Origin of the sequence: Bradyrhizobium sp. CCBAU 53351 (assembly GCF_015291745.1) — a bacterium.
GTDB lineage: Bacteria > Pseudomonadota > Alphaproteobacteria > Rhizobiales > Xanthobacteraceae > Bradyrhizobium.
The window spans coordinates 3519291-3575277 of sequence record NZ_CP030059.1 but is presented as its reverse complement, the minus strand read 5'-3'; the positions used below and the strand labels follow the sequence as shown (position 1 = coordinate 3575277).

General features: G+C 65.3%; 55 protein-coding genes (2 of these 55 only partly in view). 19 read left to right on the top strand and 36 right to left on the bottom strand.

Annotation, left to right across the window (positions count from 1 at the left end):
- A protein-coding gene (locus XH83_RS16735) for a single-stranded DNA-binding protein (RefSeq protein WP_194408018.1) crosses the window boundary here: on the bottom strand, positions 1–372 show its 5' portion. 132 nt of this gene lie to the left of the window's left edge; only the first 372 of its 504 coding nucleotides appear in the window; it begins with the start codon at positions 370–372; its stop codon lies off the left edge, out of view.
- A 581-nt stretch (positions 373–953) separates the two neighbouring features.
- Between XH83_RS16735 and XH83_RS16730 the strand changes: the two genes are divergently transcribed.
- The 4 genes from XH83_RS16730 (at position 954) to XH83_RS16715 (ending at position 6235) form a co-directional block, all read left to right on the top strand.
- Positions 954–1646, top strand: a complete 693-nt coding sequence (locus tag XH83_RS16730; protein WP_194408017.1) for an outer membrane protein — start codon at positions 954–956, stop codon at positions 1644–1646.
- 302 nt (positions 1647–1948) lie between these two features.
- Entirely contained in the window at positions 1949–4924 is a 2976-nt protein-coding gene (uvrA, locus tag XH83_RS16725) for an excinuclease ABC subunit UvrA (RefSeq protein WP_194408016.1), read from the top strand.
- Between the two features lie 46 nt (positions 4925–4970).
- A complete protein-coding gene (locus tag XH83_RS16720) occupies positions 4971–5294 on the top strand; it encodes a hypothetical protein (RefSeq protein WP_194408015.1) in 324 nt (107 codons plus the stop codon).
- Between the two features lie 266 nt (positions 5295–5560).
- A complete protein-coding gene (locus tag XH83_RS16715; RefSeq protein ID WP_194408014.1) occupies positions 5561–6235 on the top strand; it encodes an HAD family hydrolase in 675 nt (224 codons plus the stop codon).
- A gap of 38 nt (positions 6236–6273) precedes the next feature.
- On the opposite strand, the gene XH83_RS16710 is transcribed toward XH83_RS16715, so the two are convergent.
- From XH83_RS16710 to XH83_RS16680, 7 genes are all read right to left on the bottom strand, one after another.
- On the bottom strand, positions 6274–6501 hold the full coding sequence (locus XH83_RS16710; protein WP_194408013.1) for a hypothetical protein: 228 nt from the start codon (positions 6499–6501) through the stop codon (positions 6274–6276).
- A gap of 168 nt (positions 6502–6669) precedes the next feature.
- Positions 6670–7623, bottom strand: coding sequence for a cytochrome D1 domain-containing protein (locus XH83_RS16705; RefSeq protein ID WP_194408012.1), 954 nt, complete (start codon positions 7621–7623; stop codon positions 6670–6672).
- A gap of 2 nt (positions 7624–7625) precedes the next feature.
- Entirely contained in the window at positions 7626–8192 is a 567-nt protein-coding gene (locus tag XH83_RS16700) for an SRPBCC family protein (protein WP_194408011.1), read from the bottom strand.
- A 746-nt stretch (positions 8193–8938) separates the two neighbouring features.
- A complete protein-coding gene (locus XH83_RS16695; RefSeq protein WP_194408010.1) occupies positions 8939–9706 on the bottom strand; it encodes an AAA family ATPase in 768 nt (255 codons plus the stop codon).
- A 107-nt stretch (positions 9707–9813) separates the two neighbouring features.
- A complete protein-coding gene (locus tag XH83_RS16690) occupies positions 9814–10674 on the bottom strand; it encodes a PCC domain-containing protein (protein ID WP_194408009.1) in 861 nt (286 codons plus the stop codon).
- 9 nt (positions 10675–10683) lie between these two features.
- On the bottom strand, positions 10684–12291 hold the full coding sequence (locus XH83_RS16685; protein ID WP_194408008.1) for an acyl-CoA synthetase: 1608 nt from the start codon (positions 12289–12291) through the stop codon (positions 10684–10686).
- A 105-nt stretch (positions 12292–12396) separates the two neighbouring features.
- A complete protein-coding gene (locus tag XH83_RS16680) occupies positions 12397–12894 on the bottom strand; it encodes a hypothetical protein (protein ID WP_194408007.1) in 498 nt (165 codons plus the stop codon).
- Between the two features lie 94 nt (positions 12895–12988).
- On the opposite strand from XH83_RS16680, the gene XH83_RS16675 reads away from it, so the two are divergent.
- Together XH83_RS16675 and XH83_RS16670 are read left to right on the top strand one after the other, a co-directional pair.
- Positions 12989–13348, top strand: coding sequence for a hypothetical protein (locus tag XH83_RS16675; protein WP_194408006.1), 360 nt, complete (start codon positions 12989–12991; stop codon positions 13346–13348).
- Between the two features lie 118 nt (positions 13349–13466).
- Positions 13467–13742, top strand: coding sequence for a GNAT family N-acetyltransferase (locus tag XH83_RS16670; protein WP_194408005.1), 276 nt, complete (start codon positions 13467–13469; stop codon positions 13740–13742).
- Between the two features lie 48 nt (positions 13743–13790).
- Here XH83_RS16670 and XH83_RS16665 read toward each other — a convergent pair whose 3' ends face one another.
- Together XH83_RS16665 and XH83_RS16660 are read right to left on the bottom strand one after the other, a co-directional pair.
- The gene (locus XH83_RS16665; protein WP_194408004.1) at positions 13791–14186 is read right to left on the bottom strand and encodes an SPW repeat protein; all 396 of its coding nucleotides are present in this window, start codon (positions 14184–14186) and stop codon (positions 13791–13793) included.
- A 199-nt stretch (positions 14187–14385) separates the two neighbouring features.
- The gene (locus XH83_RS16660) at positions 14386–15315 is read right to left on the bottom strand and encodes a tetratricopeptide repeat protein (RefSeq protein WP_194408003.1); all 930 of its coding nucleotides are present in this window, start codon (positions 15313–15315) and stop codon (positions 14386–14388) included.
- A 103-nt stretch (positions 15316–15418) separates the two neighbouring features.
- Here XH83_RS16660 and XH83_RS16655 point away from each other — a divergent pair, with 103 nt between their 5' ends.
- The gene (locus tag XH83_RS16655; protein ID WP_194408002.1) at positions 15419–15694 is read left to right on the top strand and encodes a GNAT family N-acetyltransferase; all 276 of its coding nucleotides are present in this window, start codon (positions 15419–15421) and stop codon (positions 15692–15694) included.
- A 52-nt stretch (positions 15695–15746) separates the two neighbouring features.
- Here XH83_RS16655 and XH83_RS16650 read toward each other — a convergent pair whose 3' ends face one another.
- Complete coding sequence (locus XH83_RS16650; protein ID WP_194408001.1) at positions 15747–16139, bottom strand: DUF3597 domain-containing protein; 393 nt, start codon at positions 16137–16139, stop codon at positions 15747–15749.
- A 334-nt stretch (positions 16140–16473) separates the two neighbouring features.
- Here XH83_RS16650 and XH83_RS16645 point away from each other — a divergent pair, with 334 nt between their 5' ends.
- From XH83_RS16645 to XH83_RS16610, 8 genes are all read left to right on the top strand, one after another.
- Complete coding sequence (locus tag XH83_RS16645; protein WP_194408000.1) at positions 16474–17382, top strand: DUF2189 domain-containing protein; 909 nt, start codon at positions 16474–16476, stop codon at positions 17380–17382.
- A 131-nt stretch (positions 17383–17513) separates the two neighbouring features.
- A complete protein-coding gene (locus tag XH83_RS16640; protein WP_194407999.1) occupies positions 17514–18338 on the top strand; it encodes a lytic transglycosylase domain-containing protein in 825 nt (274 codons plus the stop codon).
- Between the two features lie 481 nt (positions 18339–18819).
- Positions 18820–18972 (top strand): DUF1127 domain-containing protein, encoded by a 153-nt coding sequence (locus XH83_RS16635; protein ID WP_007590701.1) that lies wholly within the window; start codon positions 18820–18822, stop codon positions 18970–18972.
- Positions 18973–19100: 128 nt separating this feature from the next.
- On the top strand, positions 19101–20528 hold the full coding sequence (gene trmFO, locus XH83_RS16630; protein ID WP_194407998.1) for a methylenetetrahydrofolate--tRNA-(uracil(54)-C(5))-methyltransferase (FADH(2)-oxidizing) TrmFO: 1428 nt from the start codon (positions 19101–19103) through the stop codon (positions 20526–20528).
- Between the two features lie 7 nt (positions 20529–20535).
- Entirely contained in the window at positions 20536–21630 is a 1095-nt protein-coding gene (locus tag XH83_RS16625; protein WP_194407997.1) for a serine/threonine protein kinase, read from the top strand.
- A gap of 83 nt (positions 21631–21713) precedes the next feature.
- Positions 21714–22286: a CAP domain-containing protein gene (locus XH83_RS16620; protein WP_194407996.1), complete on the top strand. Its 573-nt coding sequence runs from the start codon at positions 21714–21716 to the stop codon at positions 22284–22286.
- A 91-nt stretch (positions 22287–22377) separates the two neighbouring features.
- Complete coding sequence (locus tag XH83_RS16615; protein WP_194407995.1) at positions 22378–22791, top strand: GFA family protein; 414 nt, start codon at positions 22378–22380, stop codon at positions 22789–22791.
- 23 nt (positions 22792–22814) lie between these two features.
- Entirely contained in the window at positions 22815–23993 is a 1179-nt protein-coding gene (locus tag XH83_RS16610) for an aminotransferase class V-fold PLP-dependent enzyme (protein ID WP_194407994.1), read from the top strand.
- 8 nt (positions 23994–24001) lie between these two features.
- Here XH83_RS16610 and XH83_RS16605 read toward each other — a convergent pair whose 3' ends face one another.
- Genes XH83_RS16605 through yajC form a run of 6 tightly spaced genes read right to left on the bottom strand, consistent with a single transcriptional unit; the run spans position 24002 to position 29664 of the window.
- Positions 24002–25246, bottom strand: coding sequence for a threonine ammonia-lyase (locus tag XH83_RS16605; protein WP_194407993.1), 1245 nt, complete (start codon positions 25244–25246; stop codon positions 24002–24004).
- 45 nt (positions 25247–25291) lie between these two features.
- Positions 25292–26155, bottom strand: a complete 864-nt coding sequence (locus XH83_RS16600; protein WP_194407992.1) for a phytoene/squalene synthase family protein — start codon at positions 26153–26155, stop codon at positions 25292–25294.
- A 7-nt stretch (positions 26156–26162) separates the two neighbouring features.
- Complete coding sequence (locus tag XH83_RS16595) at positions 26163–26546, bottom strand: Mth938-like domain-containing protein (RefSeq protein WP_194407991.1); 384 nt, start codon at positions 26544–26546, stop codon at positions 26163–26165.
- Between the two features lie 60 nt (positions 26547–26606).
- Positions 26607–27626: a protein translocase subunit SecF gene (gene secF, locus XH83_RS16590; RefSeq protein WP_194407990.1), complete on the bottom strand. Its 1020-nt coding sequence runs from the start codon at positions 27624–27626 to the stop codon at positions 26607–26609.
- 11 nt (positions 27627–27637) lie between these two features.
- Complete coding sequence (gene secD, locus XH83_RS16585) at positions 27638–29242, bottom strand: protein translocase subunit SecD (protein WP_194407989.1); 1605 nt, start codon at positions 29240–29242, stop codon at positions 27638–27640.
- A gap of 47 nt (positions 29243–29289) precedes the next feature.
- Complete coding sequence (yajC, locus tag XH83_RS16580) at positions 29290–29664, bottom strand: preprotein translocase subunit YajC (protein ID WP_194407988.1); 375 nt, start codon at positions 29662–29664, stop codon at positions 29290–29292.
- Positions 29665–29845: 181 nt separating this feature from the next.
- Between yajC and XH83_RS16575 the strand changes: the two genes are divergently transcribed.
- The gene (locus XH83_RS16575) at positions 29846–30838 is read left to right on the top strand and encodes an ATP-binding protein (RefSeq protein ID WP_194407987.1); all 993 of its coding nucleotides are present in this window, start codon (positions 29846–29848) and stop codon (positions 30836–30838) included.
- 74 nt (positions 30839–30912) lie between these two features.
- Here the strand turns inward: XH83_RS16575 and XH83_RS16570 are convergent, their stop codons facing one another.
- Positions 30913–32307, bottom strand: a complete 1395-nt coding sequence (locus XH83_RS16570; RefSeq protein WP_194407986.1) for a LysM peptidoglycan-binding domain-containing M23 family metallopeptidase — start codon at positions 32305–32307, stop codon at positions 30913–30915.
- A 109-nt stretch (positions 32308–32416) separates the two neighbouring features.
- On the bottom strand, positions 32417–33067 hold the full coding sequence (locus XH83_RS16565) for a protein-L-isoaspartate(D-aspartate) O-methyltransferase (protein WP_194407985.1): 651 nt from the start codon (positions 33065–33067) through the stop codon (positions 32417–32419).
- A 229-nt stretch (positions 33068–33296) separates the two neighbouring features.
- Here XH83_RS16565 and XH83_RS16560 point away from each other — a divergent pair, with 229 nt between their 5' ends.
- Positions 33297–33680 carry a response regulator gene (locus XH83_RS16560; protein WP_194407984.1) on the top strand — a complete coding sequence of 128 codons (384 nt, stop codon included), beginning with the start codon at positions 33297–33299 and terminating at the stop codon, positions 33678–33680.
- 12 nt (positions 33681–33692) lie between these two features.
- On the opposite strand, the gene surE is transcribed toward XH83_RS16560, so the two are convergent.
- The 12 genes from surE to XH83_RS16500 form a co-directional block, all read right to left on the bottom strand.
- Positions 33693–34460 carry a 5'/3'-nucleotidase SurE gene (surE, locus tag XH83_RS16555; protein ID WP_194407983.1) on the bottom strand — a complete coding sequence of 256 codons (768 nt, stop codon included), beginning with the start codon at positions 34458–34460 and terminating at the stop codon, positions 33693–33695.
- Positions 34461–34564: 104 nt separating this feature from the next.
- The gene (locus tag XH83_RS16550) at positions 34565–34927 is read right to left on the bottom strand and encodes a hypothetical protein (protein WP_194407982.1); all 363 of its coding nucleotides are present in this window, start codon (positions 34925–34927) and stop codon (positions 34565–34567) included.
- A gap of 119 nt (positions 34928–35046) precedes the next feature.
- Positions 35047–36378, bottom strand: a complete 1332-nt coding sequence (gene serS, locus XH83_RS16545) for a serine--tRNA ligase (protein ID WP_194407981.1) — start codon at positions 36376–36378, stop codon at positions 35047–35049.
- A 138-nt stretch (positions 36379–36516) separates the two neighbouring features.
- Complete coding sequence (tatC, locus tag XH83_RS16540) at positions 36517–37329, bottom strand: twin-arginine translocase subunit TatC (protein ID WP_194407980.1); 813 nt, start codon at positions 37327–37329, stop codon at positions 36517–36519.
- Positions 37326–37835, bottom strand: a complete 510-nt coding sequence (gene tatB, locus XH83_RS16535; protein WP_194407979.1) for a Sec-independent protein translocase protein TatB — start codon at positions 37833–37835, stop codon at positions 37326–37328. Before tatB ends, tatC begins: the two co-directional genes overlap by 4 nt.
- Positions 37836–37943: 108 nt before the next feature.
- Positions 37944–38177, bottom strand: a complete 234-nt coding sequence (locus tag XH83_RS16530; RefSeq protein ID WP_018317874.1) for a twin-arginine translocase TatA/TatE family subunit — start codon at positions 38175–38177, stop codon at positions 37944–37946.
- Positions 38178–38341: 164 nt separating this feature from the next.
- On the bottom strand, positions 38342–39118 hold the full coding sequence (gene scpB, locus XH83_RS16525; RefSeq protein ID WP_194407978.1) for an SMC-Scp complex subunit ScpB: 777 nt from the start codon (positions 39116–39118) through the stop codon (positions 38342–38344).
- Positions 39119–39139: 21 nt separating this feature from the next.
- Positions 39140–39979, bottom strand: coding sequence for a ScpA family protein (locus XH83_RS16520; RefSeq protein ID WP_194407977.1), 840 nt, complete (start codon positions 39977–39979; stop codon positions 39140–39142).
- Complete coding sequence (nagZ, locus tag XH83_RS16515; protein ID WP_194407976.1) at positions 39976–41004, bottom strand: beta-N-acetylhexosaminidase; 1029 nt, start codon at positions 41002–41004, stop codon at positions 39976–39978. Before nagZ ends, XH83_RS16520 begins: the two co-directional genes overlap by 4 nt.
- A gap of 46 nt (positions 41005–41050) precedes the next feature.
- Positions 41051–42619: an SPOR domain-containing protein gene (locus XH83_RS16510; protein ID WP_194408289.1), complete on the bottom strand. Its 1569-nt coding sequence runs from the start codon at positions 42617–42619 to the stop codon at positions 41051–41053.
- A 140-nt stretch (positions 42620–42759) separates the two neighbouring features.
- A complete protein-coding gene (argS, locus tag XH83_RS16505; protein WP_194407975.1) occupies positions 42760–44550 on the bottom strand; it encodes an arginine--tRNA ligase in 1791 nt (596 codons plus the stop codon).
- A gap of 9 nt (positions 44551–44559) precedes the next feature.
- Entirely contained in the window at positions 44560–45756 is a 1197-nt protein-coding gene (locus XH83_RS16500) for a deoxyguanosinetriphosphate triphosphohydrolase (protein WP_246776481.1), read from the bottom strand.
- Between the two features lie 142 nt (positions 45757–45898).
- Between XH83_RS16500 and erpA the strand changes: the two genes are divergently transcribed.
- Positions 45899–46228, top strand: a complete 330-nt coding sequence (erpA, locus tag XH83_RS16495; RefSeq protein WP_063194651.1) for an iron-sulfur cluster insertion protein ErpA — start codon at positions 45899–45901, stop codon at positions 46226–46228.
- On the opposite strand, the gene XH83_RS16490 is transcribed toward erpA, so the two are convergent.
- Positions 46225–48567 carry an ATP-binding protein gene (locus XH83_RS16490; protein WP_194407973.1) on the bottom strand — a complete coding sequence of 781 codons (2343 nt, stop codon included), beginning with the start codon at positions 48565–48567 and terminating at the stop codon, positions 46225–46227. The genes erpA and XH83_RS16490 overlap by 4 nt on opposite strands.
- A 135-nt stretch (positions 48568–48702) precedes the next feature.
- Here XH83_RS16490 and xth point away from each other — a divergent pair, with 135 nt between their 5' ends.
- Positions 48703–49500, top strand: a complete 798-nt coding sequence (gene xth / locus XH83_RS16485; protein WP_194407972.1) for an exodeoxyribonuclease III — start codon at positions 48703–48705, stop codon at positions 49498–49500.
- Between the two features lie 58 nt (positions 49501–49558).
- Here xth and XH83_RS16480 read toward each other — a convergent pair whose 3' ends face one another.
- The 4 genes from XH83_RS16480 to XH83_RS16465 all read right to left on the bottom strand — a co-directional run.
- The gene (locus XH83_RS16480; protein ID WP_194407971.1) at positions 49559–50392 is read right to left on the bottom strand and encodes a tetratricopeptide repeat protein; all 834 of its coding nucleotides are present in this window, start codon (positions 50390–50392) and stop codon (positions 49559–49561) included.
- Positions 50379–52100 carry a dihydroxy-acid dehydratase gene (ilvD, locus tag XH83_RS16475; RefSeq protein ID WP_194407970.1) on the bottom strand — a complete coding sequence of 574 codons (1722 nt, stop codon included), beginning with the start codon at positions 52098–52100 and terminating at the stop codon, positions 50379–50381. Before ilvD ends, XH83_RS16480 begins: the two co-directional genes overlap by 14 nt.
- A gap of 1432 nt (positions 52101–53532) precedes the next feature.
- Positions 53533–54114 carry a hypothetical protein gene (locus tag XH83_RS16470; protein WP_194407969.1) on the bottom strand — a complete coding sequence of 194 codons (582 nt, stop codon included), beginning with the start codon at positions 54112–54114 and terminating at the stop codon, positions 53533–53535.
- A gap of 73 nt (positions 54115–54187) precedes the next feature.
- Positions 54188–55987, bottom strand: the 3' portion of a protein-coding gene (locus XH83_RS16465) for a TonB-dependent receptor (RefSeq protein WP_194407968.1). Its footprint extends 438 nt past the window's final position; the window shows 1800 of its 2238 coding nt (coding positions 439–2238); its start codon lies beyond the right edge, outside the window — the gene reads right to left on this strand; the stop codon is at positions 54188–54190.

Genomic DNA, 55987 nt, shown 5'->3' with positions numbered 1-55987 from the left:
TCCACCTCCACCGCCGCCGCTGCGGCCGTCGAGCATCGTGAGCGTCGAGTTGAAGCCCTGGAGCACGACCTCGGTCGAATACTTCTCGACACCGCTCTGGTCGGTGTACTTGCGGGTCTGAAGCGCGCCCTCGATGTAAACCTTGGCGCCCTTCTTCAGATACTGTTCGACGATCTTGCAAAGCGGCTCCGAGAAGATCACGACGCGATGCCACTCGGTCTTCTCCTTGCGTTCGCCGGTATTCTTGTCGCGCCAGGTCTCCGAGGTGGCGATGCTCAAATTCGCAATCGGCCGCCCGTCCTGGGTGCGGCGGATCTCAGGATCCTTGCCGAGATTTCCAACCAGAATGACCTTGTTGACGCTTCCCGCCATCGCCGCTCTCCACTCCGAATGCCACTGATTTCAAAAGGCCGAGCGCGCTGCCCGCGTTCCTCTGCGCCCTGTTGAGGCGACCCTATACGCTTGCGGGCGCCGCTCAGCCCACCACCCCCTGGGTTATCCCCACATATAGCACCGACCTTCGTCATGTTCCAGATTTGTTCTTTCTGGCCGGGCGTCGAACAGAGCGCCACGCGCACTTCTGACTTTCGCCGGCTCGGGAACCTCCCGGCCGCTCTGCCTGGAGCCTCACACGTTCTAAGCGCATCGCCGGAATTGCGACATCGGCATGATCAGCCCGAATGACCGCGGGCGGCCTGCCACTCGTCAAGCACGGATATCTCTCTGATATCCTTGGATGATTGAACGATCCAGCTCGCGCCCTCCTCTTCAGGCGGGGCGCGATTCAGGGGTTAAATAAGTCAGTAACCATCACCTTTCCGACCACTGTGGCTTTTCGGATACACAACTTGCGGCTTCAGTGGTGTAAGCACGGCATCAGTTGGGCCGTTGAGTCCGCTGCCCTTCCGTCCGCGGAAGGCAACAACAGAAACTGGGACTGGGATTAGTTGAAAATGAAAAAGGTTTTGTTGGCTTCGGCCTGTTTGTTCGCTCTGGCGGCCCCCGCTTCGGCTGCTGATCTCGCGGCGCGCCCCTACACCAAGGCTCCGGTCGCTCCGATGGCTTCGGTCTACAACTGGACCGGCTTCTATCTCGGTGTCGTCGGTGGCGGCGCTTGGGAAAACGCTTCGGGCGACCCGAAGATGAAGGGCGGCTTCGTCGGCGGCACCGCCGGCTACAACTGGCAGACCGGTAACGTCGTGTTCGGCCTCGAGGCCGATGCTGCGTGGGCTGACGTCAGCGCGTCGGTCTCCGGTCCGGTCCTCGTCCCCGGCTTCGGTGTTGCCACGGCGACCCTGAGCTCGAAGACGGATGCGATGGGCACCGTTCGCGGCCGTATCGGCTGGGCCGTCAACAACGTGCTGTTCTACGGCACGGGTGGCTATGCCTGGATCGACAACAAGCTGAGCGCCAGCGCTCTCGGCGTGACCATCTCCGACAGCAAGTTCCACTCCGGCTGGACCGTCGGTGCGGGCGTCGAAGCGTTCTTCGCTCCGAACTGGACCGTCAAGGGCGAGTACCTCTATCGCAGCCTCGGCGGCGAGACCTACTTCTCGGGCGCCCTGCCCACCGGCACGCTCAACTTCCACACCGTGCAGGTCGGCGTGAACTATCACTTCGGCGCCCCGGTCGTCGCCAAGTACTGAGCTTCGACTTAAACGCTACCCGCGTTACGAAAGGCCGGCCTTGCGCCGGCCTTTTTGTTTGCCCTTGCTCGTTGTTTGCCCGCTCGTTCGCCTGCCGCGTTCTACAGTTCCGCGCCCGCCTGCTGCCAGATGCCGCCAGCGCGCCAACATTCCGTTGACGATTCGCAACTCCCTCTGGAAATCCGCGCGCGTTCTTCCTACGTTCGCTGATAACCCCATCGGCGCCGATCCCGGTTCCGGGCGAAGCGCGCCTTCATCATTGGCGCGATCGCGCGTCTTTGGATTCCTTGAGGACCAGCGGGATGGATGAAGTGATCAAGGCGAAGCGCCAACAACAGAACGCGGGCTCAAGCCTGCGCGCAATTACGATCCGTGGCGCGCGCGAGCACAACCTCAAGAACATCGACGTCGAGATTCCCCGCGACAAGCTGGTGGTGTTCACCGGCCTCTCCGGCTCCGGCAAATCCTCACTCGCCTTCGACACCATCTACGCCGAGGGCCAGCGCCGCTACGTCGAATCGCTCTCGGCCTATGCGCGCCAATTCCTGGAGATGATGCAGAAGCCCGACGTCGACCAGATCGACGGCCTGTCGCCCGCGATCTCGATCGAGCAGAAGACGACATCGAAGAACCCGCGCTCGACCGTCGGCACCGTCACCGAGATCTACGACTATATGCGCCTGCTGTGGGCGCGCGTCGGCGTGCCCTATTCGCCGGCCACCGGTCTGCCGATCGAGAGCCAGACCGTCTCGCAGATGGTCGACCGCGTGCTGGCGCTGCCCGAGGGCACCCGCCTCTATCTGCTCGCGCCCGTCGTGCGCGGCCGCAAGGGCGAGTACCGCAAGGAGCTCGCCGAATGGCTCAAGAAGGGCTTTCAACGCGTCAAGATCGACGGCACCTTCCATGAACTTGCGGAAGCGCCGACGCTGGACAAGAAATTCCCGCACGACATCGACGTCGTCGTCGACCGCATCGTGGTGCGCGCCGACATCGGCCAGCGCCTCGCCGAGAGCTTTGAGACCGCGCTGAAGCTCGCTGAGGGCCTTGCCGTCGTCGAGTTCGCCGACGCCCCCACGGCGGCTCCCACCGAAGAGAAAAAGAAGACCGCCAAGATCCACGACAAGAGCGGGCCCGAGCGCATGCTCTTCTCGGAAAAGTTCGCCTGCCCGGTCTCGGGCTTCACGATTCCAGAGGTCGAGCCCAGACTGTTCTCCTTCAACAATCCCTATGGCGCCTGCCCGGCCTGCGGCGGCCTCGGCGTCGAGCAGCATGTCGACGAGGACCTCGTCATTCCCGACAAGGAGCTCGCCATCGGCAAGGGCGCGATCGCGCCATGGGCCAAATCGTCCTCGCCCTATTACATCCAGACCCTGACCGCGCTCGGCAAGCACTACAAGTTCACGCTGACCACCAAGTGGAAGGACCTGCCCAAGAAGACGCAGAACGCGATCCTGCACGGCTCCGGCGAGGACGAGATCAAGTTCTCCTACGAGGACGGGGTGCGCTCCTACGACACCAAGAAGCCGTTCGAGGGCGTCATCACCAACATCAACCGCCGCTACCGCGAGACCGAAAGCGAGTGGGCGCGCGAGGAGCTGGCGAAATACTTCCACGACGTGCCCTGCGAGGGATGCAAGGGTTTCCGGCTCAAGCCCGAGGCGCTCTGCGTCAAGATCGGAGCCAGGCATATCGGCGAGATCTCGGAGCTGTCGGTCAAGAAGGCCGGCGAATGGTTCGAGACCGTGCCCGACGCGCTCAACGCGCAGCAGAACGAGATCGCGGGCCGCATCCTGAAGGAGATCCGCGAGCGCCTCACCTTCCTGCTCGACGTCGGCCTCAACTACCTCACTTTGTCCCGCTCCTCCGGCACGCTGTCCGGCGGCGAGAGCCAGCGCATTCGCCTCGCCTCGCAGATCGGCTCGGGCCTGACCGGCGTGCTCTACGTGCTGGACGAGCCTTCGATCGGCCTGCACCAGCGCGACAACGCCCGCCTGCTCGACACCCTGAAGCGGCTGCGCGACCTCGGCAATACCGTGGTCGTGGTCGAGCATGACGAGGACGCCATTCGCCTCGCCGACTACGTGCTCGACATCGGCCCCGGCGCCGGCATGCATGGCGGCCACATCGTCGCCGAAGGCACGCCCGCCGAGATAATGCGCAACCCGAAATCGCTGACCGGCAAGTACCTGACCGGCGAGCTCGAGGTCGAGGTCCCGGAGCGGCGCCCGCCGAACCATCGCCGCACCATCAAGGTGGTCAACGCGCGCGGCAATAACCTCAAGAACGTCACCGCCGAGATCCCGCTCGGCCTGTTCACCTGCGTCACCGGCGTCTCCGGCGGCGGCAAGTCGACGCTGTTGATCGACACGCTGTACCGCGCCATCGCCCGCAAGCTGAACAATGCCAGCGAGGGCGCCGCCCCGCACGATCGCATCGAGGGCCTCGAGCACATCGACAAGATCATCGACATCGACCAGTCGCCGATCGGCCGTACGCCGCGCTCGAACCCCGCGACCTATACCGGCGCCTTCACGCCGATCCGCGAATGGTTTGCCGGCCTGCCCGAGTCCAAGGCGCGCGGTTACGAGCCCGGCCGCTTCTCCTTCAACGTCAAGGGCGGCCGCTGCGAGGCCTGCCAGGGCGACGGCGTCATCAAGATCGAGATGCACTTCCTGCCCGACGTCTACGTCACCTGCGACGTCTGCAAGGGCAAGCGCTACAACCGCGAGACGCTCGAAGTCCTGTTCAAGGGCAAGAGCATCGCCGACGTGCTCGACATGACCGTCGAAGAAGCCGCCGAATTCTTCAAGGCGGTGCCGCGCGTGCGCGAAACCTTCCAGACCCTGCACCGCGTCGGCCTCGACTACATCCATGTCGGCCAGCAGGCGACCACGCTATCGGGCGGCGAAGCCCAGCGCGTCAAGCTCGCCAAGGAGCTGTCAAAACGCGCCACCGGCCGCACGCTCTACATCCTGGACGAGCCGACCACCGGCCTGCACTTCCACGACGTCAAGAAGCTCTTGGAGGTGCTGCATGAGCTGGTCGCGCAGGGCAACACGGTCGTCGTCATCGAGCACAATCTCGAAGTCATCAAGACCGCAGACTGGGTCATCGACCTCGGCCCCGAAGGCGGCGACGGCGGCGGCGAGATCGTCGCCTGGGGCCCGCCGGAAGACATCGCCAAGGCGCCGCGGAGCTATACCGGAAAATTCCTGGAGCCGGTGCTGAAGAAAGCGCGCAAGCCGAAGCGAAGGAGCACGAGCGAGGCGGCGGAGTAGCGCCACCCGCTCGAGCGGCCGGCTCAAGCTGCCGGGAAAGTTCTCCATGCCGAGCCGAACCTACGCGCTCTTCCGCAACGCGATCCTCGCCGAGCAGCAGGTGACCTGTGTCTACGAGGGCCGCCATCGCGAGCTATGTCCGCACATCATCGGCACCAACAAGGCCGGTGAGGAAGCCGTGCTGGCCTGGCAGTTCGCCGGCGAAAGCAGCGGACCGCTGCCACAATGGCGATGCCTGAAGCTGGCCAATGTCAGCAACGCCCGGGCGCGCGACGGCCGCTGGCACGAGGGCAGCTCGCATCGGAGCACTCAGACTTGCGTCAAGAACATCGATATCGACATCAATGTTGACGTACGCAAGTTGCGGTAAGCGCCCATTAGTCTACCGGCCGACGAATTCAATGACCGCTTCGCCCCGCGCGACGGCTTCGGCGATTCGCGGCATGGCGCTCAAAAACTGACGGATCAGCGCGCGATTGTCGATGTTGCCGACACGCACCCAAAGCACTGCGGATCGACGGTAATCCTTGCCAGTAGCTCCGACATCTGCCACCTCTCGAAGGTAACATAGGCATCTCCGATAGCATTTTTCAGGCGCCTCGCCAGCCGCGCGACGCCCGCACTTCTCCCTCCGCCATGCCCTACGCCCTCGCCATCTTCGACCTCGACGGCACGCTGGCCGACAGCTTCCCGTGGTTCCTGCGCGTCATCAACGACATCGCCGATCGCTTCAATTTTCGCCGTGTCGCCGATGAGGACGTCGAGGACCTGCGGCATGCCTCGACGCGCGAGATCCTCGCCCGCCTCGAGGTGCCGCTCTGGAAGCTGCCGGCGATCGCGCGGCATGCGCGGCGGCTGAAGGCGGAGGCGGCTTCCGAGATCGCACTGTTCGCCGGCGTCGAGACGATGCTGCGGACGCTGACAGAGAACGGCGTGCAGCTCGCGCTGGTGACGTCCGACAGCGAGGCCAATGCGCGCGAGAAGCTCGGGGAAGCCGCGGTGCTGTTTTCGCATTTCGACTGCGCGGCATCGCTGTTCGGCAAGCCTGCGAAATTCCGCCGCGTCATCCGCCGCGCCGGCGTGCAGCCGGGCCAAGTCATCGCTATCGGCGACGAGGTGCGCGACATCGAGGCGGCACGCGCCGTCGGCATCGCCTGCGGCGCGGTTTGCTGGGGTTACGCGGCGCCGGCAGCGCTACGGGCGCGGGGGCCGGATCACGTGTTCGAGCGGATGGATGAGATCGTGTCCGCGTTATGCCCCGGTGCCGTAGCCCGGATGAGCCAAGCGACATCCGGGAGCCTCAGTGGATGAGGACGGATCCATCCCGCATGTCGCTCCGCTCGTGCGGGCTATGAAATGCCGCGCGGCGGGTCGTGCTTCTCCATCGACAGCGCGATCCGCTCAAGAAAGCCGTTCATCCGCCGGGTCTCGGCGACCTGCTGCTCGTAGAGCTCGATCAGGCTCACGCCCGACTTGCTGCGCGCCTGCATGCCCTGCCGCCGCGAAAACCAGAACCACAGCCCGATCAGCAGCAGGAACGGCAGCCACGATACCGCAAGCTCAACCCACTTATCCATCACAAACGTCTCCACTCGGCGCGCGTCCCGGCGCAATTCAATCCCGGATAGCATCTGTCGTGGCGATACGACGTCCGGTTCGATCGTGGCCCGGATGGAGCGGAGCACAATCCGGAACAGCGTCCCGCATCTCGCTTCGCTCCGTGCGGGCTACAAGTGTTCCGTCCCCTACTCCGTCCGCCGCAAGAACGCCCCGAACGCCCTTGGGCCGTCGCCGGTCTTGATCTCGCCGACGACCTTCAGCTCGGCCGCGTCGATGATGATAAGCGTGTTGCTCTCCCAGCAGGCCACGATGACGCGCTTGCCGTCAGCGGTCGCCGCGATGCCTTCCGGATAGTCGCCGACATTGATGCGCTTGACCGGCGTCAGGCTCGCCACGTCGAACACGCTGACGGTGCCGCCATATTGATCGGTGACGAAGCCGCGCCCCTGCGTCAGCGCCACCGCATAGGGGCGCATGCCGACCTTCACGCGGCCGATCTCCTTGCCTTCCGCAAGATCGATCACCGAGACGTCGTCGGAGCCGACATTGGCGGTGTAGGCGCGCTTGCCCTCGGCATCGATGGTGACGCCGAACGGACGGGTGCCGACCTTGATCGTCGCCTTGCGCTTGCGTGTTGCGGTGTCGACGACCGAGACGCTGTCGTCGTCGCGGTCCGCCGAGAGCAGTAGCTTGCCGTCAGGCGTCACTGCAAGGCCCGATGGCGAGGCGCCGACCGCGATGCTGGCGGCGATGCTGCGTGAGGCCGTATCGATCACCCGCACCGCCGCCGCATACCAGTCCGCGACATAGACGGTCTTGCCATCGGGGGCGACCGCAATGCCGAGCGGTCCGCCGCCGACCTCGATCCGGCCTGCCACCTGCCGCGTCGCGGCGTCCACCACCGTCACCGCCTTGGCGTCGGGGCTCGTGACATAGGCAAAGCGCCCGTCCGCGCCGACCGCAACGCCCGCCGGCTTGCCGCCGATGGGAATGGTTGCCAGCGCGCGTGCGGAGGCGAGATCCACGACCATCAGATCGTCGCTGAGCTGGTTGGTGACGAACGCCTCCTCGGCAGCTGCGCTGCCGAGGCTGGCATGGCAAAGGCTGGCGGCAAGCGCCGCCAGGACCAGAATGCGCACGGTCAGCTGCCGCTCTCGATCTTCTTCTTCAACGCCTCGAGCCCGCTCTTGTAGAGCCCGCTGACCGCGGATTTGGCGGCTTCATCGTTGAGTTCCGGCGGCGGATCGTTGTTGGGAAAGCCGCGGTAGAACGCGCCGGCCCATTCCAGCTTCGACTTGCCGTCGGAAGCCGGCGACACCGTCAAGGTCGAGGAATAATTGGTCACCGGCAGCACCTTCACGTCAACCTTGGTGATCCGGTACGAATAGCTCAGCATGTCGGGCTCGTATTTGTAGAGCTCCTCCTCGACCGTCGCACCGCCCTGCAGAGTCAGCGTCCGCGTCGCGCCGACCTCGTTGCCCTTTTCGCCCGTGGTCTTGGTGACTGGCGGAAGCCAGCTCATGTCCTGGAAATTGCGGATCGCAGCCCAGACCTTGTCTTGCGGCGCATTGATCTCGATGGATTCCCGCACCTTCTGCCGAGTCGGCCCGTGGGCCCCGGCCGGGCCAAAGGTCGCCGTCAAGCCTGCCGCCGCCATGACAGCCAGCGCCGCAGCCACGGCCGTGCGCCGTCCAATCGTCACCCTCATTCTCGTTTCCTCATACGTCCCGTTGATCATGCGCGACTTCGACTGCGCGCTGCGGTCATCCTAGCGCATTTTGGGGCCGAGGGGAGACCGGTTCGTGGCGCCGTCGCGGCGGGGCGCGGCACACCCCCATCACCTGGCCGCGTCGCGCGCCGTCGGTTTGCAGGGCGGGTCACTCCGTGAGCAAACAACGCGCGCATACGACGGGCGCAGCCCGCGTACGGCAAAATCGTGTGGTCCTGGCGCCCGGGGTCTGTGCGCCAAGTCTTGCGGCGACGCGTGCGGTCCAACCGGGCCTTGCGCGTCAGCCATCCGCAAGGTGACGGGGCAATAGTGCAACGCTCCCCGAGGAGAGCACGACATAAGCCGTCAACCCCCTGCGCAGGGAAGGCCGGATGTTTGGCTTCACCTGTATGCCGCTGCGCAGATTCCTTAAGCACACGCTTCGCACAGTGGACCGCGGGTGCCAGCCGGCACCCGGCCTTCCCTGCGCCCTCGGCACTTTTGAGGGCAACAACGACCGCAAAGCTCGGGCACGAAGGGCCGCGAGAACGGGACGGCGCGCGCAACTGAGAATCGAATACGGAGATGAATTCCGCTCTCGTGCCCCGGGCGCGCTATTGCCTTCCACTCCGTCATTACAGCGCAGCGAAGCAATCCAGACTGCCGCCGCGGAAAGACTCTGGATTGCTTCGCCGCAAGGGCTCCTCCCTATGACCGCGGAGAGAACTACCGTCAAAGACGCTCACCTACTCCCCCAGCGTCGCCTCCACGAAGGCGTGCGGGTCGTCACAGAATTCGCGCATCAAGCGATAATGATCCGTCTCCTCCACCGTCACCGGCTCAAGGCCGTATTTCCCGAGCCGCAGCAGCCGCGCGTTGGGATAGGCCATCAGCATCGGCGCGTGCGTCGCCATGACGACCTGGCAGATCCGGGACTCCTCCATGCGCCGCAACAGCTTCAAGAACTCGATCTGCCGCGCCGGCGACAGCGCCGATTCCGGCTCGTCGAAGATGAAGATACCCTGGCGCTGACAGCGCTCCTCGAAGAAGCGCAGGAAGCCTTCACCGTGGGAATGCGACAGGAAATCGGGGCCGACCTGACCGGCATCGCGCGCGGCCTTGTCGAGATACCGCGCCACCGAGAAAAAACTCTCGGCGCGAAAAAACCAGCCGTTGGTGATCTTCGGCAGCCAGCTCGCGCGCAGCGCCTTGGCGAGTTGGCCACCCATCCTCTCGCGCGCCTCGGAGTGGTCGACCGGCATGTAGCCCTTCCCGCCCCCGGCATCGTCGTAGCCGGCAAGCGCTGCGATGCCCTCGAGGATCGTCGACTTCCCGGTGCCGTTCTCTCCAACGATGATCGTGATGGCGGTGTCGAAATTGAGCTCGAAATCATCTGGCAAGATGGGAAGGCAAAACGGATAGGCCTCGCGATCACCCACCCGCGACGGGTCCAGCCAGACCCGCTTCAGATACGGCGCCGGCAGGTTGATAGTGCGATGACCTCTCCGGCTCATAGTCCGCCTTTCCGCCCGTTCTGCTACAGACAACCCCAAAAGAACATATAGGGAACATAAGATCCATGCAACCGGCAGGCTACGCTGGCGAAATCCTCGGCTGCAGCCTAATCCAGCACCTCCAGCACCAGCTCCATCGTCATCAGCACCGGATTGTCGCCGCGGACCAGGCGCCCCTCTGCCAGGCCGCCGGTGTAGTCGACCAGCGCGACATCGAGCGCAGCTTCGAGCACGCTGGACTGCCCGGGCGCGATCAGCCCGCACGTCACGGCAAGCTCGGTCGCAAACGGCTCCGTCGCCCCGCCGTGCGTGAAGCGCGCGCCGATGGTCGAGCCGACCCCGCCATGGATCTTCGCTCGCGCGATGCCCTGCGCGCCGCAGAACTCTTCGAGGCAGGACGCAAAGTCCTGGTTCGGCCGCAGCCGCAGCGCGAATGCGCGGCTTGTCGTGCGCGCGCCCGTGCGCTCAGCGGGCACCGGTCCGAACAGCTTGAAATTGGTCTCGGGATCGGGCTCGGCGGTGAACATCGCGCCGTCGATGCCGAAGGCCTCGACCTCGAACGCTTCGGCGACGACAGTCTCGTCCGGCAGCATGTGGCCACCGCCGGCCTTGCCGTCCGCCTCCGCCCACAGCCCATGGCAATGAAAGAACGGTGCGCCGTCGCGCGTGCCGAGCGTGAGGCTGCCGAGCTTCGTGTGCGTCGTCCCATCCGGCCGATAGGTGTCGCTATAGAACGCCGCGTTCTCGCCGGTCTTCGACAGTGCCGGCATGACATAGGCGAACGGCCCGAGCACGCCGTGCCGGAAGCTGAGGACGCCGCTCGTAAAACCTTCGGCCGCAAAGCCGCGCCGCGCGGCCTCCAACAGCGGGACATCCGCCTGAAGCGTGAACGAGAATGCGCGCGCCCTCGCCTCCACCCATTGGATGCGTTCTGCGACGGGCGCGCCCGGCTGCTTGATGCTCCGCATGGCCTGCACTCAGCCTGCCTTCGTCTTGTCGAGATCGAGCAGGCCGCGGGCCTCGAGCTCGTCGCGCACCATGCGTTTCGGCACCTTGCCATAGCCGGATTTCGGCAAGGCCTCCCAGAAGAAGAACCGCTTCGGCATCTTGTAGCGCGGCACTTTTGGCGAGAGAAACGCGGCCATCTCCGCTTCGCTCACCGGCTTCTCGCCCTCGCGCGCGACGCAGACGGCAACGCCGACCTCACCCCAGGTCGCATCGGGCACGCCGAGCACGGCGACCTCGCCGATCGCGGGATGCGTCAGGATCTTCTCCTCGATCTCGCGCGGATAGATGTTGGAGCCGCCGGAGATGTACATGTCGGAGGCGCGGCCCGTGATGTAGACAAAGCCCTCCTCGTCCATGTGGCCGAGATCGCCGGTGCGAAACCAGCCGTTGCGGAACGCCTTCGCATTGGCTTCGGGATTGTCGTAATAGCCGGCGAGCACGGCAGGCCCGATCACGCAGATCTCGCCGCTTTGGCCCGCCGCGAGCTCGCGACCTTCGTCGTCCTGGATCGACACCTGCATGGCGGTGCGTTCGAAGCCGCAGGTGCCGATCCTGGCATGCGGACTATCCTCGGAGTCGTGCAGCGCCGCCGGCAGCACGGTGATGTTGCCGGTGACTTCGCCCAGGCCGAAATACTGCACGATGACCTTGCCGAGCTTCTTCAGCGCGGTCTTCTGGTCCTCGCGGTACATCGGCGCACCCGCATAGATCACTTGGCGCAGCGAGGAATGATCGTATTTGTCGGCGGCGGGATGCTCGACCATCATCTTCAAAATCGTCGGCACCGTGAAGAGATTGGCGACCCGATGCGTCTCGATCAGGCGGAACGCCTCGTCGATGTCGAATTTCTCGGTCGGCAGCAGGACGGTGCAGACGCCGCGCGCGGTCTGCACCAGCTGATGCACGCCGGCGCCATGCGACAGCGGTGCCACCACCAGCGAGGCATCGTGCTCGGTGACGCCAGGGGTGAGATCGGCGAGATGGTTGGTGACGACGAAACCCATCTGGCCGTGGGTCAAGACGGCGGCCTTGGAACGGCCTGTCGTGCCCGAGGTGAAGAAGAACCAGCAGGGATCGTCGTGCTCGACGGCGACGTTCTCGACCAGCTCGCCGGCGCGCGCCGCGATGGCCTCCGCAACCGAGGTCTCGCCGAAGGCGCCCTTGCCGTCGAGGCTCCAGGTGAACTCCAGGGCGCCCCCCTTCACCGCCGCGGCATGCTCGGGGAAATCGACATGGCACAGAAACGCCTTCGCCCCGGAGGCTTCTGCGAGATAAGTGACTTCATCCGGCATCAGACGGAAATTGGTGGGCACCCAGACTGCACCGAGCCGGAATGAAGCGAACATCGAGAAGAACATCTCGTCGCTGTTCTTGGAATGAACGAGGATGCGGTCGCCCTTGGCAATGCCGCGTGCAGCAAGCGCCGCGGCCAACGCCGAGACCTGTTGATCGATCTGCCGCCAGGTCCAGGACCTGTCACCCCAGACAAAGCCGGGACGCGCACCGTGCCGCCGCGCATTCTGGGTCAGCATGTAAGCGAGATTCATGACGCGGCGGGACATGCGCAGGGGCGGCATCGGGCTTCCTCTTCGAGGGCGGACGGCGCTTGGGCTACCCGCTCATTGCAGCCCATTTATCGCCATCACCCGCGACCCCGCAAGGCCGCCGGCCGCACATCAGCCCTACGGCTGCTTGAACGCGAACGGCGTTGCCGAAATCACCTTCTGCTTGACGCACGCCTGTGGACCAAAGCCGCCGCAAAAGCTGCCATGCAAATCGAAGCGGATGCTGCGCGCGGCGCCGCGCTTCACCGGCGAGGCCATGACCCTGTAGCGGAGGACGTAGCCGTCGAACACTTCGCGCACGCCGCCATCCGGCAGCGTCACCAGGATCTTCATGACGCAGCCGCCGGTTCCGCAATAAGTGGTCTCGCGGTCCCCGCATTTGGTCGCGCTGAAATCGATGATGTAGTCGTCGCGGCCGTCGCCGGTGAGGTCGATCCTGCGCACCGTATCAGGCGCGAAAGTCACCTCGCCGCCGTCCTGGCTGGTACATTCCTCGTTGGCGTAGCGCAGCGCCGTCTGCACGCCGGGCGGATAGTCGGACGGATTGAACGGCTTGGCATCCTCGGCGCGCGCGGCGGAGGCGATCAGGGCAAGCAGAAGCATCAGATGGCGCATGGGCGTTGGTCGCCGGCGCAAGCGCAATCGTTCAGGGAATTTTAAACATGATCGGCGCACCCTCGCTCAGTCCTCGCGTACAGAGTGTTCCATCATGGTCAAAGCGCCCGCCCTCCTCCTGTTGTCGCTGGCGCTCGCCGGATGTGCCGTGGGTCCTCAAGCGCGCCTGGCGCCCGATCCTGCCTTCAAGCCTGCGCGTTATGCCTGGGACGGCGCCGGCGAGGATCCCAATCGGCCGCATGCAGTCTCGCAACCAACCCGCGCCGCGGCTCGATCCGAGCGCAACGGGTCGCAGGCCGAGCTTCAGCCGCCTTCGAAGGAATGGTGGCAGGCGCAGGACGGCAGCGAGGCCGAGCAGGATGCAAGGGTCAACCGCTCCCTGGTCATCTGCCAGGGCTGCTTGCGCCCACAGCGGCAGCCCGAAGATTCCAGGCTCGCCAAAGCGGCCGACTGAATCGAACTGCAGTTACAATGGAAACCCATCGACCTGATCGCGCGTTACGACTTCGCGCACGAGGACTGGCGATCCCCAAGATGCTGACGGCCTCGCCGCAGAGCCGAGCGGAGACGACATGAGCGCAATCATCGACAACAAGGCCGATCACCGCTTCGAGCTCGAGGTCGAAGGCCACCTTGCGACTGAGCACTACAAGCGCGACGGCAATGTGATCACCTTCGAGCACACCGACGTGCCGAAGGAGCTCGGCGGCAAGGGTGTCGGCTCGAAGCTGGTGCAAGGCGCGCTCGACCAGGTCCGCACGGCCGGATTGAAGGTGATCCCGCAATGTCCGTTCGTGAAGGCGTGGATCGAGAAGCACGCGGACTATCAGGATCTCGTGGCGAGATAGGGACACGGGCCCGCCGCCTGCGGCCAGCGGGCCCGCCGACATCTACGGCTATTGTCCGTGCTTGAGCATGTCTTGGTCAGTCAGGTCCCAGTCCTGCCACAGTTGCAGTACGCCGAGCAGCACGAGCACGGCGCCGAGGCCCGTGTGATAGACGCGGAGAAAGCCGTCGCCGGAATAGCCCATGGCGTAGGGCGAGGCGATGAGCCACAGTCCGATCAGGATCGTCGTCACCTCCTGCCAGCGCTGGAGGGCAACGTATTCGAGCTGGCTGATGCCAAAGACGACCAGACCGATTGCCACCGTGTTCAGGATCACCGTCTGATGTCCTGCAATCGCCGGATCCTGCACGGGAAACCATGGCGAGGCCACGATCACCGCGCCCAGCAGCATCCCGCACCAGTCTTCCCACGTTCGATGAGTATTCAAAAAACCAAAGTCCGACATCGTACCCTCCTATGACAGAGGCACACGTCGGCGGCTGGCGATCACGACTTCCGAATGTCTCGCGACCCTGCCGGCCGCATTCGGACGTATGTCCTGCAAAAGACGTGGGAACCGCGGGCGGCTGCGCAAGAGCAGGATGACGGATTATTTCGACGGCCGCGCGCTGCACGCGGGTCATAACTTTCCTACCGCACCGCGGCTATAGCGCTCCGAGCTTCCGCAGCGAGTCCTGCGCGCTCGCCAGGCCGGGCTTCAACTCCAGCGCCTTCCGAAAATCGACGATCGCGCCCTGCTTGTCGCCAAGCCGCAAACGGGCCTGCCCGCGATTATTCCACGAGAACGCGTCCGTGGGATCGTATTGCAACGCCTTGTCGTAGTCGGAAACACCGCCCTTGTTGTCGCCCTGGAAGAGGCGGATCATGCCACGATTGCGCCAGCCGCGCGCGTCGGTCGGCGCGAGGCGGATGGCCTCGCCATAGTCCGCAGCGGCACGGTCGAGCTGCTCGGTGTCCCGGTAGACGTTGCCGCGGTCGATATAGGCGAGCAGATCGGGCGCAAGCTTGATCCGCATCGTATAGTCGGCGAGCGCATGTGCGGTGTCGTGCTTGCGGTAATAGACGAGACCGCGATTGCCATAGGCCATGGCGGAATTCGGGTTGCGCTTGATCGCCGCATCGAAATCGGTCAGGGCGCCGTCGAGGTCGCCCTTGTTGAAGCGGGACTCGCCACGATTGTTGTAGGCTAGCGCCAACGAAGGATCGAGCTTGATGGCTTGGTCGTAATCGGCAATGGCGCGGTCGTAGTCGCGCTTGAACGAATAGACGCGGCCGCGATTGTTGTGGGGGCAGGCATAATCCGGAGCGAGCCTGATCGCTTCGTCGAGATCGGACAGCGCGGCGTCGAGCTCGCGCTTCTCGGTAAGACCATGGCCGCGGTTGCAATAGGCCCCGGCGAGCCTGCGGCCGCTCTCACTCTTGGTGTCGATCACGGTGGAGCAGGCCTTGACCCGCTGGTCCGGCGTGCTGGTCAGCCCCACGCAGGCATCCCAGGCCGGGCCGCCTTCGGCCGCAGCCGGCGCCGTCACGGTGAGCGTGGCAAGCACGACCATGAGACTGAACCGGACACGCATTTTACGGATATCTCCCCTGCGACAACCATCCTTGGTCGCTCCTTGGCAAGGGCCGGTTCAGACGCCTAGATCAGGGAAAAGCAGCACGTCGGAAGGATCTTGCATGGCCGCATCGGTACGGGACAACAAGGACAGGGGCCGCTTCGAGCTCGATGTCGGCAACGACATCGCCTTCGCCAATTACCGGCTGACCCCGACGGCGGTCATCATCACCCATACCGAGACGCCGCGGGCGTTGCGCGGCCGCGGCATCGCCTCCGAGCTGGTCAAGGGCGCGCTGGATCTGATCCGGCGCGACGGCAGGAAGGTGATCGCCGGCTGCGGCTTCGTCGTCGACTATCTCGACAGGCATCCGGAGGACGCGGATCTCGTCGCCTGAAAGCAAAAGGGCCCGCGAGATCGCGGGCCCTTCCGGCACGACCGGAGTTCGGTCAGTGCTTGATCTCGGGCGGCAGCTTGCCGCCATTGGCGGCGAGCTTGGACATCACCTGCTTGTGCAGCCAGACGTTCATGCTGGCGGAGTCGTTCATGTCGCCGGTATAGCCGAGCTCCTTGGCGAGGTCCTTGCGCGCGGCGAGGCTGGAATCGATGTCGAGCGCCTTCATCAGGTCGACGATCGAGGTCCGCCATTCGAGCTTCTCGCCCTTGTGCGCGGCCACCGCCTTGTCGACGATCGCGGCAACGTCGACCGCTGCCATGGGCGCGGCAGCCGGCGCCGACGCCTCCGGCGCGGCTCCGGCCGGTGAAGCTGCGCCACCGGCGGGCGCGGCGGATGCCGGCTGGCCACCGAAGATCGCGCTCATGATTTTACCGAAAATGCTCATATCTGCTCCCCGAAAAGGATCCGTTGGAAGGGCCTTGAGTGGTACTTATAGACCAAGTCACTGCGTTGCGCCCGCGAAGTTCTGCGAACCGACACGCAGCATCAGCTTATCTGCGGCGAAATGACGACCGAATGACGCCGCCGAAAGTTGCGCTGCGGAATCGAATTTCACCCAAGCGTGAGGGACAGGACTCGGAAATGGGCGTACGCTTTGCGTTCAGCTCGCGATGCCTTCCGGAATTCGCGTCTGGTCGGACTCGCGAAACTCAAGAATGGCGGCCGCTCGCGCCGTTTGCCGGCGTGGATTCGGCCGCTCGGCAAGGGAGCTAGCGACCATGGCCACACTCTACCAGGGCAATGTCCCCACGATGGGCCGGACCGGAGATGCGGCCGGACCGGTGATCCGAACCATCCAACTCTCCGATCTGCACGATGCGCTCCGACGCGGCTGGGACGATTTCAAGGCCGTTCCGAGCCACGCCATCATCCTCTGCGTGATCTATCCGGTGCTCGGCCTCGTGCTCGCCCGCGTGGTGATGGGCTATTCGGTGCTGCCGCTGCTGTTTCCGCTGGCCGCCGGCTTCGCGTTGATTGGCCCCTTCGCGGCGCTGGGTCTCTACGAGCTGTCCAGCCGGCGCGAGCGCTATGAAGAAGCCAGTGCCTGGGATGCCATGGAGGTGCTTCGCTCGCCTTCGTTCGGGGCGATGCTTGGCCTCGGCACGCTGCTGCTCGCTCTGTTCGTGACCTGGGTTGCAACTGCGCAGGCGATCTACGTCGCGGCGTTCGGTTATGAGGGCGCAAGCGGCATCTCGGACTTCATGACCCGCGTGCTGACGACGCAGCAAGGCTGGTGGCTGATCGTGGTCGGCTGCGGCGTCGGCTTCCTGTTCGCGCTCGCCGCGCTCTGCCTCAGTGCCGTGTCGTTCCCGCTGATGCTGGACCGCCATGCCGGCGCGTTCGAGGCGATGAGCACCTCACTGCGCGTCGTCGCAAGGAACCCGGTGCCGATGGCAGCCTGGGGCCTGATCGTCGCGGTGCTGCTCGCGCTCGGCACCATCCCGGCCTTCCTCGGCCTTGCCGTGGTGATCCCCCTGCTCGGCCATGCCACCTGGCATCTCTATCGCAAGGTGATCGTCTCGGAGCCCGGTGCACGCCCTGTGCCGCCCCCGCCGCCTCGTCCGCGCAAGCCTGCGGCCGACTTCCCGGCCAACCTCTTCCCCTGGCGAAACAGGACGGACGCCTGACGATATCGTGACATGCGATCCTGCCCGGCCTCGGGCAGGATCGCGCCCTGTCCCACGCCTTGCTTTGGCCGCGGTTCCGACCGAGATTGCGCGCCGCCGGCCAGATCGCTTCACGGAATTCATTGACTCGAATGACCTCGACGATTTCTCGTCTCGCTCTCGCAGCCTTCGCCCTCTCCGCATCCATCCTCTCCGCCCAGCCGGCGCGCGCCGCCGTCGCCTGCGGTTCGGGTAATTTCGATGCCTGGCTTGCGGAGTTCAAAACCGACGCTGCGGCCAAGGGCATCTCACAACAGGCCATCGCATCGGGTCTCGCCGGCGTGACGCTGGATCAGAGCGTGCTGAACCGCGACCGCTCGCAAAAGGTCTTCAGCCAGACCTTCGAGGAGTTTTCCGGTCGCATGGTGCCGCCGCGCCTCGAGCGTGGCTCCAACAGGATGAAGCAGTACGGCTCGGTGCTGTCGCGCATCGAGCAGACTTACGGCGTTCCCGGCGAGGTCCTGGTCGCGATCTGGGGCCTGGAAACGGATTTCGGCGTCAACACCGGCAAGTTCGCCACGATCCGCTCGCTGGCAACGCTGGCCTATGACTGCCGGCGCGCCGAGCAGTTCCGCGCCGAGCTGATGGATGCGCTGCGCATCGTCCAGCGCGGCGATCTCGCGCCAGCCGAGATGAAGGGCGCCTGGGCCGGCGAACTCGGCCAGACCCAGTTCATGCCGTCGTCCTGGATGAAATACGCCGTCGATTTCGACGGCAACGGCAAGCGCGACCTCTTGCACAACGCGCCCGACGTGCTCGCCTCCACCGCCAATTATCTCGCCGGCTATGGCTGGCAGAAGGGCAAGGATTGGCAGCCGGGCAGCCCGAATTTCGAGGTGCTCAAGCAGTGGAACAAGAGCGAGGTCTATTCCAAGACCGTCGCCTATTTCGCCACGCAGCTCGCACGCGCGCCTTAAGCGCATCGGCCTGAACGCCCCGCAGACACCCCGCGCGCCATCCCTCTACGCGCTGGCTCGCCAAGGGCCCGTGCGCGTCATCTCACGAAAATCGAATTTTCACGCGTCGATCGATCCCTTAAACTGAACTAATATTCATTCATAGACAATTTTACCTATGCGAATCACGCGGGCAAGAGTTGGGTCCAGTCGCTGTTTTGTACGCTTCCGCTCGGCCCCGTGCAGCATATTTCCGCGATGATCCAGATCAAAAGATCCCCCCCTAAGTCCGTGATGTTACGGGTATTTGTAGCCGATTCCGCACGACTATGGCTAGGTTTTGAGCGGGAGCGCCTTCCGGTTAATCGTCCGTTACCTTCGTCATGCGCTGCTCGCTTAGCTGCATCGCAACATCGGAACTTCCGCACTGCAATACTCTCTTCTATATTCATTTCAACGACGAGGCCGACTAAGGGCTGAATCGAACTACAGGAGACTACCTATGCTGCTCTCGCTCATCCGCATGATCCAGGCCTTCCGGGACTATCAGCGCAATGTTGCCGAGCTGTCCCAGCTCAGCGATCGCGAACTGGCCGATATCGGCCTTGATCGCTCGGACATCCCGCGCGTTGCCGCCGGTCAGTATCAGGGCTGATATCCGCTCAGCCCCTCACCGGAACGGACCGATAGCGCCCGCCTCGTGCGGGCGTTGTCGTATCTGGTGGCAGAAAACTCGATCTCGGCGATTCCACTCTCCGCCGAAAAGCGCTACCTGTCCGCCCCATGACAGCCCCCCTATCCAACCCCGTGCACGTGATCGGCGCCGGTCTCGCCGGCTCTGAAGCCGCCTGGCAGGTGGCGAAAGCCGGCGTGCCCGTGGTGCTGCACGAGATGCGGCCGGACCGCATGACCGAAGCGCATCGCACCGACGGGCTCGCCGAGCTCGTCTGCTCCAATTCGTTCCGCTCGGACGACGCCGCCAACAACGCTGTCGGCCTCCTGCATGCGGAGATGCGCCGGCTTGGTTCGCTGATCATGCGCGCGGCCGATGCCAACCAGGTGCCCGCCGGCGGGGCGCTGGCGGTCGACCGCGACGGCTTCTCCGCCGCCGTCACCAAGGCCCTCAACGACCATCCCCTGATCGAGATCGCCCGCGGCGAGGTTTCAGGGTTGCCGCCGGCCGATTGGAGCAACGTGATCGTTGCCACCGGACCCCTTACCTCCGCGCCGCTGGCCGAGGCCATCCGCGCGCTGACCGACGAGAACGCGCTCGCCTTCTTCGATGCGATCGCGCCGATCGTCCACCGCGAATCCATCGACATGTCGATCGCCTGGTTCCAGTCGCGCTACGACAAGGTCGGCCCTGGCGGCACCGGCGCCGACTACATCAATTGCCCCATGACCAAGGAGCGGTATGACGGCTTCGTCGCCGCGCTGATCGCGGGCGAGAAGACCGAGTTCAAGGAATGGGAGACCAACACGCCCTATTTCGACGGCTGCCTGCCGATCGAAGTGATGGCGGAGCGCGGTCCCGAGACGCTGCGTCACGGCCCGATGAAGCCGGTCGGTCTCACCAACCCGCATGATCCCACTACCAAGGCCTATGCCATCGTGCAGCTGCGCCAGGACAACAAGCTCGGCACGCTCTACAACATCGTCGGCTTCCAGACCAAGCTGAAGTACGGCGAGCAGCAGCGCATCTTCCGCACCATTCCGGGGCTGGAGAACGCCGAATTCGCCCGCCTCGGCGGCCTGCATCGCAACACCTTCCTGAACTCGCCAAAGCTGCTCGACAGTCAGTTGCGCCTGCGCGCCCAGCCGCGGCTGCGCTTTGCCGGCCAGATGACGGGCTGCGAGGGCTATGTGGAATCCGCCAGCGTCGGCCTGATCGCCGGTCTCTATGCGGCCGCGGATGCGCGCGGCGAGACGCTGGTCAGTCCGCCAGGCACCACCGCGCTCGGATCGCTGCTCGGCCACATCACCGGCGGCCATATCGAGACCATCGAACCGGGCACGCGCTCGTTCCAACCGATGAACATCAATTTCGGCCTGTTCCCGCCGCTCGCGACCATGCCGACCAAAAAGCCCGACGGCACGCGCCTGCGCGGCAACGAGAAGACGGTGGCCAAGAAGCAGGCGATGAGCGCGCGGGCGCTCGCCGATCTCGATCGCTGGATCGCCGATCACCTGCGCATCGCCGCCGCCGCGTGAGTCCAAGATGAGCCTCCCCAAAGACGACGCCGCGGCGCTCTCGGCGCGCTGGACCGAGGGCGTGCTGCTCAAGCGCGACGTGTTCTCGACCGTCGAGCGCGGCCGCTTCCGCGGCGACGGCGGCGAGGTCGACGCTGTGCTGCGCCGGCTCGACGAAGTGCCGTGGTGGTCATTCCTTCTGGCGCGTCATCTGTTCGCGCGCGAAAAGCACGCTCTGGCGCGCGCCAAGGGCCTCGATATCGGCCCCGAGCTGCTCTGGGCGGGACAGCGGGCGCTGGTGCGCGGCTTCGTCGACGGCGCCGCATTGCATCTGGCAAAGCCGCACGGCGACCTCGCCTATTTCCGTTCCGCCAAGGCGGCACTGCGCCGGCTGCGCCGTGCCGGGATCTGCCACAACGATCTTGCCAAGGAGCAGAACTGGCTGGTCGGCCGTGATGGCCGCGCCTATGTGACCGACTTCCAGCTCGCGGCCTGCTTTGACCGACGCGGCCGGCTCTATCGCATCCTCGCCTATGAAGATCTTCGGCATCTGCTCAAGCACAAGCGCTCCTATGCGCCCGAGGCGCTGACCCCGCGCGAGCGAAAGATTCTCGCGAAGAAGTCCTTTGCCGCGAGCCTGTGGCTCGCCACCGGCAAGAAGGTCTATCGCGCCATCACGCGCGGCCTGTTCAACTTCACCGACCGCGAAGGCGGCGGCCGCCGGCTGGTCAATGATGCGCCGGTGCTGACGGCGTTGATCCGCAAGAATCCGGCCGTGCGCGATACCGCCATCGTCGCGTTTGCCGACCGCCGCTCCGGCGTCGGGCTCTATGCCTTCGTCGAGGCGGACCAGGCCACGCTCGAAGGCCAGTTGCGAAACGAGCTGACGGCCGCGAAGGGGCCGAAGCCGCCGGAGCACATTCAGGTCGTGCACGCGCTGCCGCGCGACACCAGCGGCAAGCCGCGCACCGAGATCCTGCAACTGGTTGCCATGAACCAGCTCGACCTGATCGAGCCGTTGATGAAGAACGACCAGGACCGCGCCTTCCTCAAGGACATCCTGGAACAGCGGAAAAACCTGCGCGACCGCTTCAACTTCGAAGCGGATCTGCCGGCAAGCTAGCGCCTTGAAGCGTCCACATTGACGATAGAGAAGCGGTCGGATCATTCGGGCGTGGCGGGATCATGGGCATTCGGGGGACGATGATGCGTCGTGGGGTTGGCGGAATGATCGCCGGCCTTCTGCTGCTGGCGGGCACGCCCGCGATGGCCGAGTCTCCGGCCGAGTTGATCTCCAGCTTCCGACTCAAGCACGGCGAAGTCCGCGTCGTCCGCGACGCCACCCTGGACCGCATCGCCATGGACCAGGCGAAGGCGATGGCGGGGAAGGACGATCTCAGCCATGACGCCCTCGGACCGTTCAACCGCCGCGTCGCGCCGGCCGGTGCGGGCCGCGCCGCCGAGAACATCGCCTACGGCTACGACAATTTCGAGAAGACGCTCGGACAGTGGATCGACTCGTCCGGCCATCGCAAGAACCTGCTGCTGCACAACGCCTCCCGCGTCGGCATCGCCAGCGCCAGGAACGCCAGCGGCAAGCGCACTTATTGGGCGATGGTGATCGCCGGCGATTACGAGCCGAAGGGCAAGGGTAAGAAGAAAGACAAAGAGCCCGTCGTTGCCGTGAAACGCGAGGTCGCGCCCGCGAGCAAACCCAAATCCGCGTCCAAGCCCAAATCGAGCAGCTGCCACGTCAAGCTGCTCGGCCTCTGCATTTGAGACGAGCCGCCGCGCGGCATGCGCTGTTGCGTGCGCCTCTCCTGCCAGCCAATATGGCTGCGCCGCTGTCCCGATCATCCCGAGGCAACCAATGGCCAAGAAATACACAGCTCAATGCGCCTGTGGCGCCATCAAGTTCGAGTTCGACACCAACCCGAGCTTCATCGCCAATTGCCATTGCAACGACTGCAAGCGCGCCTCGGGCGGCGAGATGGCGACGTTCTTCGCAGTGCCGGAGGACGACTTCACGATCCTCAGCGGCAAGCCGAAGGCCTTTCACTACATAGCGAACTCCGGCAAGGGCCTGGACCGCAATTTCTGCCCCGAATGCGGCGCTCGGATATTCACGTCGAACCTCGACAGTTTCCCCAAGACGGTCTTCGTGCAATTGGGAAGCCTGGACCGGCCCGACCTGGTCGCACCGAAGCTCGAGATGTTCACCAAGCGCCGTCTGGCCTGGAACACGCCTCTCAACCTGCCGCAGTTCGAAGAGATGCCGCATTGACGCGGCGAGGCGGAGATCCTGACGTGATTGACCTCGACCGAATTCGTGCCGACACGCCAGCCACCAGCCGGCTCGCCTATCTTCACAACGCGGGCGCTGGCCTGATGCCGACGCCGGTTGTCGCGGCGATGAAGGGACACATCGATCTCGAAAGCGAGATCGGAGGCTATGCCGCCGCCGATCGCGAGGCCGAACGGCTCGACGCGGTCTACGGCTCGGTGGCGCGCCTGCTCAATGCCGCGCCGGACGAGATCGCGCTGGTGGAGAACGCCACCGTTGCCTGGCAGATGGCGTTCTATTCACTTCCGTTTCGCAAGGGCGACCGCATCCTGACCGCCGAGGCGGAATACGCCGCCAACTATGTCGCCTTCCTCCAGGTCGCCAAGCGCACCGGCGCGGTCATCGACGTAGTGCCGAGCGATACCAGCGGCGAGCTCGACATCGGCGCGCTCGAACGGATGATCGACGATCGGGTGACGCTGATTGCGATCACCTGGGTTCCGACCAATGGCGGGCTGGTCAATCCGGCGGCGGCGATCGGCAAGATCGCGCGGGCGCACGGCGTTCCCTACCTGCTCGACGCCTGCCAGGCGGTCGGCCAGATGGAGGTCGACGTGGAAGCCATCGGCTGTGACATGCTATCGGCCACGGGACGCAAATTCCTGCGCGGCCCGCGCGGCACGGGCTTTCTCTACATTCGCCGCGCGCTGCTGCAACGGCTGGAGCCGCCGATGATCGACCACTTTGCGGCGCCATGGGTCTCGCGAGACGCCTATCAACTACGGGACGATGCCCGCCGTTTCGAGACCTGGGAGAACAACTACGCGGCCCGGCTTGGACTTGGCGCGGCCGTCGACTACGCCCTCGATATCGGTATCGCCCCGATCGAGCAGCGCTGCCGCCTGCTTGCCGGCCGTCTTCGCAGCGGCCTCGCCGCCCTTCCCGGCGTCACCATCCGCGACCTCGGACGCACGCCGGGCGCCATCGTCAGCTTCACGATGGACGGGCACGAGGCAGACGCGATTGTCGCCAGTGCGGCCACGGCCGGCATCACGATCGGCGCTTCAGATCCGGCGAGCACGCGCATCGATGCCGAACTTCGCGCGTTGCCGCATGTGGTGCGGGCCTCACCGCATTATTACAACACGGAATCCGAGGTCGACCGGCTGATCGCGCATCTGGCGGGTTTGGCGTCCCGGTAGCGGCGCGCTCACGTGCAGCGCGCGCTCAGTCCGGATGCGCTGAGCCTGGCCATGACCTCGTCGAGATGGGCGGCATCGCGGGTCTCGATGACGAGCTGCAGCAGCGTCGCCTTGGCCGGCAGGTCGGAGAACGTCCGCTGGTGCGAGACCTCGATGATGTTGGCGCCGGCTTCGGCCAGCAGCGCGGCCACGGCGGCCAGCTGCCCGGGCCTGTCAGGGATATCGAGCGAGAGCTGGGTCAGCCGGCCCTCCCGCGCGAGCTCGCGCGTCAGGACGGATGCGATCAGCCGCGTATCGATATTGCCGCCGCTCAGGACGAGACCGACCTTCTGGCCGGCAAAGCGGGTGGGATCGGACATCAGCGCGGCGAGGCCGGCGGCGCCGGCGCCCTCGACCACGGTCTTCTCGATCGAGATCAGCGTCGCCACCGCGCGCTCGAGCTCGGCTTCGTTGACGAGCGCGATGTCGTCGACGAGACGGCGTACGATCTCGGTGGTGATCTTGCCGGGCGATTTCACCGCGATGCCTTCGGCGAGCGTATCGCCGCGCGCCGGCAGATTGCCGTCATGGATGGCGTTGTACATCGAGGGATAGAGCCAGGCCTCGACGCCGAGGATTCGCAGCGACGGCTTGATCGATTTCGCGGCGATGGCGATGCCGCTGATCAGCCCGCCGCCGCCGATCGGGACAACCAGCGTATCGAGCTCCGGCACCGCTCTCATCATTTCCAGCCCGACGGTGCCCTGCCCCGCGATCACCAGCGGATCGTCGTAGGGGTGGACGAAGACCATGCTTCTAGCTTCGCCGTGGCTACGCGCGAACGCGGCCGCCTCCTCCAGCGTCGCGCCGGTGACGACCACCTCCGCGCCGTGGTGCCTCGTGTTTTCGACCTTCACCATGGGCGTGCCGACCGGCATGACGATGGTGGCGGGAATGCCGAGCCGCTTGGCGTGATAGGCGACGCCCTGCGCATGGTTGCCGGCGGACATCGCGATGACGCCGCGCGCGCGCTCCTCGGCCGTCAGTGCAGTGAGGCGGTTGAGCGCACCGCGCTCCTTGAACGACGAGGTGAACTGAAGGTTCTCGAATTTGAGCCAGATCTCGCAGCCGCAGATGCTGCTCAGCGTGCGGCTGTAGCTGCAGGGCGTCTCGACGACGGCGCCGCGGATGGTGTCGGCGGCGGCATGAACGTCGCTCGGGGCAACCGGAAAACCGCTCCGGTCAGGCGATGTGGTTTGGGACAACTCAGCCATGGGACAGCATAGAGCATCCCGTGGTTCGCGGCGATAAGCCAGCCGCTATTTGGTAAATTCCCGGGAACGTGAAGCCCGCCACAATGTCCAGAGCGTACGGAGCCGCGAGGCCGGCTGCACCGCGAACGGATTGCGGCCGGGCTGCGACAGGCGCCTGAGATCGGCCCCGACCTGGCTCAGCGGCAGAAATGCAGGACGCACCGCGGCCGGCACGTCGGTTAGCAGCGACAAGGCGGTTGTCAGATGCCGCTGCGCTTCGCCCGCGAGTTGCTCCAGCACGGCCCGCAAGGCCGGCGTCTCCTTGCCGGCGAACACGTCTTCCATCTGGCAGTCATGGCTCGCCAGCACCTGCTGCGGCAGGAACAGCTGCCGGCGCGAGGCATCGCGCGGCAGGTTCGCGATGATTTGCACGATGCCCTGCGCCAGACCGGCATGACGCGCGAGATGTTCGACGACTTCGGACGGGGGCGTCAGAATCTGCGCCGCCAGACCAAACAACGCCGATGAGGTCGCAGCCAGATAGCCCTCCAGCGCCGTCAGCGTCGGCATCGGGTCGTTGTAGAGGTCGAACTGGTGCTCGTCGACGAGCAGCGACAGCGGCTCGACCGGCAGGTTGAAATCACGGATCGCACGCAGCAACTCCGCTGCCACCGGGTTGCCCTCGGCGCTGCCGTGGACCATGCCCGAGAACAGATCGGTCCACCATTGAAAGCGGATCTCGCCGGGCAAGGGCTGGCTGACCTGGTCGCGGACGCGGACGATCTCGACATTGAAGGCGTAGAGCGCGAGCAGCGCGCGGCGCTGGGCGGCGGGCGCGAACAGCGTCGCGGCATAGCGCGGGAAATCATGGCTGCGCACGAGATCAGCGCAGAAAGTGACGGAATCGGGTGACGGCGCGGTGCTGCTCATGTGCTGTTCATGGCACCGCGATCAGCGCAGCCGCGACCCGCCGCCGTTCGCCGATCATGATGTTGTAGGTGCGCACGGCAGGCCCGGTCTGCATCGTGTCCAGCACCACCCTCTGCGCCTTGAGCGCCTGGCGCAGCTCCGGCGGCGGCAGCCAGAGCCCGGTGCCGGTGCCGATCAGGAGCGTGTCGATGCCGTTGGCGGCCGCGAACACCCGGTCCAGCGAATAGCGGTCGATCCTCGCGGGGTCCGTCACGTCCCAGGCCCAGATCGCGTCGGGCAGGCACAGCAGCGAGCCCCGGTGCGACATGCCGGCAAAGGCGAAGCCGCCCTTGCCGTAGGCCTCGATCGGCGCCGAGCGCGGGAAATGCGGTGCGTTGGGATCGCCGGCCATGTGCTTCGTCCGAATGAGCCTATTGCCCTCGCCAACTCGTGCGGGGACATGCGGTTCGGATCACGCCTTGCTTTTCTTCGCCGGCGGAGCCTCGTCCTTCGCATCCTCGCGATGCTCACCGACGCCGAGATAGATCAGGATCGGGGCAGCGATGAAGATCGAGGTGTAGGTACCGACCAGCACCACGCCGAACATCATCACCGCGGTGAAGCTGTGGATGGCGTGCCCGCCAAACAACAGCAGCGCCAGCAGCGCCAGCGTCACCGTGAAGTGGGTGATGATCGAACGCGACAGCGTCGAGTTGATGGATTCGTTGAGCAGCTGCGGCATCGGCATCTTCTTGTAGCGACGCAGCATTTCACGGATACGGTCGTAGATGACGACGGTGTCGTTGAGCGAATAGCCCAGAATGGTCAGAAGCGCGGCGATGCTGGTCAGGTCGAAATCGACCTGGCTGATCGACATGAAGCCGATCGTCAGCACGATGTCGTGCACGTTGGCGATCATGGCGCCCAGCGCGAACTGCCATTCGAACCGGAACCAGAGATAGACCAGGATCGCGATGATCGCGAGCATCAGGCCGAGCATGCCGTAGGCCAAGAGCTCTCCGGCGACGCGCGGACCGAGCACCTCGACGCGGCGGTATTCGATGGAATCGCCGAGGGCGGTGCGCACCTTCTGCACGGCATCCTGCTGCGCCTTGTCGCCGCCGGGCTGTTCGGCGACGCGGATCAAGACGTTCTCGGGGCCGCCAAACTGCTGAAGCTGGATTTCGCCAAGGCGCAAGCTGTCCAGCGTCGTGCGCATCGCCGCGATGTCGGCGGCGCCGGACTTGGCCCTCACCTCCAGCAGCGTGCCGCCCTTGAAGTCGATGCCGAGGTTCAGCCCGTGGGTGAAGAACAGCGTAATCGCGATGATCGAGAGCGCCGCCGAGATCGGGAAGCTGATGCGGCGGAAGCGCGTGAAATCGAAATGCGTGTCGTCAGGGACGATACGCAGCGACGGCAGCACGCCGAGCGCGGCGACCACGGTGAGGACGGCAATCAGGATGCCAAGCCCGATGAGAACGTAGTGTGTCACGGTCTTAGCTCCTAGATCGGCACGCTCTGCGGCCGCTTCCACCTCACCCAGCCGGCGACGATGAGCCGGGTCATGGTGAAGGCGGTGAACACCGTGGTGATGATGCCGATGCCCAGCGTCACCGCGAAGCCGCGCACCGGGCCGGTGCCGATGTAGAACAGCACCGCGGCGGCAATGAAGGTCGTGATGTTGGAATCGAGGATGGTCGCCAGCGCCCGCTTGAAGCCGGCGTCGATCGCCGAAATCGCGTTGCGGCCGCCGCGCAGCTCCTCACGAATACGCTCGTAGATCAGCACGTTGGAGTCCACCGCGATGCCGACCGTGAGCACGATGCCGGCGATGCCGGGCAGCGTCAGCGTGGCGTTGAGCAGCGACAGCAGGCCGAAGATCATGGCGACGTTGATGGCCACCGCGATGTTGGCGAACACGCCGAACAGCCGGTAGGTCAGCAGCATGAAGACGACGACGAGAATCGAGCCGACGTAAGCCGCCAGCTCGCCCTTCTCGATCGAGTCCTGGCCGAGGCCCGGACCGACGGTGCGCTCCTCGACCACCGTGAGCGGGGCCGGCAGCGCGCCGGCGCGCATCAGGATCGCGAGATCGTTGGCGGACTGGACCGTGAAGCTGCCCGAGATCTGCCCCTGACCGCCGGTGATCGGCTCGTTGATCCGGGGCGCCGAGATCACCTTGTTGTCGAGCACGATCGCGAAGGGCAGCCCGACATTCTCTTGCGTGGCCTGCGAGAATTTGCGCGCGCCCGAGGTATTGAACTTGAAGCTGACGACCGGCTCGCTCGTACGCTGGTCGAAGGTCGCCTGGGCGTCGATCAAGTCGCCGCCGGCGACCAGGACCTGCTTCTTGACCACATAGGGCGTCGGTGGCGGCGACGCGCTCATCAGCAGCTCGGATTCCGGCGGCAACCTGCCCGCTTGCGCCTGGTCCGGCGACACGGTCGTGTCGACCATGCGGAATTCCATCTTCGCTGTCTCGCCGAGCAGCTTCTTCAGGCGGGTCGGATCCTGCAGGCCGGGGACCTGCACCAGGATGCGGTCATTGCCCTGGCGCTGGATCACGGGCTCGACGGTGCCGAGCTCGTTGACGCGGCGTTCGACGATCTGGATCGACTGCTCGATGGTCTTGCGCAGACGATCGAGCATTGCGGCCTGCGGGACGGTCAGACGGATCACCCCGCCGCCGGCATCGCTGACCTCGAGGTCGCGTTGGCCGCTGGATCCCATCAGGCCGCCCAGCGGCTGAGACAATTCGCGCAACTTGGCGAGCGCAGCCTGGACGTCGGTTTCCTTGGTGATGCGAACCTCGGCCGCGTCGTTGCGCACGACCACGCCGCCAGTGAAGCCGATCTTGGCATCACGCAGCGCCCGTCGAACGTCGTCGCGGACCTGATCGAGCCGCTCCTTCTTCACGTAGTTGGAATCGACCTCGAGCAGCAGATAGGAGCCGCCCTGGAGGTCGAGGCCGAGCACGAGGCGCCGCTGCGCCCAGGCCGGCCAGGTCTTGACCTGGGCCTCGGGGAAGAAGTTCGGGATCGCGCAGAGGCACACGATCAGCGCCGTCAGGATAATCCCGAGCGCCCTCCACCGCGTGAAATACAACATCGACTGGACCTGTCAGATCAGGAGACTTGAGATACTCGCGGAAGCGCTCACTTCGACGAAGCGTCGTCCTTGGCGGCTTCTTTGCTATCCTTGGATTCCTTCGCCGGCTCGCCCTTGGCGCGCACCCCGGAGATCATCTGGCGCATCTGGCGCACCCGCACGCCGTCGGAAATCTCGAACTCGATCTGGTCGTCGTCGACGACCTTGGTGACCTTGCCGACGAGGCCGCCCGAGGTCACGACGGTGTCGCCGCGGCGGATGTTCTTCACGAGGTCGGCGTGGTCGCGGACCTTCTTCTGCTGCGGACGCAGAATCAGGAAGTACATGATCACGAAGATCAGGGCGAACGGCAGCAGCGACATCAACATGCTGTTGGTGTCACCGGCGCCCGCGGCCTGGGCATACGCAGGGGTAATCAGCATTCGGACGATCCTCGTGAGAACGGGGGAAAGCCGGTCAGGCCCTCAAAGGCGACCGGCTCGGTCAAATTCGCGCGGACTATAGCGGCCATTGCCCCAATTGCAACGCTGCCAGACCGGCGATTTGGCCACCTTGCGGCGGCCCCTCAGGCCCGATAAGGCTGCGTTCTCAGGAACTTCGGACATGCCCCAAAAACCAACCAAAAGCCCGGCCGGCAAAGGCCCCCGTACCCCTGCCCGCAAGCCCGCCCGCGTCGCGGCAAAACGCCCCAAGGGGACTCCCGAGGGGGCCGTGAAGGCAGCCCCGGACCTCTCCCAGGAGCGCATCGTCCGCGCGCTGGAGACCATTGCGGCGCACCTCGCAGCCCAGGCCAAGCCGGCCGCCGCGCGTGAGTCGTTCGAACGCGCGGACGCCTATGTCTGGCACCCAGACGGCCGCCTTGCGGCCGTACCGCGGGTCAGCCGCGTCGAGCTGTTCCTGCTCAAGGGCATCGACCGGATGCGCGACATCCTGATGGAGAACACCGAGCGTTTCGCAGGTGGCCTGCCCGCCAACAACGCCCTGCTCTGGGGCGCACGCGGCATGGGCAAATCGTCGCTGGTGAAGGCCGCACATGCCAGCATCAACGCCGACCGCAAGGCCGCCAACAGGCTGAAGCTGATCGAGATCCACCGCGAGGACATCGAGACGCTGCCGATGCTGATGGAGAAGCTCCGCGACGCCAGCTTCCGCTTCATCGTGTTCATCGACGACCTCTCCTTCGACGGCAACGACGCGTCCTACAAATCGCTCAAGGCCGTGCTCGAAGGCGGCATCGAGGGCCGGCCCGAGAACGTCATCCTCTACGCCACCTCGAACCGCCGCCATCTGCTGGCGCGCGACATGATCGAGAACGAGCGCTCGACCGCGATCAATCCCGGCGAAGCCGTCGAGGAGAAGGTGTCGCTGTCCGATCGCTTCGGCCTCTGGCTCGGCTTCCACCGCTGCAGCCAGGACGAATACCTCGCCATGGTGCGGGGCTATTGCAGCCATTTCGGCGTTGAGGCCGGCGACGAGGCGCTGGAGCGCGAGGCACTGGAATGGTCGACCACCCGCGGCTCCCGCTCGGGCCGCGTCGCCTGGCAGTTCGTGCAGGAACTGGCGGGCCGGCTAGGTGTCAAACTGAAGACGAACTAGCGGAAGCCGTCGACCCAAAACGAGATCGCCCGCTTTCGCGGGCGATTATTGACGAGCGACAATTTGGCGGCGCCTCACGCCCCGTTCAGGAATTGAAGCGGGTCAACCGGGCTCGATCCCTTGCGGATCTCGAAGTGGAGCTGCGGCGACGCCACCTCTCCGGATTGACCCGACTTGGCAATGACCTGACCGCGCTTGATGGTATCGCCGCGCTTCACCATCAGCTCACTCGCATGGGCATATGCGGTGACGTAGCCGTTGGAGTGCCGAACCAGGACCAGATTGCCGTAACCTTTCAGCTCGTTGCCGGAATAGGCAACGACGCCATCTTCGGCCGCCTTGACGGGCGTCCCCTCGGGCACCGCGAGATTGATGCCGTCATTGGACTTGCCGTTGGTCTTGGCGCCGTAGCTCGTGACCACCTTGCCGCGCACCGGCCAGCGGAAGGTCGGCAGCGCGCTGGTGGTCTCCGCAGCCTTCGCCGGGGCCTCGGCGGGCTTCTCTTCGATCGTGGTGGTGGCCTGGGCGAGGCGTGCGCTCTGCACGGGTGCGCCGGCTGCGGCCATCTTCGTGACGGGCGCGGAAGCGGCAGCAACGGGCTGCAGCGTGCCAGCCACCGGAGCATGTGCGACCGGAGCTGCGGCAACCGGCGCCGCGACGGCAGCGGTCTTTGCGCCCGGCACATTCAGCTTGGTGCCGAGCTTGAGCTTGGCCGATGGATCGAGACCGTTGGCGCGGGCAAGCTCGGCCGACGAGATATGGTTCTTGCGGGCAATGCTGGCGAGCGTGTCACCATGATTGACGAAGTGGGTGCTCGACGGCGCCGCCATGGCGGCAACCGGCTTCGCAGCAGGCGCCATCGCGGGAGCTGCCGCGACCGGGGCCATCGCCGGCGCAGCGGCTGTGGCCGGATGCGGAATGATCAGCTGCTGGCCAGGCGAAAGCGCGCGCGGACCCTTGTAGCCGTTGGCGGCAAGGATCGCCTGCGGCGTGACGTGATAGCGCTTGGCGAGCACGTCGAGCGTGTCGCTGGTCCCGACGATGATCTTGGTCCCGCCGGTCGGCTGAGCGGCCGCAACAGAGCGCGGCGGCACGGTGGCCGTGGTCTCCAGATGCGGCTGCGCCGGGGGCGCGTAGGAGCTGACACCGCGCCCGCCTCCGGACACCCCTCCACCTGCGGCAACGGGATAGGATTGCGGCGCGGACACCGCCGGCGGCGGCAAGGGCTGCGACTGATAATAGCCGGACTGGGTCTGCGGCCGCGCATATTGCGGCAGCTCACGAGGCTGCGGCGGCGGCGCATGCTGCACCGAGCCGGTCTGGTCCGACGCGAAGGGATTGGAGAAGTTCGACTGGGACAGCCGCGACGACATGTCGGCGCTGCACCCTGCGAAGCTGAAGGAAATCAGCGCCAGCACCGCGACCTGCGGCACGCGGCGCGAGTAAAGCAACTCGGCGACAGCGGACATGGTTACTCACTCGTACGCAACAGAACTGGTGTTTTAAGTAAACACGCGCCGAGTAAATAACGGCTTAACCCTCCCAATAAGATGTTGGCGGCACAGCCGATCCGGAATTCTACAGCTCCCGCGCCACCCCGGGGAGCGCCGGCACGAAGCGGACCTCGACGAGTTCCTTGCGCTCGATGCCGGCTGCGCCGCGGGTCAGGCGCACCAGGGTCTGCACGCCCTGATGCGGGCCGACCGGCGCGATCAGGATGCCGCCAACCTCCAGCCGCTCGACCAGATTCTCCGGAATCTGCTCCATCGCAGCAGTGACAATGATGCGATCGAACGGGCCGATATTGGGCGGCAGGTTGAGACCGTCCCCAAGCATCACCTCGACATTGTGGCAGCCGAGCTTTTCGAGCCTGGCGCGTGCCGTGTCCGCAAGCTTGCGATAGCGCTCGACCGTCAGGACCTGGCCGGCGAGCCGCGACAGCACGGCCGCCTGATAGCCGGAACCCGCCCCGATCTCGAGCACGCGGTGCTGCTTCTGGAGCTGCAGCTGCTCGGTCATGTAGGCCACGACGAAGGGCTGGCTGATGGTCTGCCCACAGGCGATCGGCAGCGCACTGTCGCGGTAAGCGACCTCGCGATCAGCCTCGTCGACGAATTGCTCGCGCGGCACCGCCTCCATGGTTCGCAGCACCGCCTGGTCGCTGATGCCCCGACGCCTCAGCGTGAGCTGAAACATCATCTTTTCCGGCGGGTGCTGATAGGAGGTCATTGCCTGCTTATGCTGTCTAGGCGAGCCCGTTGGACATCAAGCCCCGGGCCCCAGAATCGTGTTCCTGCTCAAGGAACTCATGATAGCCTTCGAGCGAAGCATTTGACCACAAATAGGCTTGCCACGGACGAGCTGCGATGACCATTTTCAGGCCCCCATTGATCGAAACGCGCATTGCGTCAATTCGTGTTATCTGCGAACGTTTTTGGCAATGGGCAAGGACTCAACCATGACCGCGACAGGGCTTTCCGGCCGCTCTGTATTCCTCGTCGAGGACGAGGTGATGATCAGGATGATGGTCGCGGACATGCTCGAGGAGCTCGGCTACAAGGTCGCAGCCGAGGCCGGCGACATCAACGAGGCGATGCGGCTTGCCCAGGTGACCGAATTCGACATCGCCATTCTCGACGTCAACGTCAACGGCAAGGTCATCTCGCCGGTCGCCGACGTGATCAAGGCCAAGGGCTGCCCGTTCATCTTCGCCACCGGCTACGGCTCCTCCGGCCTGCCCGAGCAGTACCGCGACCGGCCGGCGCTGCAGAAGCCGTTTCAGCTCGACGCGCTTGGCAAGACCATCGAAGCCGCGCTCCGCGGCGCTAGGGAAATTCCGTAACCCGGATGGCCGTTATTTCAGCGTCGCGCTGAGCTCTTCCGAAAACGCCTCGTTGGTGCGGTCGAGCCTGAGCGGCGTGACCGAGACATAGCGCTCGCGAAGCGCGGCGAGATCGGTACCGTCTGCCGGCGTGTCCATCATCGCGGCGCGCTCGAAGCCTATCCAGAAATAGGGATTGCCGCGCCCGTCCTTGCGCTCGTCGATCCGCAGGAATCCGAGATTGCGCTTGCCCTGGCGCGTGACGCGGATGCCGAGCACATCCTCCGGCGCGCAGGACGGGAAGTTGACGTTGATGACGGTATCCTTCGGGATGCCCGCGGCAATCACCTTGCGCAGGATGTCGGGCCCGAACTTGCGCGCGGTGTCCCACGGCGGCCGTTCGCGGGTCTCGACGCTGAACTCCTGCGACAGGGCGAACGACGGCAGGCCAAGGATCGTACCCTCCAACGCGCCGGCGATGGTGCCGGAATAGACCACGTCCTCGGCGACGTTGCGGCCCTTGTTGACCCCGGACAGCACGATGTCGGGCAGCTTGGGCCCCAAGATATGGCGCGCGCCCATGATGACGCAGTCGGTCGGCGTGCCGCGCACGGCAAAATGCCGGGGCCCGACCTCGCGCAAGCGCAGCGGATCGTTCAGCGACAGCGAGTGCGACACGCCGGACTGGTCGAGCTCGGGCGCCACCACCCAGACGTCGTCGGACAATGCTCGCGCGATCTCCTCCACGACCTTGAGGCCGGGAGCGTGGATGCCGTCGTCATTGGTGCAGAGGATGCGCATGCGAAGGGTCGATTCCAGAACAGCGGGGTCTGAGCCGTCTTATCCGGCTGGGGCCGATCAGGCAAACCGGGCGATTGCGGTCCGGCGGCAGGTTCCCTGCCCTGTCAGCGGCGGATGCGCCATTGCGGCAGGAAGCGCGCGAGCCGGCCCTCCGCGCGCAGCTGCATCGCCGGGACGGCCGGACTGACGACGGGGGCCTCGATCACGCCGAGCGCCTCCAATTGCGCAACCAGCGAATTTACCTCCGGCGCCTGCGGAAAGCGTTCACGCGCCATCGTCAGCGCCTTGTCGAAATCAGCGGCATTCACGCCGGGCTTGGCCCGCCGGCTCTGCACGAGACGGTCGTCCCAGAGCCGCGCGATGTCGATATCGAGTACGCCGCGCAGGCGCTGATCGACGGCCTGAATGCCGGCACCGGTCACCGCCCATTGTCTGCCGACCCAGAAGATGTCGCGGTGCAAGGCCATGAACGGTGGGTTCGCGTTGCGGGGCCGGCAGGATATCCGGCCGCCCGATCTTCGCAACGCGATTCTTGGCTGACGCGTTTTCCTGACGCGAGCCGGTATCCACTTCGCTCGAAAACGCTTCAGTCGCGCCCGATCACCTTCAGCCCGCCCATGTAAGGCTGCAGTACGTCGGGGACCGCGATCGATCCGTCCTCCTGCTGATAGGTCTCCATCACCGCGATCAGCGCGCGGCCGAGCGCCGTGCCCGAGCCGTTCAGCGTGTGCACGAAGCGCGGCTTGCCGTCGGGGCCGCGCGAGCGCGCGTCCATGCGGCGCGCCTGGAAGTCGCCGCACACCGAGCAGCTCGAGATCTCGCGGAACGCCCCGCCCTCGCCCTGGCCCGGCATCCAGACCTCGATGTCATAGGTTTTTTGCGACGAGAATCCCATATCCCCTGCGCAAAGCGTCATCACGCGATAATGCAGGCCGAGCCTCTGCAGCACCTGCTCGGCGCAGGACAGCATCCGCTCCAGCTCGTCCTTGCTCGCTTCCGGCGTCGTGATCGAGACCAGCTCGACCTTGGTGAACTGATGCTGGCGGATCATGCCGCGGGTATCGCGCCCAGCAGCCCCGGCCTCCGCGCGGAAGCACGGCGTCAGCGCGGTCAGCCGCATCGGAAGCTGCTTCTCGTCGAGGATGGATTCTCGCGCGAGGTTGGTGAGCGACACTTCAGCGGTCGGGATGAGGCCGAGGCGCTCATTCCTCAGCCGCTCCTGGTCCGGCGCAACGAGAAGCTCGCCCTTGATCGCCCAGAACTGGTCGTCCTCGAATTTCGGCAATTGCCCTGTGCCGAACATGATCTCGTTGCGCACCAGCAGCGGCGGATTGATCTCGGTATAGCCGTGCTCGTCGACGTGCAGGTTCAGCATGAACTGGCCGAGCGCACGCTCGAGACGCGCCAGCGCCTTCTTCAGCACGACGAAGCGCGCGCCGGAGAGTTTTGCCGCCGCCTCGAAATCCATATAGCCCAGCGCCGTGCCGAGATCGTCATGCAGCTTCGGCACGAAGCTATAGTTGCGCTTGTTGCCGAACACATGGCGCTGCACGTTGCCGTGCTCGTCGACGCCGTCGGGCACCTCGTCGAACGGAATGTTCGGGATCGCGGACAGCTCTCTGCTCAGCTCCTCGTCGGCGGCTTTCGCTGCGGCTTCGAGCTGCGGCATCGTGGTCTTGAGCTCGGCGACCTCGGCCATCAGCTTGGCCGCGCGCGCTTCGTCCTTCGCTTTCTTGGCGTCGCCGATTTCCTTGGAGGCCGCATTGCGCCGCGCCTGCGCCTGCTCGGACGCCAGGATCGCCGCACGCCGCGTCTCGTCGATCGCGAGCAGCGAGGCCGACAGCGGCTTCAGACCCCGCCGGGCGAGGCCGGCGTCGAAGGCTTTCGGATTGTCGCGGATCGATTTGATGTCGTGCATGGCTGTCTTCCCGTCATGGCCGGGTTTATCCCGGCCATCCACGTCTCTGCCGCCTTAGATCAAGTCGTGGATGCCCGGGTCAAGCCCGGGCATGACGAATCAAGGGCTGAGCGGCGCGATGATAGAGCGAAAAGGGCCCTACTCCGCCGGATTGGCCGGCGTCGATACGTCGGTGCCGGACTGCGCAGCAGCGGCCGCCTTCTTCTCCACCATGGCTACCGCGATGATCGAGCCCTCATAGAGCGCCATCAGCGGAATCGCGAGCGAGCACTGGCTGATCACGTCGGGTGGCGTTAGCACGGCCGCGATGACGAAGGCGATGACGATGAAATAGCGCCGCTTCTCGCGCAGCATCTTCGAGGTGACGATGCCGATCCGCCCGAGCAGCGTCAGGATCACCGGAAGCTGGAAGGCAATCCCGAAGGCGAAGATCAGCGACATCATCAGCGACAGATATTCGCCGACCTTCGGCAATAGCTCGATCTTTGCGGTCTCGTCGCTGCCGAGCTGCTGCATGCCCAGCGAGAAGCGCGCCAGCATCGGGAACACGACGAAATAGACCAGCGCCGCGCCCAGCACGAAGAAGAACGGCGTCGCGACCAGGTAGGGCAGGAAAGCCTGCTTCTCGTGCTTGTAGAGCCCGGGCGCCACGAACATGTAGATCTGTCCCGCCACGAGCGGGAACGAGATGAAGGCCGCGCCGAACATCGCCAGCTTCAGCTGGGTGATGAAATATTCCAGGAACGCGGTGTAAATGAGCTTGGCGTTCGCGGGATCGCCGACGGCCAGGACATAGGGCCAGACCAGCACGTTGAAGATCTGCTTGGCGAAGAAGAAGCAGAAGATGAATGCGATGCCGAAGCCGAGCAGCGCCTTGATCAGCCGCGAGCGCAGCTCGATCAGATGGTCCATCAGCGGGGCTTTGCTGGCCTCGATATCGGCGTCGGTCATGACGCTTTGGCGTCCTTGATCGCTTCGGATGGCGCGGTGTCTTGAGCGACAGTGTCCTGCGCAACCTTGGCCTGCTCGACCTCACGGGTGATGGCCAGCGGCTCGTTGGCCGCCGCATGCGCCTCGGCTTCCATGAAGGTCGCGGGCGTCGGGGCCTCCGGGGTGGTGGGCGTCGTCGGCGGTTCAACCGCCGTCGTCGTGGTCGTCTCCGCCGGCTTGTCCAGCGCATCGACGCGGAGCGCGTCGCTGACGTCCTTCTGCAGCGAAGTCAGCGGATTGAAGCCGGTGGCGGCTTCCTTGACCTCGTCAAAACTCTTCTTGAGGTCGGCCATCTCGGCCTCGCGCATCGCTTCCTGGAACTGGCCCTGGAATTCGGCGGCCATCTTGCGCGCCTTGCCCATCCACTGCCCGACCATGCGCAGCACGCCCGGCAGCTCTTTCGGGCCGATGGCGATCAGGGCCACGACCCCGATGAGGACCAGTTCACTCCACCCGATGTCGAACATGAAGTCTTCCGTTCACGCCAAGCCGCAACTCACGCGACGCCGCAACCGGCCCAATCCCTTGCGCGCAGGACCGGGGCGGCTAGCCGCCTCTCGCGTGCTTCTTTCGGCTCAGACGGCCTTGCTGCCGACGTCGGACCGCGCCGCGGTCGGTGCACCATTGTGCTCGATCGACTTGGCCGGCTCCGGCTTTTCGGCGGGCTTGTCGTCGTCCTGCATGCCCTTCTTGAACGCCTTGATGCCCTGCGCCACGTCGCCCATCAGATCCGAAATCTTGCCGCGGCCGAACAGCAGCAGGACCACTGCGATCACCAGGATCCAGTGCCAAATGCTCAGTGAACCCATCCTGCAACCCTCCAAACGCGAATGGCCGGGGACCCGGCCGATCTTCACCGAAACCTAGGCTTGGCAGGCCTCAAAAACAAGGACCAAGGCAGCGCCAATTCGCTGTGGGCGCTACGCAATCTTGCTAATGTTAACTGTCGCAGGGGCTCTCGGCGGACGGTACGTCAGTCCTCGCTGCCGCCTTCGTTGCCGCCCTCGCCGCGATCCTCATGGCCGCCTTCAGGGGCCGCTTCCGCAGTCTCGGGCTCGACCGCAGGCGCCAGCGCCAGATCGAGGTCCTCGCCGGGTTCCAGCGGATCCTCGTCTTCGCGCAGTTGCGGGTCATCGGACGGCGTCGGCACGCTGAATCCGGTCGGCAGGCGCGAATCCAACAGGCCGGTGCCTTTCAGCTCCTCGAGGCCCGGCAGATCGCCGAGCTGTTCCAGGGTGAATTGCGACAGGAAGTCCTCGGTGGTTCCGAAGGTTAGCGGGCGGCCCGGCGTCTTGCGCCGGCCACGCGGCTTGATCCAGCCCGTCTCCAAGAGCACGTCGAGCGTACCCTTCGAGGTGACCACGCCGCGGATCTCCTCGATCTCGGCGCGCGTCACCGGCTGGTGATAGGCAATGATCGCCAGCACCTCGATCGCCGCGCGCGACAGGCGACGGGTCTCGGTGCTCTCCCGCGTCATCAGCCAGGCGAGATCGCCGGCGGTGCGGAAGGTCCATTTGTTGGCGACGCGGACGAGATTCACCCCGCGCAAGGAATAGTCGGCCTGGAGCTGCTCGAGCGCCGCCTTGACGTCGACGCCCTCGGGCATGCGCTTGGCCAGCGTTGCCGTATCCAGCGGTTCACTCGACGCGAACAGCAGCGCTTCCAGCAGCCGCAATTCCTCGGGACGTGCCTGGGATTCGTTCTCCATCGGCTCGGCCTCTTCTACCCGCACTTCAGCCAGGCTTGCCATGGCAGATTCTCCTTCTTGCACTTAACCGACCGGCGCATCAGGCGCAGGAGCTGCGTCCGGGACCGGTTTTGGGCGCCCCTTCCGGAAATAGATGGGTGCAAACGCCTCTTTCTGGTTCAGTTCCAGCTGACCTTCGCGCACCAGTTCGAGCGCGGCGGCAAAGCTCGAGGCGAACACCGTCGCGCGCTGCGTGGGATCGGCGACGTGGCGGATCAGGAAGTCGTCGAGCACGCCCCAGTCATCCTGCTCGGTGATGCTGCCGACCAGCCGCTCCAGCGTGGCGCGCGCCTCGGCGAGCGACCACACCGTGCGCTTGGCCAGATGCACGCTCGCCAGCACGCGCGACTGACGCTGCGAGGCATAGGCGGTGAGCAGATCGTACAGCGTCGCCGTGTATTTCGGATGCTTGATCTCGGCGATATGCTCGGGCTCGCCGCGCGCGAAGATGTCGCGCTGCAATTGGGGCCTGTTCATGAGGCGGTTGGCGGCCTCGCGAATGGCTTCGAGCCGGCGCAGGCGGTTGGCAAGCGCGGTTGCCATCTGCTCGGCGCTCGGGCCTTCCGCGCTCGGCGGCTCCGGCAGCAACAGGCGCGACTTCAGGAAGGCGAGCCACGCCGCCATCACGAGATAGTCGGCGGCAAGCTCGAGCCGGATCTTTCGGGCGGCTTCGATGAAGTGGAGATATTGGTCGGCCAACGCCAGGATCGAGATCTTGGCGAGATCGACCTTCTGCTGCCGCGCCAGCGCGAGCAGCAGGTCGAGCGGGCCCTCGTAGCCCTCGACGTCCACCACCAACGCCGGCTCACCCTCGGCAAGCTCTGCGGGCCGCCCGGTCTCGAAAGATAGAATTTCTGCGGTCATGCGGATGCCGTGTTTGCCCGTGCGATCAGTGCGTCCAGTTCCGCGCGCGCGGCCGCGCGGTCGAGCGGCTGCGGCGCCTTGCGGGCGGCGAGCGCGGCATTCGCCCGCTCCAGCGCCCGGCCCGACAACTCGGGTGTCTCACCGGCCACCGCGCGCATTTCCTCGATATTGCCGTTGCAATGCAGGGCCACGTCGCAGCCGGCCGCGAAGATGGCGCGGGTCCGTTCGGCGATATTTCCCGACAGCGCGTTCATCGACACGTCATCACTCATCAACAAACCCTGGAACCCGATTGCGCCGCGAATCACGTCAGCAATCATTGTCGCAGATGTCGTCGCCGGATGGGCGGGGTCGACCGCGCTAAACACAACATGTGCAGTCATGGCCATCGGCAGGTCGGACAGCGGCTTGAATGCCGCGAAATCGGTTCGTTCCAGCTCGTTCCGCGGCGTATCGACCGTCGGCAGTTTGAAATGGGTGTCCGCGGTAGCCCGGCCGTGGCCGGGAATGTGCTTGAGGACCGGCAGCACGCCGCCCTGCTCCAGCCCCTCGGTGATCGCGCGCGCGATCGCCGCAACCTTGGCCGGCTCCGTGCCGTAGGCCCGGTTCCCGATCACGGCATCGGCGCCCGGCACCGGCACGTCGGCCAGCGGCAGGCAATCCACGGTGATGCCGAGATCGGCGAGATCGGCGGCGATCAAACGGGCCGACAGGCGCGCCGCGGTGAGCCCAAGCGCCGAATCAGTGTCGTACAAGGTCGAGAACACAGCGCCCGGCGGATAGACCGGCCAGTGCGGCGGACCGAGCCGCTGCACCCGCCCGCCTTCCTGATCGATCAGCACAGGCGCGTCGGGGGCGCCTGCCGAGCTGCGTAATTCCGCAACCAATGCAGCGACTTGAGCTGGCGAGGCGACATTGCGCTTGAAGAGGATGAAGCCCCATGGGCGCTGGTCGCGGATAAACTCCCGCTCGACGGCGGTCAGTTCTGTTCCGGAAACGCCGGTAATGAAGGCCCGCGTGCTCATAACGGCCGATTAACCCTGACCCGCGAGGGGGTCAAGGAAACCGCCGTTAATTCCTCTGGACGAAGCAGGCGGACAAGCCCGCGGACTTCAGGCTGTTGCAAGCATGCGTCGCCTCCTCCGCCGAGGCATAGGGCCCCGCGAAGGCGCGGTAGACGACGCCCTTGCCCTTGTCGGTCAGGTCGACGCGCTTGATCACCGGCGAGCGGGAGCCGAGCACGCTGCCATACTTGCTCTGAAGCACGCGGTACGACGCGGCGGCGCTGTCCTCGCTCTGCTGCGATGAGACCTGCACGATGTAGCCGCCACCGCCGCTGCTGGCGGGGGCAATCTGGGTCGGGGCCGTCGCAGCCATCCGCTGCGTCGGCTCGGCCGCCGGCGTCGATTGCGGCGCCAGCGACATCGGCTGGTTGGCGCTGGCATTCGCCGAGGTCGGCGGATTGCGCGGGGCTGCCGGTGCGACGGGCGCAGCAACAGGCTTCGGCGCAGCGGCGGGTTTAGCAGCGGCCGATTGCGGCGTGGCGCTATCGGTCTGATCACCCTTCACGGCGACCGTCCTGATCGGACGCGGCGAATTGTTCGGCAGCGTGCCGTTGCTTGCGCCCGGCGGCGGCGCCGCGGACGGCGACACGCTCGCGACCGACGGCGGGTTCGCATTCTGGTTCAGCGGCGGGAACACCACGCGGGGACCGCCCGCCTTGGCGTTGACATCCACCGGCGCCTCTTCGCGCGGCACGATCTTCTCGGTGCCATCGCCGGTCACCATGCGATCCGGCACCTTGGCCGACGAATCCGTCGGCGCGGGCACGATCTTGGTCGGCGTGTTGTCGGCCTTGATGATCGGCGGCTCACCGCTGCGGGGCGAGCCGACATAGGTCTTGTAGGCGAAGGCTGCACCCGTGCCGACCACGGCAAGCGCCAGGATCGCCGCGACCGTCATCATGCCGCCGCGCTGCTTCCGGGGCTCTTCGACTTCGGCGTCGGGATAGTCGCTCTGATAGGCGTAGGGATCGTCGGGATAGGCGGGCTCGCGCTGATAGTCCTGCTCGCCAGCCTCGAGACGGCCATAGAGCGCATCGTCGTAGCGCGCGGGATCGGGCTGCTGCTGGTACGGGTCCTGATAGGCCTGCTGGTGATAGGCCTGATCCTGCGGCTGGTAAGCCTGCCCCTGATGGGCATGATCCTGATAGGCGTGATCCTGATAGGCCTGCGGCTGACGAAAGTCAGGCTCCGGCGCAGCGGGCTGAGCGGAATAGCGATGCAACGGATGGACCGGGTTCACGGAGACGGGGTAATCAGGCTCCGGCGCGGGTGCCGGCTGCGGCTGCACATTGGCGCGACGCATCCATGACGGTGGCCCGGGCGGAGTCGGCTGGGCCGGCTCGGCATAGTCCTGCTGATCATCGTCCTGCCGATAATCGTCGTCCTGATAGGACTGTGCGGGCGGAGACGCTGCGGGCGAGCGCGCGCCGGGCCGCGCTTGCGCGGCGAAAGGATCGGTCTGTCCGATCAAGCGGGCGAGCTCAGCCAAGGGATCGCTGTCCGTCCTGCCATGCTGATCGCCACCGCGACCATAGTCATCGGAAGGAAACGGTCTATCCTGATATCGTTCGGCCATCGTGATGATGCGTCCCTTCGGGAAAGCCGCGCGCCCCTCGACCAAGGCACGGCTTTCGACCCACAAGGCTTTCAACCAAGTCTAAGCGATCCGGCTTCTGCCGGTTACCCCCGAATTCCCCTTAAGTAGTTCGCCCCAAACTACCGCATCTCGTTCGGAGCATGGACGCCGAGGATGGCGAGGCCCGATGCCAGAACCGAGACGACGCCCTGGACCATGGCCAGCCGCGCCTTTGTTAGATCTGCATCATTATTGATAATGAAGCGTAAATAGGGCAAATCGCGCCCCTTCGTCCAAAGTGCATGAAATTCGCTGGCTAAATCATAGAGATAGAAGGCAATTCGGTGCGGCTCGTGGGCCGCGGCGGCGGCTTCGAGCATGCGAGGATATATTGCGAGGCGCTTGAGAAGTTCAAGCTCGACCGGGTCTGACAACCGCTCCACCGCCGACTCACTGAGCCACGCGATCCGCTTGTCGGCGTCTTCCGGCAGTTCCGGGAACACTTCGGCCCGCGCGTTGCGGAAGATCGAGTGGCCGCGGGCGTGGCCGTACTGCACGTAGAACACGGGGTTGTCGCGCGACTGTTCCATGACCTTGGCGAGATCGAAGTCGAGCACCGCGTCGTTCTTGCGATAGAGCATCATGAAGCGGACGGCGTCCTGGCCGACTTCATCCACCACCTCACGCAAGGTGACGAAGTCCCCGCTCCGCTTGGACATTTTGACCGGCTCGCCATTGCGCAGCAGCTTCACGAGCTGGACGATCTTGACGTCGAGCGAGCCCTTGCCCGACGTCGTCGCCTTCACCGCCGCCTGCATGCGCTTGATGTAGCCGCCATGGTCGGCGCCCCAGACGTCGATCATCTCCGCAAAACCACGGTCGAACTTGTTCTTGTGGTAGGCGATGTCGGAGGCGAAGTAGGTGTAGGAATTGTCCGACTTGATCAGCGGACGATCGACGTCGTCGCCATAAGCGGTCGCCTTGAACAGCAACTGTTCGCGATCTTCCCAGTCCTCGACCGGTGCGCCCTTCGGCGGCGGCAGGCGCCCTTCGTAGATGTCGCCCTTGGCCTTCAGGAAATCGATGGTCTCGGCAACCTTGTTGTTGCCGCCCTCGATCAGCGAGCGCTCCGAGAAGAATACGTCGTGGCGGATGTTGAGCGCGGCGAGATCGTCCTTGATCTCGTCCATCATCATCGCGATCGCCTTGGCGCGCACCGTCGGCAGCCACGCGGCTTCGCTCATTGCGAGGAGCTTGCCGCCGTGCTCCTTCGCAAGCGCCTGTCCCACCGGCTTCAGATAATCGCCGGGATAGAGCCCTTCCGGGATCGCACCAATGTCCTCGCCGAGCGCCTCGCGATAGCGCAGGAACGCGGAGCGGGCGAGCACGTCGACCTGGGCGCCGGCGTCGTTGATGTAATATTCGCGCGTGACGTCGTGGCCACCGAACTGAAGCAGGCTCGCCAGCGCGTCGCCGAACACGGCGCCGCGGCAATGGCCGACATGCATCGGCCCGGTCGGATTGGCCGAGACGTATTCCACATTCACCTTGGAGCCACCACGGACGCGGCCGTAATCGGCGGCCTCGCGCAGCACCGTCCGAAGCGCCTCGGCCCAGGCCGCCGGCTTCAAGGTCAGATTGATGAAGCCGGGACCGGCGACGTCGACCTTGGCGATCAGCGCATCCGCCCGCAGCCGCTCGGCGATCTGCTCGGCGAGTTCGCGCGGCTTTGCCTTCGCCTCTTTCGCCAGCACCATCGCGGCGTTGGTCGCCATGTCGCCATGGGTGGCATCGCGCGGCGGCTCGACCACCACGCGCGCGAAATCGACGCCCTCGGGCCAGTTGGCTTCCGCCGCAAGCGTGCGGCAGGCGGCATGCACGCGTGCAAGCACGTCGGCGAACAAATGCAGGGATGAGGATGTCTGGGGCATGGCCGCCGCCTAACGCAAATCCGGGGTCGAGTCAAAAAGCCGTTGGTGCTCGGTCAGGGCGAAACGGTCGGTCATTCCGGCAATGAAATTGCCGATCCGGCGCGCCCGGTCGCCCTCGTTGTCCGCTTCCGCACCGAGCAGCCATTCCGGCGGCAGCTCGCCGGGGAATTGCAGGTATTTGGCGAACAGGTCGAACAGGATCTGCTCCGCCTCGCCCATCACCCGCATCACCCGCTTGTGGCGGTACATGTGCTGGTAGAGGAAGCGCTTGATGGCCGCCTCTTCCTCGGCGACCTCGGCCGGGAACGCGACCAGGGCCCTGCTCTGCTGGCGCACGTCCTGCGCCGATTGCGGCTTCACCGCGGCGAGGTTCTTCTGCGCCTCGGCGAACACCGCGCCGATCAGGTGCGAGATCAGCTCGCGGACCAGCTCGGCGCCGCGCCTGAGGTCTTCGAGGTCAGGGTAATGCGCCGAAGTCTCGGCGATGATCTCGGCCGTGAGCGGCATCACCTTGAGATCGTCGAGATGGAACAGGCCGGCGCGCAGGCCGTCGTCGATGTCATGGGCGTCATAGGCGATGTCGTCGGCGATGGCGGCGACCTGCGCCTCCAGCGAGGCGAAGCTCCACAATTCGAGATCGTAGGTCCTGGTGTAGTCGGCGATACCGACGGGAACGCCGTGCTCGCGATAGCGTCCGACCGGCGTGCCGCTACGGTCGGTCAGCGGACCGTTGTGCTTGACGATGCCCTCCAGCGACTCCCAGGTCAGATTGAGCCCGTCGAATTCAGGATAGCGATGCTCCAGCGAGGCGACGACACGCAGCGTCTGGGCGTTGTGGTCGAAGCCGCCGAACTCCTTCAGGCAGGCGTCCAGCGCCCGCTCGCCGGCATGGCCGAACGGGGGATGACCGAGATCGTGGGCGAGCGCCAGGGTTTCGGTGAGGTCCTCGTCGAGGCCAAGCTGCCGTGCCAGCGCGCGGGCGATCTGCGCCACCTCCAGCGAATGGGTCAGGCGGGTACGATAGTGATCGCCCTCGTGGAACACGAACACCTGGGTCTTGTACTTCAGGCGGCGAAACGCGGTGGAATGGATCACCCGGTCGCAATCCCGCCGGAACGGGCTGCGGGTCCGGCTCGGCGGCTCCACGACCAGCCGGCCGCGGCTGCGGTCGGGATCGCAGGCATAGGGCGCGCGGGGGGCTGCCATTCCGACGGACACGACGAATTTAGTCCCTATCCATTTGATTCTGCGTATCCTTGCACTTAACTATGCCGGACGCGGGATACCAAATGAAATGGGCAAGACCCCAGTGTGACCGCGGGACGACGGGACTATTCGGAGACCAGCAATGACCACTGCCGTGACCATCAGTGACCGGGCCGCACGCCGGATTGGGGAGATCCTCAAGGGCGAAGGCTCTGGTGCGATGCTGCGCATTTCCGTCGAAGGCGGCGGCTGCTCGGGTTTCCAGTACAAATTCGACATCGACCGCGCGCGGACCGACGACGATCTCGTGATCGAGCAGGACAATGCGGTGGTCCTGGTCGATTCCGCCTCGCAGCCGTTCCTGGAGGGATCGCAGGTCGATTTCGTCGACGATCTGATCGGCGCCTCGTTCCGCGTCAACAATCCCAACGCCACCGCGTCCTGCGGCTGCGGGACCAGCTTCTCGGTCTAAGCGCCCGTTATCTGCCTCTCCTCGTCCGTCCACTCCACCTCGACCGGCATCAGCTCCGGCTGGAGCGGCGCGTCCTCGGTCATCACATGTCCGTCCAGCGCGCGCAGCAGGGCCGCGACCAGCGCCGGCTTGCGCAGCGGCTTGGCGAGGAAGTCCGACATGCCGGCCTCGCGACAGATCCTGACGTCCTCGGGGAAGGCGTTGGCAGTCAGCGCGACGATGGGCAGGGTCTCGAAGCGCCCGCCCGCTGCGCGGATCGCGCGGGTGGCGGCAAGCCCGTCCATGTCGGGCATGCGCACGTCCATCAGCATGACGTCGTAATCGCCTTCGGAGGCCGCCGCGACCGCCTCGGTACCGTCGGTGACGACCCGCAGCTCGACATCGAAGGCCCCCAGCATCTTGCTCACGACCATGCGGTTGACCGCATCGTCCTCGGCGACCAGCACCTTCAGCGGCCGATCGAGGCTTGCGATGCGAGCCTTGAGCTCCTCGGCCTCGTCGCGACTGGACGCTTGGTCGGAGGCTTGCGCCTGGCTCCAGGGCAGCACCAGCGTGAAACGGAAGGTCGAGCCCTGCCCCGGCGTCGAGGTGACGCCGATAGTGCCGCCCATCTGCTCGATGATGCGCCTGCTAATCGCAAGCCCAAGCCCGGTGCCGCCGAAGCGGCGGCTGATCGAGGCATCGGCCTGTGCGAAATCGCTGAAGAGCTGGCCGAGCTTTTCGGAGGCGATACCGATGCCGCTGTCGGTGACCGCCCATTCCACGGTCGCCAGCAGGTCGCGGCGCGCCTGACAGGTTGCGGAGATCGTCACTTCGCCTTCATCGGTGAATTTCACCGCGTTGGACGCGAGGTTGAGCAGCACCTGGCGGATGCGCGCGGCGTCGCCGCGCAGCGTCGGCGGCAGGTTCGGATCGAGCTCGACCTTGATTGCCAATCCCTTGCTCTTGCCCTTGCTGTGGGCGCTCGCGCGCGCGACGTTTGCGACCGTCTCGACCAAGGTCTGCGGAGCGAAATCGATCGCCTCGAACTGGAAGCGTCCGGCCTCGAGCTTGGAGAGGTCGAGGATGTCGTTGAGGATGCGCTGGAGATTGTCGCCGGATTCGCGGATCGTGGTGACCGCTTCGCGCTGCTCCGGATCGAGCCTGGTTTCGAGCAGCATGCTGGCAAGTCCGAGCACGCCGTTCATGGGTGTGCGGATCTCGTGGCTCATCACGGCGAGGAAGTCGGACTTGGCGCGGCTCTCGGCCTCGGCCTTTTCCGCGCGCCAGCGCTCGGTCACGTCGCGCCCGAAGCCGCGATAGCCGAGGAAATGTCCCTCGCGGTCATAGGCGGGCTTGGCCGTCAGCGACCACAGCCGCGCCTCGCCGCCGGCGACGACCTTGATGTTCATCTCGTGCAACGGCTCGTTCTGCTCCATCAGGCCGACGACGTTGTAGGCCGCGCTCTTGTCCTCGGGGCAGAGCATGTCGAGCACGTCGGCGAAATGCGATCCCTTCAGCAGCGGAAGCGGCAGCTGCGCGACGGCGGCGAAGCGCTCGGGCACGTCGACCAGATGGCCTTCGGCATCGGTCTGCCACAGCCAGTCGCTGGCGTTCTCCTGAAAGTCCTTCAGCAGCAGCGAGATGATCTCGGTCTGCCGCTCCAGCTCGAGCTGGGCCTTGAGATTGCCGAGGAACAGATTGCCCTGCGAGACGATGTTGCGCGCCATGAAAAATGCGAACAGCAGCAGGAACACCGCCGTCACCAGATAAGGTCCGGTGCCGCAGAGCAGCAGCGCCCCAGCGCAGGCCACCGTCATGGTGGCGAGATAGACGAGGCCGGCACGCGGGAAGGTCGACAGCGTGAAGGCGCCGCCCGACATCATGCCGACCATCAGGCAGGCCAGGATCAGCTGGCTGGTCGGCTCGATGTGGTTGAACAGCGCGAGCGGCAGCGCGCCCCAGATCGCGGCGAGGAACACCGCCTGCCGCAGCATCTGCCGGGCGGCGCGGGGCGAGGCCTCCTGCGGCGGGTTCTGATGCGACCTCCGCCACGAGCGCACCGCGAGCGAAGCGGTGGTGGCGAGCGTCAGGCCCCAGATCGCGAGGAAGTCGTTCCAGCCGCGGCCCCAGAACAGGATCAGCACGATGGCGACGTTCAGCATCGTCACCGCCATGGTCACCGGGATCAGCTGGGTCACGGCGTCGATCTGCTTGGCGCGGATGCGGCGGATCTCGCGCTCGCTGAGACCGGCGGTCAGGCCGTCCTCGATCTCGAAGCCGCCGAGCCAATACAGGAACGCGCCGATCAGGCCGTCACGCGGCTCGCTTCGCTTCATCGACTTGTCCGGCCATCCCATCCGAGGAACCTTTTGACGATCAATGGCCTGAGGCCTGCTTAAGCCGGGTTAATTTTGTGGGAGATTTTGCGGCATCCTTGACGGGCGCGTTTGCAGTTTGTTCTAACCATGGCCCTTGGTCCGGAGCCTGCCGACATGCCCATCAGAGTAGCCACCTGGAACGTGAACTCGGTCCGGCAGCGGATCGACCTGCTGCTGACCTGGCTGAAGGAGTGCCAGCCGGACATCGTCTGCCTCCAGGAGATCAAATGCGTCGACGAGGCCTTTCCGCGGCTGGAGATCGAGGCGCTCGGCTACAACGTGGTCACGCACGGGCAGAAGACCTTCAACGGCGTCGCCCTGCTCTCCAAGCTCCGCTTCGACGAGACCAAGTCGGGCCTCGCCGGCGACGACGAGGACGCCCATGCCCGCTTCCTCGAGGGCGTCGTGACGCTGAAGCGAGGGGTGCTGCGCATCGCCTGCCTCTATCTGCCCAACGGCAATCCGGTCGGGACGGAGAAATATCCCTACAAACTCAAATGGATGTCCCGGCTTCTTGATTATTCGAAGGAGCGCCTCAAGACCGAGGAGCCGCTGATCCTGGCAGGCGACTTCAACGTCATCCCGCATGCCCGCGACGTGCACAATCCGGCCGCCTGGACCGAGGACGCGCTGTTCAAGCCCGAGACGCGGGAGAGCTTCCAGTCCCTGCTCGGCCTGGGCCTGACCGATGCCTTGCGGGCCGTCACCGACGAAGGCGGGCTCTACACTTTCTGGGACTACCAGGCCGGCGCCTGGCAGAAGAACCAGGGGCTGCGGATCGACCATCTGCTGCTGTCGCCGCAGGCCAGCGACAAGCTCGCCAATGTCGGGATCGACAGCTATGTGCGCGGCTGGGAGAAGCCGTCGGACCATGTGCCGGTGTGGGCGGATCTGGATCTCGAGGCGGCGTAGGCCATCCGCGTCGTCATTCCCCGGCAATGCAAAGCATCAGACCCGGAATGACCGGCGTTCAGCGCCGATTACCGCCGTCCTGCACCCACTGCTCGAGCAATTGCAGGGCCATGGCCTTGTCGTCGTCGGAGGCCTTGGCGAAGGCGCGGTTGTAGCTTTCCTTGATCCAGGTCTCCGCGGTGCCGGCGCTGTCGCGCGCCAGGGTCAGCCACATCAGGCCGCGCGCGGCCTGCCGCGGCAGACGGTCGCCGTTGAACAGCATCTGGCCGAGCAGCGCCTGCGCCTCGTGCTGGCCCTTCTGCGCGGCAAGACCGAGCCAGCGTGCGCCATAGCGGAAATCCTCACGCGAGGCGTCCGGCGTCTTCAGGTACAGCCGGGCGAGATCGTATTGCGCATCGGCATTGCCGAAATAGGACGCGGCATAGGAGAACATCTCACGCGCCCGCTCCGGATCCGACTTGACCTTCGAGTTCGGGATGCCGCTGAGATAGTAACGGCCGAGCTCGACGAAGGCGTTGGCCACGATCTGCGCCTGCGGCGCCGACGGGCTGTCCTCGGCATGCGCGTTGGCGATCCGGCTGAAATATTCGAAGGCGCGCAGATCGTCCTGGGCGACGCCGTCGCCATTGGCGTACATGCGGCCAAGCTTCCACTGCGCGATGGGGTGGCCACCCTCGGCGGCATATTGCAGCGCACTGAGCGAGGTCTCCTGCGGCGCGGTCGCCGGCGCGATCCTGCCGCGCATGGTCGCCGCGGTCCCCGGCAACGTGGTCACGACCGGGATGGTCGCATCCTTCGGGTTGACCGGAGCGCCGTCGAAGGCAAGCGCCGGCGCGGCCAGCGCACTGACCCCCAACACAAACGCAACTATGGCACGCCTAGATGTCCGCATAACACTGTTTCTCGTGCGCGCCGCCCGGATGGGTCACTGCCCCCCCGACCGCTGGTCCAACCTGCTGAGCATATTTCCAGAGCGCACCCGACGTGTGGTTAGTCGCGCGAGCGCTCCATTTGGTTTTGCGCTGGGCGAGCTCGGCGTCGCTCAATTTAACGTTAAGGGTCCCATTGACCGCATCGATCTCGATGATGTCACCGTCCTCGAGCAGCCCGATCGGGCCGCCAATGGCAGCTTCCGGCCCGACATGGCCGATGCAGAAGCCGCGGGTGGCGCCGGAGAAGCGGCCGTCGGTGATGAGCGCGATCTTGCCGCCCATGCCCTGGCCGGTCAGCGCCGCGGTGGTCTGGAGCATTTCCCGCATGCCGGGGCCGCCCTTCGGCCCCTCGTAGCGGATCACGATGACTTCGCCTTCGCGGTAGGTGCGCTGCTGGACCGCCTCGAAAGCATCCTCCTCGCGGTCGAAGCACCTGGCCGGACCGGTAAACTTGAGGTTGGACATTCCCGCGACTTTCACGATCGCACCTTCTGGCGCCAAATTGCCCTTCAGGCCGACCACACCGCCTGTCACGGTGATGGGCTTGTCTGCCGGGTGCACCACGTCCTGGTGCGGATTCCACTTCACGCTCTTGAGGTTTTCAGCGATCGTGCGGCCCGTGACGGTAAGGCAATCACCGTGCAGGAAGCCGTTGTCGAGCAGCGTCTTCATCAGAAGCGGTATGCCACCTACTTCAAACATGTCTTTGGCGACATAACGGCCACCCGGCTTCAAATCCGCGACATATGGTGTCTTTTTGAAGATTTCGGCGACGTCGAATAAGTCAAACTTGATGCCGCACTCATGCGCGATCGCCGGTAGGTGCAGCGCAGCATTGGTCGAGCCGCCGGAGGCCGCGACCACGGCGGCGGCGTTCTCCAGGGCCTTGCGGGTAACGATGTCGCGCGGCCGGATGTTCTGAGCGATCAGGTCCATGACCTTCTCGCCGGCGGTCATGCAGAAGGCGTCGCGGATCTCATACGGTGCAGGCGCACCGGCCGAGTAAGGCAGTGCCAAGCCGATCGCCTCGGAGACGGTCGCCATGGTGTTGGCGGTGAACTGCGCGCCGCAGGCGCCCGCCGAGGGGCACGCCACGCGCTCGATCTCGTCGAGGTCCTCGTCCGACATCGCGCCGACCGAGTGCTTGCCGACCGCCTCGAACATGTCCTGCACGGTGACCTGCTGCCCGCGGAATGTGCCGGGCAGGATCGAGCCGCCATAGATGAAGATCGAGGGCACGTTGAGACGGACCATCGCCATCATCATGCCCGGCAGCGACTTGTCGCAGCCGGCGAGCCCGACCAGGGCATCATAGGCGTGGCCGCGAACGGTGAGCTCGACGGAATCGGCGATGCATTCGCGCGACGGCAGCGAGGAGCGCATACCGTCATGGCCCATGGCGATGCCGTCGGTCACGGTGATGGTGCAGAATTCGCGCGGGGTGCCGCCGGCCGACGCCACGCCCTTCTTCACCGCCTGGGCCTGACGCATCAGCGCGATGTTGCAGGGAGCGGCCTCGTTCCAGCAGGAGGCGACGCCGACGAAGGGCTGGTGGATCTGCTCGGTGGTCAGACCCATGGCGTAGAAATAGGACCGATGGGGCGCGCGCGCAGGGCCTTCCGTCACGTGACGGCTTGGCAGCCTCTGCTTGTCAATCTTGGCGCCCATCGCAAACCAGTTTCCCCGGTGAACCCTTTCAGAGGCGAAAAATCAGAGCCAAGATTTGAATCGACCTTGGGATTTTCTCGTCGCCTTCGAGGACCGCCGCTGCCCTTAGAACATTAGAGCGATTTTATTCATGTTTGGGTGTGGCCAAAAAGCGGCGGTGAGGCGAACCACGAGTGATGAAGGTTAAATCGGAACCGAGTGTTGCATCGACAGCACAATCGTTACCGGGAAGACACGGGTTCGCTTACTGTAATACCATCTCGCAGATGGCAGCTCACAATCTTTGATTTCACTATGCCAGGGGCGCACGCCGCTCCGGTTCGAGATGAGGTGCAAGTACGTGAGTCGGCCCCTCTGCCACAGACTGGTGTCGCCGGACCTAGAAACTGCACCGGAGGTCGCGGTGAGATGCGTCCTGGCTCAGCAGCGCACCGTCGACCGGACGCTGCTTCGCATCTGCAATCCAGAGTCTCTCCCTGGATGGATTCTGGATTGCTTCGCTGCGCTCGCAATGACGGAGGATGAGGCGGCAAGTTGCTTCTCCAAGTGACGCTGTCATTCCCCGCGAAAGCGGGGAATCCAGTACGCTGCGGCTTATCGGTTCAGTCACTGCCGTCTCGGAGTACTGGATCGCCCGGTCAAGCCGGGCGATGACACTTATTGTGTGGCAGCAGACACAGCTTCTCAGCCTCGCGGCTGAATTCGCCCGAGCTTTGCTTCATCTCTCGTCCCTCAAATCCAAGAGGGCGCAGGGAAGGCCGGGTGCTGACATCGCACCCGCGGTCCGCTGCGCGAATTGCACGCGCACGCAGAAAACCGCACAGCAGCATACAGGTGGTGCCGATCACTCGGCCTTCCCTGCGCGATGGTCGGACGGCTTATGCCGCGCTCTCCCGGGAGCCGAACTTTCCTTTGGCCTCCCTCGCCGTTCGAATTGGATGATGCCGCCCACCCGGTTGGGCTCGCGCGCATCTTCGATCCGGCTTGACCGTAGCAACGACGGCCAGGACCACACGGTTTTGCCGTACGCACGGCCCGCCATGTCGCCGCAGTATTTCCAGCCCTGTCGACGGAGCTGAAAACTTACAGGCGAGACGAAGCCTAGCAGCGCCGTTCGTCTGCACGCGGCCGCGGGCTCACAGGGACTACCCGCCCTGCCCGCACCTCTCATGCCGACGCTGCCGCGTCCACCGCAAACCCGGCTCGCGATCAAGACGACCTCGAGATCGCCCCTCCTGGTGAGCCGGGATGGGCGACATATGCGCCAAAACCGAATTTCGGTAAAGTGGAATATTTTCGCGGCGAGGGGTTGACAGAGGCCGACACAGGGCACGGCCGCGTAGCCCGGATGAGCGGAGCGACATCCGGGATTCCACCAGCACTGTCCCGGGTATCGCTACGCTCCCCGGGCTACGATCTACGATGGCGTCGCTCAGGCCGACATTGCGCCCTTGTGTCTGAACGGATCGACCAGGCGGACGATCTCGCATACCGCAACGAGTCCAGCGAGCCAGACGGCGCAGGTCAGGGCGATGCGCGTCACGATGGCGACGGTGAAGGCGCCCTCGCCGCCCAGGAACGGCGTCGCGGCGAGCAGCGCGAGCTCGTAAACTGCATAGGCCGTGACGAGCATGATCGCGAGCACCAGCGGCGTGCGCCCCCGGGGCAGCAGGCCGGGCACCATCGACGAGATCGCCGTCGCCAGCAGCGCAGCCGCGCCGATGACAAAGCCCCAGGCGATGGTACCGGCGTCAACGGGATAGTGCAGCGCGCCGAAGCCGATGGTCTGGTTCACCAGCCAGGCGCCGGTGACGACGAGCAGCGCCGGGCGCAGCGGCAGCATCGCCGCCGCAACGACGGCGAAGGCCGCAAACGGCGTGACGCAGGCGAAAGCGAAGCTTGCGAGCGCGCATGATGCCGTCAGCAGCGCAAGGCAGAACATCGGCGCAAGGCGCGGCGCGACCGGGTGAAGGCGGAAGCCGTCGCCGTGAGACGGCAGGATGCTGAGGGCCATGGATGATCTCCTTGTTGAGGAATACCAGTTCATCTGAGGGTGAGCGACAGCCGTAGCGAGGTGTAAGCCTTGATCAGAACGTCGCGCCGGCCTTGAGCAGATAGGAGCGGCCGGGCAGCGGATAGGCACTGAAGCGGCCGTCGGTGAAGGTGCTGGCGATGGCGTAGTCGTAGTAGAGCGCGTTCAGCACGTTGTTGACGCTGAGCGACCAAAAGTAGCGCTCAACCTGGCCGCTGAGCTTGAGATCGATCGTGCCGTTGGCCGGAATCGGCTTCTGCGTGCCCGCCTGGTCGTTGTCCATGCGCCGCTCGCTCCAGAACCGCGCGGTGGCATCGAGCACCAGATAGTTCTGCCAGATGTTCCAGGTGACGCCGGCGCTTGCCGTATAGCGCGACACCAGCGGCACGTCGTTGCCGGCCCAGACGCCCTCGCGGAAGACCGCGCGGGTATAGGCCATGCCGGAGCGCAGCAGCAGGGCGTCGTTGACGCGGTAGGACAGGCTGGTCTCCGAGCCGTAGCGGCGGGTCGGATCGAGGTTGGTGTTGTAGAACAGGACCGGGTTGAAATGGACCTCGTTGGTGAGGTCCATCAGATAGAGGCTGCTCTGCAGCTGCAGTCCGCCGCCCTTGATGCGCAGGCCGCCCTCGATGTCCTGCGAGGTCTGGGTCTTGAGTTGAAACGTTTGCGGGATGGCCGCGAAGGTCAGAGGATCGAAGGACGGCCCCGAGGACAGCCGCTCGTCGACGTCAGGCGTGCGGAAGGCGCGCGCGGCGCGGCCGAACAGCGAGACCATGTCATTGAGGCGATGCTCGGCTCCGAGATGCAGCGCATATTGGGTCTCCTCGCTGGTCAGCGACGACGCGCCGATGTCGGCGTTGAACGGCGCCGCCGCGTCGAAATTGTCGCGTGCCGCAAGCCTGACGTTCTGCACCCGCGCGCCGTAGGAGATGTCGGTCGTGGGCGCGACTCCCAATGTGTGCTGGAAATAGCCGGCGACCGTCTGCTGCCTGAGGTCGTAATTGTGCCAGGCGGCGAGCCCCTGCCCGGCGCCGCGGTCCTGCCGGAAGCTCGCATCGTAGTAGTCGATGCCGGTCAGCAACTGCGACGGCATGCCGAGCAACAGGCTCTTCACACTGAGCCGCGGCGTGATCGACCACGTCGTCAGGTTGGAATCGACATAAGTCGAGGTGAAGAAGGCAGGAACCGGCGCCGGGCTGGAGAAGAACGCGCTCTGCTGCTTCTTGTCGCGCACACCGCCGTCGACGATAAGATCGACGCCGTTGACCAGGGTCTTGGCGAAGCCGGCTGTCGCGCTAATGCCCTGCTGGTTGGCGTAGTTGAACGGCGTGCTCGTGCCTCGCCGGCTGGTCTTGAGCTCGTCGAGGCCGATGGAGGGATCGACGGTGCGGCCGCCCGGCAGGCGCAGCTCCTGATTGTCGCCGGTGACGGTGAGAAACGCCGTGAGGCCCGGCGTCGTGTAATTGAGATTGCCGACGCCATTCTGCTGGGAATAGCGATTGTTGTCGCGATAGCCGTCGGTGCTGACGGCATTGCCGTAGAACGAGGTCGACCACGGCCCCGAATTGAGCGAGGTCGAGACATTGCCGAGCCTGGTGTTGAACGAGCCGAAGCCGGCCTCGATGCGCGCGGTCACGGGCGGTCCGCCGCTTCCGGTCTTGGTGACGATGTTGATCACGCCACCGACCGCGTTGTCGCCATAGAGCACCGCGCCGGAATTGCCGCGCGTGATCTCGATACGCTCGATGGAATTGAGCGGGATGGTGGAAAGGTCCACCTGCGCCATGTCGACGTCGTTGAGCCGCCGGCCGTTGACCAGCACCAGCGTGTTGGCGGTGGCAAAGGCGCCGAAGCC

What these genes read in the sequence shown, in the direction of transcription:
- XH83_RS16710 (WP_194408013.1), bottom strand. Translation starts at nt 6,501, where the DNA reads ATGGATAAGTGGGTTGAGCTTGCGGTATCGTGGCTGCCGTTCCTGCTG.
- XH83_RS16595 (WP_194407991.1), bottom strand. Translation starts at nt 26,546, where the DNA reads ATGGCCGGCGATCCCAACGCACCGCATTTCCCGCGCTCGGCGCCGATC.
- XH83_RS16715 (WP_194408014.1), top strand. Translation starts at nt 5,561, where the DNA reads ATGCCCTACGCCCTCGCCATCTTCGACCTCGACGGCACGCTGGCCGAC.
- XH83_RS16550 (WP_194407982.1), bottom strand. Translation starts at nt 34,927, where the DNA reads ATGGCCTTGCACCGCGACATCTTCTGGGTCGGCAGACAATGGGCGGTG.
- XH83_RS16560 (WP_194407984.1), top strand. Translation starts at nt 33,297, where the DNA reads ATGACCGCGACAGGGCTTTCCGGCCGCTCTGTATTCCTCGTCGAGGAC.
- tatB (WP_194407979.1), bottom strand. Translation starts at nt 37,835, where the DNA reads ATGTTCGACATCGGGTGGAGTGAACTGGTCCTCATCGGGGTCGTGGCC.
- XH83_RS16645 (WP_194408000.1), top strand. Translation starts at nt 16,474, where the DNA reads ATGGCCACACTCTACCAGGGCAATGTCCCCACGATGGGCCGGACCGGA.
- XH83_RS16500 (WP_246776481.1), bottom strand. Translation starts at nt 45,756, where the DNA reads ATGGCAGCCCCCCGCGCGCCCTATGCCTGCGATCCCGACCGCAGCCGC.
- uvrA (WP_194408016.1), top strand. Translation starts at nt 1,949, where the DNA reads ATGGATGAAGTGATCAAGGCGAAGCGCCAACAACAGAACGCGGGCTCA.
- XH83_RS16665 (WP_194408004.1), bottom strand. Translation starts at nt 14,186, where the DNA reads ATGTCGGACTTTGGTTTTTTGAATACTCATCGAACGTGGGAAGACTGG.
- XH83_RS16575 (WP_194407987.1), top strand. Translation starts at nt 29,846, where the DNA reads ATGCCCCAAAAACCAACCAAAAGCCCGGCCGGCAAAGGCCCCCGTACC.
- XH83_RS16570 (WP_194407986.1), bottom strand. Translation starts at nt 32,307, where the DNA reads ATGTCCGCTGTCGCCGAGTTGCTTTACTCGCGCCGCGTGCCGCAGGTC.
- XH83_RS16675 (WP_194408006.1), top strand. Translation starts at nt 12,989, where the DNA reads ATGGTCAAAGCGCCCGCCCTCCTCCTGTTGTCGCTGGCGCTCGCCGGA.
- XH83_RS16470 (WP_194407969.1), bottom strand. Translation starts at nt 54,114, where the DNA reads ATGGCCCTCAGCATCCTGCCGTCTCACGGCGACGGCTTCCGCCTTCAC.
- secD (WP_194407989.1), bottom strand. Translation starts at nt 29,242, where the DNA reads ATGTTGTATTTCACGCGGTGGAGGGCGCTCGGGATTATCCTGACGGCG.
- surE (WP_194407983.1), bottom strand. Translation starts at nt 34,460, where the DNA reads ATGCGCATCCTCTGCACCAATGACGACGGCATCCACGCTCCCGGCCTC.
- XH83_RS16680 (WP_194408007.1), bottom strand. Translation starts at nt 12,894, where the DNA reads ATGCGCCATCTGATGCTTCTGCTTGCCCTGATCGCCTCCGCCGCGCGC.
- XH83_RS16730 (WP_194408017.1), top strand. Translation starts at nt 954, where the DNA reads ATGAAAAAGGTTTTGTTGGCTTCGGCCTGTTTGTTCGCTCTGGCGGCC.
- XH83_RS16700 (WP_194408011.1), bottom strand. Translation starts at nt 8,192, where the DNA reads ATGAGGGTGACGATTGGACGGCGCACGGCCGTGGCTGCGGCGCTGGCT.
- XH83_RS16600 (WP_194407992.1), bottom strand. Translation starts at nt 26,155, where the DNA reads ATGAGCAGCACCGCGCCGTCACCCGATTCCGTCACTTTCTGCGCTGAT.
- XH83_RS16670 (WP_194408005.1), top strand. Translation starts at nt 13,467, where the DNA reads ATGAGCGCAATCATCGACAACAAGGCCGATCACCGCTTCGAGCTCGAG.
- XH83_RS16720 (WP_194408015.1), top strand. Translation starts at nt 4,971, where the DNA reads ATGCCGAGCCGAACCTACGCGCTCTTCCGCAACGCGATCCTCGCCGAG.
- XH83_RS16635 (WP_007590701.1), top strand. Translation starts at nt 18,820, where the DNA reads ATGCTGCTCTCGCTCATCCGCATGATCCAGGCCTTCCGGGACTATCAG.
- XH83_RS16615 (WP_194407995.1), top strand. Translation starts at nt 22,378, where the DNA reads ATGGCCAAGAAATACACAGCTCAATGCGCCTGTGGCGCCATCAAGTTC.
- XH83_RS16640 (WP_194407999.1), top strand. Translation starts at nt 17,514, where the DNA reads ATGACCTCGACGATTTCTCGTCTCGCTCTCGCAGCCTTCGCCCTCTCC.
- nagZ (WP_194407976.1), bottom strand. Translation starts at nt 41,004, where the DNA reads ATGAGCACGCGGGCCTTCATTACCGGCGTTTCCGGAACAGAACTGACC.
- XH83_RS16480 (WP_194407971.1), bottom strand. Translation starts at nt 50,392, where the DNA reads ATGCGGACATCTAGGCGTGCCATAGTTGCGTTTGTGTTGGGGGTCAGT.
- XH83_RS16695 (WP_194408010.1), bottom strand. Translation starts at nt 9,706, where the DNA reads ATGAGCCGGAGAGGTCATCGCACTATCAACCTGCCGGCGCCGTATCTG.
- XH83_RS16690 (WP_194408009.1), bottom strand. Translation starts at nt 10,674, where the DNA reads ATGCGGAGCATCAAGCAGCCGGGCGCGCCCGTCGCAGAACGCATCCAA.
- XH83_RS16605 (WP_194407993.1), bottom strand. Translation starts at nt 25,246, where the DNA reads ATGGCTGAGTTGTCCCAAACCACATCGCCTGACCGGAGCGGTTTTCCG.
- tatC (WP_194407980.1), bottom strand. Translation starts at nt 37,329, where the DNA reads ATGACCGACGCCGATATCGAGGCCAGCAAAGCCCCGCTGATGGACCAT.
- ilvD (WP_194407970.1), bottom strand. Translation starts at nt 52,100, where the DNA reads ATGGGCGCCAAGATTGACAAGCAGAGGCTGCCAAGCCGTCACGTGACG.
- trmFO (WP_194407998.1), top strand. Translation starts at nt 19,101, where the DNA reads ATGACAGCCCCCCTATCCAACCCCGTGCACGTGATCGGCGCCGGTCTC.
- argS (WP_194407975.1), bottom strand. Translation starts at nt 44,550, where the DNA reads ATGCCCCAGACATCCTCATCCCTGCATTTGTTCGCCGACGTGCTTGCA.
- XH83_RS16620 (WP_194407996.1), top strand. Translation starts at nt 21,714, where the DNA reads ATGCGTCGTGGGGTTGGCGGAATGATCGCCGGCCTTCTGCTGCTGGCG.
- XH83_RS16660 (WP_194408003.1), bottom strand. Translation starts at nt 15,315, where the DNA reads ATGCGTGTCCGGTTCAGTCTCATGGTCGTGCTTGCCACGCTCACCGTG.
- XH83_RS16490 (WP_194407973.1), bottom strand. Translation starts at nt 48,567, where the DNA reads ATGGGATGGCCGGACAAGTCGATGAAGCGAAGCGAGCCGCGTGACGGC.
- xth (WP_194407972.1), top strand. Translation starts at nt 48,703, where the DNA reads ATGCCCATCAGAGTAGCCACCTGGAACGTGAACTCGGTCCGGCAGCGG.
- XH83_RS16685 (WP_194408008.1), bottom strand. Translation starts at nt 12,291, where the DNA reads ATGCCGCCCCTGCGCATGTCCCGCCGCGTCATGAATCTCGCTTACATG.
- XH83_RS16530 (WP_018317874.1), bottom strand. Translation starts at nt 38,177, where the DNA reads ATGGGTTCACTGAGCATTTGGCACTGGATCCTGGTGATCGCAGTGGTC.
- XH83_RS16520 (WP_194407977.1), bottom strand. Translation starts at nt 39,979, where the DNA reads ATGACCGCAGAAATTCTATCTTTCGAGACCGGGCGGCCCGCAGAGCTT.
- yajC (WP_194407988.1), bottom strand. Translation starts at nt 29,664, where the DNA reads ATGCTGATTACCCCTGCGTATGCCCAGGCCGCGGGCGCCGGTGACACC.
- XH83_RS16655 (WP_194408002.1), top strand. Translation starts at nt 15,419, where the DNA reads ATGGCCGCATCGGTACGGGACAACAAGGACAGGGGCCGCTTCGAGCTC.
- XH83_RS16625 (WP_194407997.1), top strand. Translation starts at nt 20,536, where the DNA reads ATGAGCCTCCCCAAAGACGACGCCGCGGCGCTCTCGGCGCGCTGGACC.
- erpA (WP_063194651.1), top strand. Translation starts at nt 45,899, where the DNA reads ATGACCACTGCCGTGACCATCAGTGACCGGGCCGCACGCCGGATTGGG.
- XH83_RS16510 (WP_194408289.1), bottom strand. Translation starts at nt 42,619, where the DNA reads ATGGCCGAACGATATCAGGATAGACCGTTTCCTTCCGATGACTATGGT.
- scpB (WP_194407978.1), bottom strand. Translation starts at nt 39,118, where the DNA reads ATGGCAAGCCTGGCTGAAGTGCGGGTAGAAGAGGCCGAGCCGATGGAG.
- XH83_RS16565 (WP_194407985.1), bottom strand. Translation starts at nt 33,067, where the DNA reads ATGACCTCCTATCAGCACCCGCCGGAAAAGATGATGTTTCAGCTCACG.
- XH83_RS16650 (WP_194408001.1), bottom strand. Translation starts at nt 16,139, where the DNA reads ATGAGCATTTTCGGTAAAATCATGAGCGCGATCTTCGGTGGCCAGCCG.
- serS (WP_194407981.1), bottom strand. Translation starts at nt 36,378, where the DNA reads ATGCACGACATCAAATCGATCCGCGACAATCCGAAAGCCTTCGACGCC.